This is a genomic window from Pannonibacter sp. Q-1, from assembly GCF_054073275.1.
The window spans coordinates 508,716-564,842 of record NZ_JBSXNB010000001.1; the positions used below are offsets into that span (position 1 = coordinate 508,716).

The following is a 56,127-nucleotide window of genomic DNA, read 5'->3' on the forward strand; positions in this document are numbered from 1 at the left end:
CACAACGCTGCAGACACAGCTGACGCTAACGGGCCAGATCAACCAGAAGACGGCGCAGGTGTCTCCTACTCAGATGAAGACGGCCGGCTGGGCCCCCTGGTGGCAGATCTTTGCGTGATCGGCCCATGTCATGAAGACCGGCCCGGCCTTGGCGCCGGGCCGGATTGATCCTTGTTTCTCAGCCCCGCGCCGGAATATTGACCGCCTTCTGGCTGGCCGGGCGGGCCATGCAGGCTTCGAACCAGCGCAGCACGTTCTTGCGGGTGGCAAGGTCCACGTGCTCTGCTGCCTCATAGAAGCCGGAGAGGGTGCGCAGCCAGGGCCATGAGGCCATGTCGGCGATGGTGTAGTCCGCGCCCATGATGAACTCGCGGCCCTCAAGACGCTGATCGAGCACACCCAGCAGGCGCTTCACCTCGTCGCGGTAACGCTCGAACGGGCGGCGGTCCTCATATTCGCGGCCCGCGAATTTGTGGAAGAAGCCGAGCTGGCCGGACATGGGGCCAAGGCCGCCCATCTGCCACATCAGCCACTGGATGGTCTCATACTTCCCGGCCGGATCCTCCGGCAGGAATTGGCCCGTCTTTTCCGCAAGATAGATGAGGATGGCACCCGATTCCCAGATACCGAAAGGCTTTCCGTCCGGGCCATTGGGGTCGATGATGGCAGGGATCTTGTTGTTCGGGTTCAGCGACAGGAACTCGGGCGTCATCTGGTCACTGGAGCCGAAATCCACAAGATGCGGCTCATAGGCAAGGCCCGCTTCTTCCAGGAAGGCGCTGACCTTGATGCCATTCGGCGTCGGCAGGGAGTAAAGCTGGATACGGTCAGGATGCTGGGCCGGCCACTTCCGGGTGATCGGAAAATCCGCAAGGCTTGTCATGTTCGGGCTTTCGCTCTTGTGCCAAAGGGCGGGAGGGGAGATAAGACGCGAGGCAGAGCACCCCGCTTGTCTAACTTAAGCATCTTGTCCGCCCTGCCAAGACCGTACCCTGTCAGAATTTCCAAACCTGCGGCTGAGACACGGCCACATATCACGAGAGGCCCTTGCCATGATGGATGAAGACCGCGTCGTGAATCTGGAAATCGGCCTTGCCCATGCCATCCGCACCATCGACGACCTCAACGCCGTGGTCATCGAGCAGGGCAAGCAGATCGAGCGGCTGACGCGCAAGCTGCGGGAAATGACGGACCAGATCGACGAGCTGATCGAGACGGGCATTTCCGCCCATCCCGTCACCCGCCCGCCGCATTATTGAGTGCGAAAACTCAATTGTTCACGAAGCCATCGATCATCGAGACGATGGACTGGCTTTGCGCGCTCTTCGCATTGGCATTCGGGTTCGTTACCGGGAACAGATTGAAGAACTCGCGGGCGTAATATTCGTTGCCGCTGGCGATTTGCGGACCTGCGACATCATAGTTGTTCGTCGCAAAGGACGCATTCTGCTGGTATTGGCCAAGCCAGTCATACTTGTTCCAGATCGTGGCACCAGCCACATTGCCAGCCAGAGAGGCAAAGTTCTGGCCGGCGTACCAGTTGGCAAGCGCGGCTGGTGTCATCAGCGTATGGCCCGTATGCACCTGGTTGCGCGCCGTGGGCACCAGCGCAATGCTGGCGGCATAGGCAGCTCCCGTACCCTGCGCCGCCGCAACCTGATTGGGCTGAATGCGGAAATCCATCAGACAGAGCGGCCGGAGGCGCTTGTTGATCTTGGATGGAAAGAACGAACTTTCCCAACCTGCATTCTTACGCGCCCAGAATGTGCCCTCGAGCGCCCCTGCATTCACATAGTAGAGGCCGGTCGGGCCCGTTGCCTGCGACCGCCCATTCATGTCCACCAGATCGCCTGTCGTGATCGCCTGCGCATTTGCAATCATGGCGGCAATCGTCGCCTGAAAATCAGCAAGGGAAACGCCGAGGCGGACAAAGACATAATACTTGCTCTTGTAGACCGGCCCCTGAACCTGCTGAAGACTGGACGAAAGCGCCGTACGCGGGTTGGTGATCTGATTGATCATCCCCGCCACCGCAAAATAGACGCGCGTGCGGGCCGTAGTCGCCAGAAAGCCAGCCTGATGCAACGGCCTGAACCGGGTCGTATTGTCCGACCCCGCCAATCCGTAATAGGTGCTTGGCAACTGAGTGCCCTGCAACACGAGATGGTCCTCGTAGTTGCTGCTTTCCGCCCGCGGATCCAGCCGCACGGTGCCGAAGCCCGCATTGTTGGCATCGATCATCTGCAAGGTGGCATCGGTCTGCTGGGGCATCTGACTCTCCCGGAAAGGGTGGCGGCTCGGCCGGATTTTCGCTCTGTCAGCTAGACGCAGAGCGGGAGGCAGACGTGAAATTCCCGCTGATTGACCCCGCAAAAGGTTTGTGCCATAAAGCCCGCATCATCAAGAGAAGGGCTGGCGCCCTCGCCAACCTGCCCGGCCGGGCAAGGTGGTCCCCGCAAAGGGATGTGGCCATGGGGAAACCCAGGGCAACCAAGCGGTCAGAACGTCAATGCGCCAGTCCTCCTCGGGCAACCGAAGGAGGATTTTTTAATGTCGAGAAGAGAGAGTAACGCCGTGAACGCATCCGTCCAGATTGTCCTGGCCGGGGCACAGCTGAAGGACCTGGCCGCACCTGCCGCCCGTTCTTCCCTGACCGCCTCGGAGTTTTATGTCCTGCAGCGCCTGCGTCAGTTGAAACTGACCGCCGCGCTCCGCCGTACACATGCGCCGCTGACCTCAGAGATGCGCAAGACACGGGTGGAAGGGCTGATCGCACTGTGGAACACTGGGTGTTCCAAAGCGGTCGACGAAAGCCTTTACGCCGATCTCGAGCGTCGCGCCCGGCAGAGCTTTCCCGGCTGAACCGCCGCGGAACCCGTTCCCGAACCACGCTATTTTCACGTGCCATGGCTGAAAAGCCTTGCGCTTCGTGCTGTTCCGCCTGCCCCCAAACAGGCCACAAGCCGGTCAGGACTGCCTGACCGGCTTCTTCTTTCTGTTCGTCATGGCAAGACGAAAGTGGAGAGGCTTTCACCAATGGACTGATGCCAAGGCTTTCGATGCTGACGCATCACGCCTTGAAATCGCTCAGGCGCCGCACGGGCTTGACCGCCCCTCAATGAGCCCGGTTCACCGGAGGGTGGCCTCAACACTCCGCCGGAACCGGACGCGGACGGCCATCCTCATCCACGGCGACGAAGGTGAACATCGCTTCGGTCACCTTTTCCCGTTGGCCATAGCGATGGCGCAGGGCCCAGGCTTCCATGTTGATTTCCATGGAGGACCGGCCGATCCGGCCAACGCGGGTGTAGATGCACAGCACATCGCCCACATGCACCGGGCGGATGAATTTCATCCGGTCGATTGCAATGGTCACAACGCGGCCACTGGCGCGCTGGCCGGCGGCAATGCCGCCTGCAAGGTCCATCTGCGACAGCACCCAGCCGCCGAAAATGTCGCCCGAGGCGTTGGTATCGGCCGGCATGGCCATAGTGCGAAGGGTCAGGTCACCGGTTGGCTGTTCGGTTTCTGCGTCCGAAGTGGCTGTCACATGGCTCTCCATGAAAGACGGTGGGGAGGAAAATCAGAGGGTTGCCGCCTGCTTGAGCACTTCCGGGCGCTCCAGGCAGTAGTAACCGGAGATACGGCTGATGGTGCCGAGCCGCTTCCAGTCGTTCAGCACACGGCTGACGTTCTCGCGCGCAGCGCCTGCCATATTGGCAATCTCGGACTGGCTGAGCTTGTAGTGAATGAGGATGCGGCCGTTATCCAGCGGCTTGCCGAAGGTCTCCGCCAGCTGCATCAGCGTCTGAGCCACGCGGCCCGGCAGCGGCAGGAAGGAACGGGCGGCCAGAACATCGTTGGACTGGCGCAGCCGCTTGCCGACGATGGACAGCATGTGGCGGTACAGCTGCGGATTCTCATCAGCGAAGCGCTCGAAGGCCGATTTGTCGATGAAGGCAAGCCGTGCCGCCTTCAACGCCGTGACGGTGGCCGAGCGCGGCCGGCCATCCAGAAGCGCCAGTTCACCCACCAGATCCCCCGGCCCCAGCACGGCGAGCAGCTGCTCATCCCCTTCGACGGACAGAATGGAGACCTTGAGCGAGCCTTCCAGAATGGCGTAGCAGCCATTGCCCGGATCGCCGGTCTCGAACAGGATCGCTCCCTGGTTCACCTTCATCGGACGCGCCAGACGGGTGAGCCCGTCCGCCAGTTCTGACGGCAGCCCCTCGAGAGTGAAGCTGTTGTCGAGAAAACCCTTGAGATCCGACACGAGACGCTGCCCCTTGGCTCATGGCAGACACACGGCCCTGCGCCGCCCGCCTGCCCAGTAAAAATTGTCTACCCTGCCTCTGGCAATCTCGCAAAAACTGCCCATATCCACAATAGCAGACAGCGAAAGCTGTTTGCCTCCTCCCGAAGAACGGCTCCAGCCCCCACTGGAGCCGTTTCCGTTTGCGGAAGGCAGATCGAGGACTGGCAGGAGAAAACCGGCTGGTACACCTTCAGTAAAGGAAGATGTCCTTCTCTGCCAGTGTGTTGAAGAATTTGAGGCTTTTGAGCACGGCAAAATGCCGCTCGCGCCTTGCAAGCTCCGCCTTTGGCAGCTGCCGCCGCAGACGGTCATCGATGATCGCAGGCCGCGCCACGACGAAAGCCATTTCGGGAAGTCCGTCGAAGTGATGCCTCAGCGCCTCCTGCAGTTCCGCCTCGGTTGGCGGGTCCGGCAGCATGGGGCCGCTGGCCAGCAGCGGAAAGCCAAGCTTCAACACAAAGCGGCTGAAACGGCGCAGCGCCCGCCCTTCCCCTTGCGGGTAGATGAGAAGCGGACGGGTGGCAAGGCCCTCAGCCTCCACCGCCCGTGCCAGCAGCCGAACCAGAGCCCGGTGGCGCATCAGGCCATCGGACAGGGTGATGAATTGCGGTTCAGCGCCGAAATGCGCCATGAAACTGCGGAGCTGGGCGGCCATCTCCTCAAGGATGATTTCGTCGGGCAGCAGCCCGAAACCTGCGCGGCGGCCAAACCAGCCGGGGCTGCGGAAGGATGGCCCCAGTTCCTGCTGCCAGCGGGGGCTCATCGGCATGCCGAAGGCGCCTGTCAGCGTCAGGGTGAGGCCAACCAGTGCATGACCTGCGCCGCCATCCACGACCTCGCGCAAGGGCGCATATTCACGCCGCCACAACTCGGAGAAAGCAAGACAGCCCACCGCGCTGAGGCGGCCCTGCGCCAAAAGCTCGCGGATCGCCCGGTCCGTGCCGAACGCGAAGCCATAATCGACTGCCGCCAGGGTGATCCGTTTCATTCCGCCCCCTACCCGCAATTTATCGCGGGGCACCATGCCTCTTTGCTAACCGCAAAAAGGCTTGGAATACAATCGGAAACAGAAATTCAGACATAACCTCGCGGCATCAGCCTATTGCGCGCCCATCCAAAGCACGGGGTCAATCGGCTCCAGCGGCGGGCCTTCCGGCTGCTCGACGGCATAGACCAGAAGGTCTTCCAGCGGCACGCCGTCGACCTTGCGCGTGAGGGTTGCCACAAGCTCCACCCGGCCAAAGGTCTCCGACAGCCGCTCGGCCGCATCGCGCCGCGCTTCGGTGACATAGAGCCCCGGCACGGAGAACAGCTCCGGCCCCGGCTGCGGCATCATCACATAGCGGATGCGGTCATTGAGCTGGATGACAGGAATCTCACCCCGGAAGGCAAAGGCCATCTGGCCATTGAGGCCGTAGCCCATGGTGGCGATGTAGCCAGCCCCTTGCGCATCAGCGATCTGGCGCAGTTCATCATGGATCTGCTGCCAGCCGCGCATCTGGAACGTGGGGTCCTTGCGGGCGAACTTACCGGTGAAGGGCGACACCGCATGCACCTGTACCGCAGTACCAAGCCCAAGCCCCAGCACAATCGCCACCGCTGCAAGCCTGCGCCAGAAGCGTGCTGTGCTTGCAGCCACAAACACCGCGGCCATGATGCAGAAGGCCGGGAACACAGGTGCCGGCCAGTTGCCCTGCACACGTGAATGCAGCGCATGGACGAGCAGATAGGCAAGGAACGGCAGCGTGGTCAGCACGATTAGCCCGGCGCCTGTCTCGCCCTTGCCCATGCGCCGGATCAGTTGCCACAGCCCGGCCAGCGCCGGAATGGCCACCAGCGGATTGAGCAGACCGAGGAAGGCGCCGATGAATTCGATGATGAACTTTTCCGTCCAGTCACCCCGCCCGGCGCGGCCGAACTGCTTGTAGAACGAAGCCCAGTCATGGCCCGCATTCCACATCAGCACCGGCGACAGCACGGCAAGAGCAATGAGCCCGCCCACCCACAGCTGCCAGGAGAAGAACCAGCGGCGGTTTGCGGGCATCAGCAGCCACAGCACGATCCCGGCGCCAAGGAACAGCACGGAATATTTGGAGACGAGCCCAAGACCTGCGAACAGCCCGGCAGCCAGCCACCAGTTGGGTTTTCCTGAAGCGGTGAGTTCCGCCAGAGCCCAGAGCGTCAGACCCCAGAAGAACACGGAAGGCGCATCGGGCGTGGCAATCACCGCGCCGATGCCGACGAGCAGCGTCGCGTTGAGAAACAGCACGGACAGCCCGGCCACACGCGGGCCGAACAGCAGGAAGGCCGTGCGCCACAGCGCCAGCGACCCAATGGCCGCCGACAGGATGCTGACGAGCCGCAGCCCCAGCGCCGTGTCACCGGCCATCTGCTGGCCCAGCCAGATCCACCAGGCCACCATCGGCGGGTGGTCGTAATAGCCGAAAGCCGGATAGAGGCCCCAGAGCCGGTAATAGCCCTCGTCCTCGACGATATAGGCACTGGCCCCCGTCCAGAGGCGCAGCGCCGTCAGCGCCAGCACCAGAAGGACAAGCAGCTTCGGCTGCAGCCACAGCGGCAGGTCTGCCACTCTTTCGCGGCCTGTTCCCAATGCGCCCGTCTGTCCAGCCATGATCAGGTCACCCTCAGGACTTGCGCCAGGTCAGCACGGAGGAGGCAGCATAGTTCCACACCGCGCCCATCACCGCACCGGCAGCGCCCGCAATCCACCACACCGGCTCGTTTTCGTAAATGAGGTTGGCAACGCCGACATTGGCCAGCACGCCGACACTGCACACCGCATAGAAGGTGACGAGGCCGCGCAGCATGGCAAGACCTGTCAGACGCCGGTCGCGGTAGGTCAACTGGTTGTTGAGGAGGAAGTTGGTGGTCATGGCAACGAAGGTCGCGGCAATCTGTGCCTGGTTGAAGTCCAGCTCCAGCGCCAGCAGCGACGCGCGCAGCGCCACCAGATGCACCAGCACGCCGCTGGCGCCCACAAGGCTGAACATGAGGAAGCGGACGGACACCATGTCGCCCAGATACTTCGAGACCAGAAGGCCCAGATAATCCAGCGTCACCAGCGTATCGAGCTTGCTTTCCCCCTCCTGCCGCTCGCGGAAGACAAAGGGCAGTTCGCGGATGCGCAGGCGCCCCTCGCCGCTGGCCACGATGTCCAGCAGGATCTTGAAGCCTTGCGCCGACAGACGCGGGGCAAGTTCATCGACCACTTCCCGCCGCAGCATGAAGAAGCCGCTCATCGGGTCGGAGAGTGTCACCTTCAGCAGCTTGCGCGCCAGCGCGTTGGCGAAATTGGAGCCCGCTTTGCGGATCGCGGACAGGCCCTCGCCGATATCGCCGCCTTCCACCTTGCGGCTGGCCACCGCCAGATCCACCTCGCCGGAGCGCAGCGCCGCCAGCATGCGCGGCAGCAGCGTCTCGTCATGCTGCATGTCCGCATCCATCACGGCCACAAAGGGGGCCGAAGACGCCAGCATGCCTTCGACGCAGGCGCCCGAAAGGCCCCGGCGCCCCACCCGGCGGATGACGCGGATGCGCGGATCTTCGGCGGCAATGGCACGGGCTGCGGCGGCGGTGCCGTCGGGCGAATTGTCATCGACGAAGATGACTTCCCAGGCCACGCCTTCCAGCGCCTTGCGCAGTGCCGCGATCACCAGCGGCACGTTGCCCCGCTCATTGTAGGTCGGCAGAACCACCGTGAGTTCCGGCGCGGCGCCGCGTTGCGCCTCTGTCCGGTCCAGGCTCACATCCATGCGGAAAATCCGTTCTTCAATCATCTTGCGGCGGCCATCTGCCTGCCGGTCTGTTTGGCCGGGAACATAGCCAAAAGGCCGCCATTTGCAAGCGAGGCGCGGTTGACGCCAGCCTGCGGCCCCTTGCCGCCCGCGCAGCTTTTGCCGTGCCTTTGCCGGTGCCCACCGCTAGACTGGCGGCCTGATCAGGAAAGCAGGCCATGACCTCTGTCGATATCCGCCCCGCCGTCACCCGCGTGCCCATGCATGAAAGCATCACCCGCGAGGAGATCAACACGCTGGTGGACAGCTTCTATGATGCCGTGCGCGCCGACGAACGCCTCGGCCCCATTTTCGAGGCCCGCATGGCCGGGCACTGGGACGCGCATCTGGAACGGATGAAGGGCTTCTGGGGCTCCGTGCTCCTGAAGACCGGCGAATACAAGGGCCGCCCGGTGCCCGCCCACCTGCCCATGCGCCAGGAGGTGGAAAGCGATGATTTCCGCCGCTGGCTCACCCTCTTCCGCGCCACCGCCCGCCACGTCTTTGCCGACCCGGAAGCTGCCGCCATCGTCATCCGCCAGGCCGAGCGCATCGCCACCAGCCTCTGGCTCGCCATGCTCGGCACCCCCTTCGACCGCCCGCCGGGATTTCTGTTCGGGGAGGAATAAGGGGGAAGGCGCTCTCTTTTGAGCACAGCGCCCTTTTTCCACCTTGAGCTACGATATGCAGGCTTCGTGCATGAAGCCAGAGACAGATGGGGAAGGTCTGAAGTCTCGTTACTCCGGCAAGGCGTTTCAGCCCCCCTCCCCCTGGTGGGGAGGGGCAAGGGGGTGGGGGGAAAGACCTTTCCGTTTGGCAAAGTCTCCATTGATTACAGACAGCTTCTCCTCTCCAGCCTCTTCAGGAAAAACTTCTTTTTCAAACCCTTGCGGACTCAGAGCCCCCCCACCCCTTACCCCCCCTCGTGGGGAGGGGTAAGGGGAGACCCTGTCACAGAGCAGATGCATCACTGCGGACGATGTCCGAACCTGATATGTGAATCCGGTAGCCTCAAGGGGGAGGGGAGCTGAACCGCCGTGCTGTGTAGGGCAAACAGCCTTTTTCCCCTGCCATCCATTTCAAACGCCGCCCACCACAGGAAGAGGGCGTGCAGGCTGAAAACAGGCACCGCCCTCCTCCCCGCCCAATGCCTTGCCCGGCGGGCTGGTTTCGTCTAGGAAACAGCCAGCCGTTTCAGGGGCATGAAAGCCGCTGGACATGACCGCAAGCCCGTTGCACAGCATCCCGGAAAGCAGCCTGTTCCATGTCAAATCCGAAGACCCAGAAACTGAAGGCGCGGCTGCCGCGCGGCTTTGTTGACCGTTCGGCAGCGGATATCCGCGCCACGGAAGAAATGGTCGCGAAGATCAAGGCGGTCTACGAGCTTTACGGGTTTGACCCGGTCGAGACGCCGATGTTCGAATACACCGACTGCCTCGGCAAGTTCCTGCCCGATACGGACCGCCCGAATGCGGGCGTCTTTTCCGTGCAGGATGATGACGAGCAGTGGCTGAGCCTGCGTTATGACCTGACGGCCCCGCTCGCCCGCCATGTAGCCGAGCACATCAACGAGATCCAACTGCCGTTCCGCAGCTACCGGGCGGGCTGGGTGTTCCGCAACGAAAAGCCCGGCCCTGGCCGCTTCCGCCAGTTCATGCAGTTCGACGCCGACAGCGTCGGCGCGCCGGGCGTCGGGGCTGACGCCGAAATGTGCATGATGTTCGCCGACACGCTGGAGGCCCTTGGGCTGAAGGGCCAGTATGTGGTGCGCGTCAACAACCGCAAGGTTCTGGACGGTGTGCTCGAAGCGATCGGCCTTGGCGGCGAGGCGGACGGCGAACAGCGTCTGACCGTGCTGCGCGCCATGGACAAGTTCGACAAGTTCGGCAGCGAAGGTGTGCGCCTGCTGCTGGGCGCAGGGCGCAAGGACGAGAGCGGCGACTTCACCAAGGGCGCCGGGCTTGCGGACGCTGCCATCGCCGCCATCCTCGAAATTCTGGAAGGCGGCTCGCTGGAAGCCCTGCTGGCTGATGGCGAGGACCTTGCCTTCAAAACCCCGGCTCTGGCGGCCCTGCCCTTCAATGCGGCGCTTCATGACGGCTTCTCGGAGCTGCGCGCCATCTCCGGCCTCGTCCGCGCCGCGGGCTACGGCCCTGAACGCATCAAGATCGACACCTCCGTCGTGCGCGGCCTCGAATATTACACCGGCCCCGTCTATGAGGCGGAACTGCTGTTCCCCGTCACCAATGAAAAGGGTGAGGTGGTGCAGTTCGGCTCCGTTGGCGGCGGCGGGCGTTATGATGGTCTGGTGAAGCGCTTCACGGGCCGCGATGTTCCGGCCACGGGCTTTTCCATCGGCGTGTCGCGCCTGATGAGCGCGCTGAAGAACCTCGGCAAACTGGAAGGCAGCGAGACACTGCCGCCGGTTCTCGTCACCGTCATGGACGGTGATGCAGACGCCATGGCCAGCTATCAGGCCATGACCCAGCAGCTGCGGCAGGCAGGCATCCGCGCCGAGATGTATCAGGGCAACTGGAAGAAGTTCGGCAACCAGCTGAAATATGCCGACAAGCGCGGCTGTCCGCTGGCCATCATTCAAGGTTCCGATGAGCGCGCCAACGGCGAAATCCAGATCAAGGACCTGATCGAGGGCAAGCGTCTTTCAGGTGAAATAACCGACAATGTAACATGGCGCGAAAGCCGCCCGGCCCAGGTGACGGTGGCCGCAGGCGAGCTGGTGGAAACCGTGAAGCGCATGCTGGCCGGGCAGGCCGAAGACCGCGCCCGCGCGGCAAGCTGAGGACAGGACGATGACGGGAAGCACCGCAGCAAACGGATCAGGGGCCGATGCCGGCACCGCACGGCTGGCCGCAACCGCACTGGCGCGGCTGCAGGCCGCCGGGCATACGCGCATCGATCCGCCGATCCTGCAGCCTGCGGACACGTTTCTGGATCTGGTGGGCGAGGACATCCGCCGCCGCCTGTTCCTGACCAACGGTGCCGATGGGCCGGAGCTGTGTCTGCGCCCGGACTTCACCATTCCCGTCTGCCGCCAGCATCTGGAAAGCGAACCGGCCAACCGGCGCGATGACTATTGCTACGCGGGTCCCGTGTTCCGCCAGCGCCCCGGCGGCATCGGCGAAATCCCGCAAGTTGGCGCCGAAAGCCTTGGCCGCTCCGACCGGGAACAGGCGGATGCCGCCATGCTGGCGCTGGCGACCGGCGTGCTGGCCGACCTTGGCATCAGCGATCCGGTGATCCGCATCGGCGACGAAACGCTCTTCACCGCCGTTCTTGCCGGGCTGAACCTGCCCGTGGTTTGGCAGCGCCGCCTGCGCGGGCTGTTCGGCGAGACGGCCCGGCTGGACGCGGCCATCGCCCGCATGGGCGGCGAAGGCGTGCAGGATGACAGCGCTACCCGCCTCGGCTTCCTCGCCGCACTCGACGGCGCCAATCATGAAGCCGCGCAGCAGGTGGTCACCGATCTTCTGTCCATCGCCGGCATCACCGCCGTGGCCGGGCGCAGCGCCAGCGAAATTGCCGAACGCTTTCTGGAGCAGGCCGCCCTTGCCAACGGCTCGGGCGCCAATGCGGGCGCGGCGGCCACCTTGCGCGAATATCTCGCGATCAAGGGCCAGCCGGATGTGGCGCTTGGCGAGCTGAAGGCCTTCGCCAGCCGTCATGGCCTGGACCTTTCCGGCCCGCTTGCGGCCTTCGAGGCCCGGCTTGCGGCCATCAACGCCCACGGCCTTGCCGCCCCGCGCATGCAGTTTGCCGCTGATTTCGGCCGCCGCCTCGACTATTATACCGGCTTCGTCTTCGAGATGACCGCTGCAGGCCATGACCTGCCGGGGCAGATCGTCGGCGGCGGGCGCTATGACAAGCTGCTGCGCCTGCTGGGCGCCCCGCACGAGGTGCCCGCCGTCGGCTTCTCGCTGTGGCTGGACCGGCTGCAGACCGTTGTGGAGGCTCGCGCATGACCCGTCTGATCATCGGCATTCCCTCCAAGGGCCGCCTGCAGGAAAAGACCTCCGAGTTCTTCGCCGCCAGCGGCTTGCGCATCGTCCAGCCGGGCGGCGACCGCAATTACCGCGGCGCCATCAAGGGGCTGGAGGATGCGGAAATCGCCTTCCTCTCCGCTTCCGAAATCGCCCGCGAACTGGCGGAAGGCACCATCCACTTCGGCATCACCGGGCTGGATCTGGTGCATGAAAGCATCGCCGCGCCGGAGCGCCTCGTGCATGTCGTCACCCCGCTCGGCTTCGGCCCGGCGGATGTTGTCGTCGCCGTGCCCAAGGCCTGGATCGACGTGGAAACCATGGCCGACCTTGGCGACGTGGCCTCCGACTTCCGCGCCCGCCATGGCCGCAGCCTGCGGGTTGCCACCAAATATGTGAACCTGACCCGTGCCTTCTTCGCCCGTCAGGGCATTGCCGATTACCGGATCGTCGAGAGCGCCGGCGCCACGGAAGGCGCGCCTGCCGTCGGCTCTGCGGAACTCATCGTCGATATCACCACCACCGGCTCGACGCTGGAAGCCAACGCGCTGAAGATCCTGAAAGACGGCGTCATCCTGAAGAGCCAGGCCCATCTGGTCGCTTCGCTGAAGGCGGACTGGAGCGGCACGGCACTGGGAGCAGCCCGCACCATTCTGGACCGGGTGGCGGCTGAAGAAACCGCAAGGGGCCTGCGCATCGTCCGGGCGCTCGTCACCGATCCGCGCGGCGCGGTGAAGGCCGTGCTGCCGCTGGGAGCTGAACTCGCCTTCGGCCATCCGGCCGACGAAACGGTTCTCGCCCTGCTCTGCCCCAAGGATCAGGTGGCCGACTGCGCCCAGAAGCTGATCGAGCATGGCGCCCAGACGGTCAGCGTCGAGACGCCGGACTACATCTTCCGCAGCACCAACCGCCTGTTCGATCCGCTGGCGGAAAAGGTGAGACCCTGAAAAATGGCCGCCTTGCGGGCTAGAGAGCGCAAGGCGGCCAGTCTCATCGGGGGAAGACCGGTGCGCCGCGCGGGGGGCTGCGGCACCGGCAACCGTTTCTGCAACAGCTTCACGGTATGAGATGTACGCTGAAAGCTGCCCGGCGGATCAGGCCGGCATGGCAACCGGCCGCGCGAATGTGGCACGGTGTGCTTCCAGCGGCGCACGGCGGCAGCAGCCCTCAAGGTGATCGTTCACAAGGCCCATGGCATGCATGAAGGCATAGACGGTGGTCGGCCCGACAAAACTCCAGCCGCGCTTCTTGAGATCCTTGGACAGGGCCACACTTTCCGCTGACTGGGTGATCTGCGACAGCGTCGCCCGGTCACAGCGCAAGGGACGTGCCTCCGGCTTCGGCTCGAAACGCCAGAAATAGGCCGCCAGAGACCCGAACTCGGCCTTCAGCTCGATCGCGCGCCGGGCGTTGTTGATGGTGGAGACGATCTTGCCACGGTGGCGTACGATGCCCGTATCCGCGAGGCAGCGGGCAATGTCATCCTCTCCGAACTCCGCCACCTTGTTGAAATCAAACCCGGCAAAAGCCGCGCGGAAGCCTTCACGCTTGCGCAGGATCGTCAGCCAGGACAGGCCGGACTGGAAGCCTTCGAGGCAGATCTTCTCGAACAGGCGGTGATCATCCGTAACGGGCCAGCCCCATTCCTCATCGTGATAGATGCGGTAATCCTCCAGCCCGCCATACCACTTGCAGCGGTGCTGGCCATCCGGCCCCTCGATCAGACCATCCATTCCTGCCTCCCGCATCTGGGATTTTTGTTCTTTTTTTGTTCTATATGCTTTTCATCCGCGCCGCAAACAGAAAAGCCGGCGCGAAGGCCGGCTTTGTGATCTTGTGAAGCCCGGAAGGATCAGGCGAACAGGGCGTCGATGTCGTCCTGGGTGGCCACATCCATGTCGGACTTGAGCGAGGGGCCGTTGAGCAGAGCGGCGTCGCCCTCGGCCTGCGCCCGCATCTTGACCTCGAAGTCGTTGAAGCTCTCGATACCGCCCCAGATGTTCATCATGTCGATGATGCGCTCTTCAATGAAGCGCAGGGTATTGATCACCTTGGTGATGCGCTGGCCGGTCAGATCCTGGAAGTTACAGGCTTCAAAAATCAGGATGACCTTTTCCTGGATATCCTGCGCCATTTCACGGTCATGGCCGCTCACGCGGGCCGACAGGGTGTTGGCGGTCTCGTCGATGAACTCGGCTGCGGACAGAATGCTTTCCGTGGCACCCTCGGTGCCCTCGACAACGGCATCCAGCTCGTTGGAAACGCGCGCCATCTCCTCACCTTCCGACCCGGTGGTGTGGTGCAGGGCTGCGATTTCCTTCTTCGTGGCGTTGATCGCCTCATAGATCGCGTCAAGTTCAGCCTTCAGCTTGGCAGCTTCATTGAGTTCCTTGCGGAACTCCTTCAGCACCTGATCGCTGATGGTTTTGCTGTCTGCAGGCTCGTTGCCCTGCACGAGCGACTTGAGCGCCCGAATCTCCGCCATCAGTTCCTGATGGCGGTATTCCTCCAGTCTTTCTGGCTGCGCTGCAGCCGTCGCATCACGGAAAAGACTTTCAACCCGGAATGCACGTTTTGCCGCCGCCATAACTGCTCCTGCCATCACGCAAATACTGTAGGAGATTGCCCATCCTGGGGCTGATTTATATCCGCCGATGTTTAAGGAAATGTTCCCGGGTTCCGTTGAAACGCGCAGATGATACGGATTCAGGCCATTGATGCGATTTTGGTTTTCAAGCTGTGGCGCAAACGATTAAAGTCCGCCGGCGTGGATGGTTAACGCCGCGTCAGGAAGGTCCCGCAGCCCGGTGAAGCAGTTTCAGATGCCGCGCATTTCCATCACATGTCTTGCCCTTCTGCTTGCCGGCAGCCTCGCCGGCAAGGCTGTGGCGCAGCCGGATACCTTCACCACAGAGGAACTTGTGACCGGCTTCAACGCGACCGTCTTCGGCCTCGAATACCGCACCTGGAGCTGGCAGCCCTACCTGGTGAAGAAATTCGCCAAGCCCGTCCGTTTCCGCATCTTCAGCCTGTCGCACAAGGACCGCCGGGCCGAAGTCGAGGCCTTCATTGCCGAAATGGACCGCAAGATCGCAGGCATTTCGATCCAGGTGGCCAGCGCCACCGAAGAGCCGAACTTTGACGTCTACATCGTTGACCGGCACCAGTATGAGGACGTGGTGCGCCAGTCGGTCTACAAGGACATGACCGCTGATGCGCCGGGCCGCTGCCTTGTGCGGGTGGAGTCCGGGCGCCGGGGCATCAAGAACTCCCGTGCCGTCATTGTCTCCGATGAGGGCGACTTCCTGTTCCGCCGCTGTCTGGTGGAAGAGCTGCTGCAGGGACTCGGCCCCATGAATGATGATGACCGGCTTGTGCATTCGGTCTTCAACGACAGCTCGCGCCACAACCGCTTCACCGTTTTCGACCAGCTTATCTTGAACATGCTCTATGACCCGCGCATCAAGCCTGGCATGTCCCCTTCCGAGGCAGAGAAGGTGCTGCCGGTGGTCGTGCGGGACGCCCGGCGGCGGATCCAGCCCTGAGCCATCAGGCCCCTCGCATCCGGCCGGGTAACCAGCCGTTCACCATATCCGCAAACCGCTCCTTTACCTTGATTCCAGATTGCCGGACTGGTTAGCGCGCCGTTCACCCTTTCCACGCGGTCAGATACCTAAAATTTGAACGAATGCCGGTCTCCGGCTTGAAGGCTATCTGTTTGCGAGTAACGCCAATGAAGCGGATACGGACCCTGACTGCCGCCGGGCTTCTCAGTGCCCTTGCACTGGTGCCCGCGGCCACACCAAGCGCCATGGCCCAGAGTGCCGGCCGTGCCACCCCGCCGCCGGTGATCCTGAGCCCGGATCTGGCAGAACCCTGGCTGCTGCAGCTGCGCCCCCATGGCATTCAGCCGCCAAGGCCGCAGCCGCCGCAGCAGAGCTGGTTCTCCTTCAGCAGCAGGCAGCCTGCCCCCGTGCAGCTGGCCCATGCCGAGCCTGCCCGCAAGGCACCGCAGGCCACCCGCCAGATCGACCCGAAATTCCTGCCTGCCGTGGTAGACTACACCGGCCCCCACAAGCCGGGCACCATCGTGGTGGATACCAACACCCGCTATCTCTATCTGGTGCAGGCGGGCGGGACAGCACGCCGCTATGGCATCGGCGTCGGCAAGCCGGGCTTTGAGTGGGCCGGCACCCACAAGGTCACCCGCAAGGCGGAATGGCCGGACTGGCGCCCGCCGGCTTCCATGCGCAAGCGCCGCCCGGAACTGCCCACCTTCATGGCGGGCGGGCCGAACAACCCGCTGGGCGCCCGGGCGCTCTATCTGGGCTCTTCGCTCTACCGCATTCACGGCTCGAACGAGCCCTGGAGCATCGGTCATGCCGTATCTTCCGGCTGTATCCGCATGCGCAACGAGGACGTGACCGACCTTTACGAGCGCGTCGGCGTCGGTGCGACGGTGATCGTCATCTGATCTGGCGGCGCAGCCCCGGGGACGGGGCTGCTGCCGTTTGACGCGAAAGATCCCGGCCATGTTCCCCTTCTCCAGATCCCGGCGCTCTGCCGCTCCCTATGCGGGCGCGGTCTATCTGCTGGCAGCCGTTGCTGTGGGCATCTCCGGCGGGCTGGCGGGCACAGCCTTTCATCTCGGCGTGGATGCCCTCTCCAGCCTGTACCGCGATCTGCGCCTGGCGGTGACGGACCCGCTGCTCTCGGGCCTCATGACGGCCGCCATCTCCGCCCTTGCCGCACTTCTTGCCGCCCTGATCGTGCGCCGCATCGCGCCGGAAGCTGCAGGCAGCGGCATTCAGGAAGTGGAAGGCGCCATGGAGGGGCTGCGGCCCATGCGCTGGGTCCGCGTGCTGGCGGCAAAGTTCACCGGCGGTTTGCTGGCGCTGTCCTCCGGGCTCGTTCTTGGGCGGGAAGGCCCGACGATCCACATGTCGGCCGCCGCCGCCGCAGGTATTTCGCAAGGCCTGGGCTTTACCGCAGATGACCGGCGCGGATTGCTCGCGGCAGGCGCTGCGGCCGGTCTTGCCGCCGCCTTTTCTGCGCCGCTCGCAGCCATCCTCTTCATCGTGGAAGAAACCCGCCGCCAGTTCCCCTATGGCTACCGCACCTATATGGGGGTGATCCTCGCCAGCATCGCCAGCGGCCTCACGGTGGAAGGCCTTCTGGGTACCCGCCCGGCGCTGGAGATCGACACCAGTGCCCTGCCCGTTCTGAGCTTTCCGCTGTTCATCCTGCTCGGCGCGCTGCTGGGTGCGCTTGGCACAGGCTTCAACAGCGCCGTCCTCGCCAGTCTCGATGCCACCCAGAAACTGCCGAAACGGCTCTGGTGGCTGCCGCCTGTTGCTGCGGGCGGCCTGACCGGCGCCCTGCTGATTGCCTTCCCCCTTGCAACGGGAGGCGGTGACCAGCTGGTCAGCTTCGTCACGGCCGATCATCTGGGCCTAGGCCTGCTTCTGCTGCTGACTGCGCTGCGCTTTGCCGGGGCGCTGGTGTCCTACAGCATCGGGGTGCCGGGCGGCATCTTCGCGCCGATGCTCTCCATCGCCACCTGTGCGGGCCTTGCCTTCTGCGTTGTGGCAAGCCTGCTGCTTCCCGGCGCGGACCTTCCGGTGCAGGCCTTTGCCATTGCCGCGATGGGCGGTTTCTTTGCCGCATCTGTGCGGGCGCCGCTGGTGGCTGTCGTCCTTGTTCTGGAGCTGACGGGCGCCTATCCGCTGCTGCTGCCGGTGCTCGTCACCTGCGCCGCCGCAACGCTCGCCGCCCATGCGCTGAACGGGCGGCCGATCTATGAAATGCTGCTGGAACGCACGCTCCGCCTTGCAGGCGAGACGCCACCGCCAGCGGAGAAGGACCGCACGCCCCTCCAGCTCGGCCTTCCGGGAAGCTGATCGCGCCTCAGTGCGTGGCGGCCCCTGCCTTTTCTTGCAATGCTTCCGGGCAAGGCCCGCCATAGGCCCAGTCCAGCAATTCCGCCGTATGCACCACAGGGATATCGATCCCGGTTCCGATCTGCGTCATGCAGCCGATATTGCCGGTAGCCACCAGATCCGGCACCGTCTTGCGGATGTTGGCGACCTTGCGGTCCCTGAGGCGCGTGGCGATTTCCGGCTGGAGAATGTTGTAGGTGCCGGCCGAACCGCAGCACAGATGCCCCTCCGGCACATCCTTCACGGTGAAGCCCGCAGCCTTCAGCAGCTCTTTCGGCTGGCGGGTGATCTTCTGCCCGTGCTGCATGGAACAGGCGGAGTGATAGGCGATGGTCAGCCCGCCGGGACGAACCGGCGCACCGAGATCCAGCCCGGTCAGGAACTCGGTGATATCCTTGGCAAGACCGGACACCTGCGCCGCCCGCTCCGCATAGGCCGGGTCGTTGCGCAGCATGAAGCCATAGTCCTTGATCGTCGTGCCGCAGCCGGAGGCGGTGATGAGGATGGCGTCGAGCCCCTCGCCGTCTGCCTCGCGCATCCACACATCCACATTGCGCCGGGCGTTGGCGAGCGCATCCTCCTCCCGGCCCATGTGATGCACCAGCGCGCCGCAGCAGCCTTCGCCCTTGGGCAGCACCACCTCATATCCGGCCCGCGTCAGCAGGCGGATGGTGGCATCGTTGATGGACGGGGCCAGCACCGGCTGGGCGCAGCCGTTCAACAGGGCAACCCTTCCCTTCCGCGCCCCCGCCTGCGGCTGAAAACGGCCAGGCGCCTCATAGAGGCCACGCCCCGGCGCCTTGGACGGAGCAAGCGACAGCATCGCGCCCAGCTTGGCAAAGGGTCCGCCCAGCGCCTTGAAGGCGCCTGCCAGCGGGCGGCCCATATAGGCCCCCACCAGCGCCAGCCGGAAGCGGCCGGGATAGGGCAGGACAGCGGCCAGCAGCGAGCGGATCAGCCGGTCGGCCAGCGGGCGGCGCCAGGTCTGCTCGATATGGGCACGGGCATGGTCCACCAGATGCATGTAGTTCACGCCAGACGGACAGGTGGTCATGCAGGACAGGCACGACAGGCAGCGGTCCACATGGCGCACGATCTGTTCATCCGCCGGACGGCCGTTTTCCAGCATGTCCTTGATCATGTAGATGCGGCCGCGCGGGCTATCCAGCTCATCACCCAGCAGGGTGAAGGTGGGGCAAGTGGCCGTGCAGAAGCCGCAATGCACGCATTTGCGCAGAATCTTCTCCGATTCGGCCACATGCGGATCTGCGAGCTGTTCGGCGGTGAAATTGGTCTGCATGCATCACCTGAGGGTCAAGGGTCACAGATCCGGCGCGATACGGCCGGGATTGAGAATGCCTTTGGGGTCGAACTGAGCCTTGAGCCGGCGCGACAGCGCCGCAAGCGCAGGCTCCTGCGGCTCGAACACAGGCACGCTGGATCGCGCGCTAGCATCCGCCCGCACCAGCATGGCATGGCCGCCGCCGTGGTCCGCCAGAGCGTCACGGATGGGCACGTCATGCAGATTGCCATCAAGGCACTGCAGCCAGACCAGCCCGCCGCTCCAGTCATAGAAGGCTTCCACCGGAATGCTCTGCTTCAGGCTGGCGAGATATCTTGCCCCCGAAGCTGGCGGCAGCGACACGCGCCAGACCGGCAGGCTGCCGCCCGCAAAGGGCTGGCAATCGCGGATCGCGGCCCAGGCGGCACGGGAGGCTGAATCCTCCAGCCGCTCCACGGCAGCCCCGCCCGGCAGGACCTCAGCCAGCAGGCGGGACAGCGCGGCAAAACGGTAATCGACAGAGGGACCAAAGCCCTCCAGCCGGATCAGCGTCACCGCCCGGCCCCGGTCCTGCCCGGCAAGGCCAAGCCTTGCAAACAGGCCCTCGGGCAGATGTGCCGCCGCCGACACTTCGGCAGGCGTTCCCATCGCCCGGCAGAGGGCGACAACCGCCGTGGCATCGTCCAGCCCCTCGATCAGCAGGCTGACGCTGGTTTCCGCCCGTGGATTGACCTTGAGCGTCAGTTCGGTGGACAGCGCCAGCGTGCCCCAGGAGCCGCAGAGCGCGCGGGGCAGATCGTAGCCCGTCACATTCTTCACCACCTTGCCGCCGGCCCGGAAGATCTCGCCACGCCCGGAGACAGCCTCCAGCCCCAGCACGTGATCACGGGCAGCGCCCGCCTTGATGCGGCGGGGACCGGAAAGATTGGCAGCCAGTGCGCCCCCCAGCGTGCCCCGCGCCGGAGTGCCGCCCAGCAGCGGGCCATAATCCATCGGCTCGAAGGAGAGCTCCTGCCCGGCTGCGGCCACCGCCGCCTCGATCTCCGCCAGCGGCGTGCCCGCCAGCGCGGTCAGCACCAGTTCGGCGGGCTCATAGACGAGGACGCCGGAGAGGGCCGACAGGTCCGCCACAAGCGCGGCCTGCACCGGGCGGCCCAGCGCGCGCTTGGAGCCCTGCCCGATGATTTCAAGCGGCAGATCCTCCGCAGCCGCGTGGGCCACAAGATCGCGTAATTCTCCCGCATTGCGCGGCCGCACGGCCTTCAGCGCTGCGGCACCGGGAGCCAAGGTGGTCTGGTCTGGGGTCATCTGTTCCACCTGCTCAGAAACGCGGAATGTCCGGGAAGGGCATCTGCCCCTTGTGCACATGCATGCGGCCAAGCTCGGCGCAGCGGTGCAACACGGGGAAGACCTTGCCGGGATTGAGAAGCTGGCGCTCGTCAAAGGCGCATTTGACCCTCTGCTGCTGGCGCAGGTCATCCTCGGAGAACATCTCCGGCATCAGGTCGCGCTTTTCGATGCCGACGCCATGCTCGCCGGTCAGCACGCCGCCCACCTCGACGCAAAGCCGCAGGATATCGGCACCGAAGGCCTCGGCGGCCTCCAGTTCGCCCGGCAGATTGGCATCATAGAGGATCAGCGGATGCAGATTGCCGTCCCCGGCGTGGAAGACGTTGGCGACCCTGAGCCCGTGCTTTTCCGACAGCGCCCGCATGCCGGCCAGCACACGCGGCAGCTCGCGCCGGGGAATGGTGCCGTCCATGCACAGATAGTCCGGCGAAATGCGCCCCACCGCCGGGAAAGCCGCCTTGCGCCCGGCCCAGAACACCAGCCGCTCCTCTTCGCTCGTCGAAACGCGCAGATAGCCGGAGTTGTTGGCGCGGGCGATTTCCTCCACGCGGGCCAGCAGATAGTCCACCTCCGCCTCCGGCCCGTCCAGCTCCACGATCAGCAGCGCCTCGGCCTCGCGCGGATAACCGGCATGGACGAAATCCTCCGCCGCTTCCAGCGCCAGCTTGTCCATCATCTCAAGTCCGCCGGGGATGATGCCAGCGGCGATGATATCGGCCACGCAGCGTCCGGCATCCTCGGTGGCCGAGAAACCGACCAGCGCCGCCCGGGCCGTTTCCGGCTTCTGCAGGATGCGCACGGTCACTTCCGTCACGACCCCCAGCAGCCCTTCGGACCCGGTCATCATGGCCAGAAGATCATAGCCTTCCGCATCCAGATGCTTGCCGCCAAGCCGGATGACCTCACCCGTCACCAGCACCATTTCGAGGCCAAGCACGTTGTTGGTGGTGAGGCCATATTTCAGGCTGTGCACGCCGCCGGAATTCTCCGCGATGTTGCCGCCGATGGAACAGGCAATCTGCGAGGACGGGTCCGGCGCGTAATAGAAACCCTCGTGCTCCACGGCGCGGGTGATGCCGAGGTTGGTCACGCCGGGCTGGACAGTGACGGCACGGTTGGGAAAGTCGATGTCGAGGATGCGGTTGAACTTCATCATCGACATCAGCACGCCATCGGCCACCGGCAGCGCACCGCCGGAGAGCGAGGTGCCGGCCCCGCGCGGCACCACCTTGACGCCGTTGTCATAGCAGTAGCGCAGGACGGCCGCGACCTGCTCCACCGTTTCCGGCAGCACGACGATCAGCGGCATCTGGCGGTAGGCGGTCAGCGCATCGGTCTCATAGGGGCGCATGCCGGTGTCATCGGCAATCACACCCTCTCCCGGCACGATGGCCTGAAGCGCGGAAACGATCTCCGCCCGGCGCGCCAGAATGGCGCCATCCGGCTGCGGCATGGCAAGTCCGGCCATTTTCTCTCCTCTCCGGCAAAAATGTGATCCATTCTTGCCCTCCTGCCCGTAAGACAGCAAACGGACCGGCTCCACCGCCCCGGAAATGCCTTCTGTCAGCCTTACGGAAAGGCAGTCTGGCAAAAAACCGGCGCAAGCGGAATATCCGGTCCCTTACTAGCTCTCTTTCCGGCGGGAATAAAATGAGCAATCTGACCGATATGGAAATCTTCGCCCGGGTCGTCACAGCCGGCAGCATGTCGGCCGCAGGACGGGAGATGGGGCTTTCCCCTGCCGTCGTGTCGAAACGCATCCGCCGGCTGGAAGACAAGCTCGGCACCCGCCTTCTGCAACGCACCACCCGGCAGATTGCCCTCACAGAGGCCGGCCATGGCTTCTATGACCGGGTTCTCGCCATTCTTGCCTCGGTCGAGGAAGCCGAAACCTTTGTGACACGGGGATCGGCGCAGGCGCGCGGCACGCTGAAGGTCAGCGCGCCCACATCCTTCGGCCGCATGCACGTGGCGCCTTATCTCGCCCGCTTCCTCGAAGCCAATCCGGACCTTTATGTCAGCCTCGACCTGTCGGATGAGTTCGTCGACATCGTCGGTGACGGCTACGATCTCGCCATCCGCATTGCCGAACTGTCCGATTCCAGCCTTGTTGCCCGGCGCCTTGCGCCCGTGCACCGGGTGCTTTGCGCCTCTCCCTCCTATATCGAGCGCCATGGCGAGCCGAAGAGCATCGATGATCTCGTCGAGAACCACGTCCGGGTTGCCGCCGCCGCGCAGGATCCCTGGCGGCTGATGGGGCCGCGCGGCCTGGAAATCGTCAAGACGGACGCTCCCTTGCGCACCAATTCCAGCGAGGTGGTGCGCGAAGCGGTGCTGGCCGGCGTCGGCATTGCGCTGCGCTCCACCTGGGACGTGGGGCCGGAACTGCGCGAAGGCAAGCTGCAGATCGTCCTGCCCCAATACCGCGCCTCCAAGGACGTGGGCCTGCATGCGGTCTATCCCACCCGGCGCTTCCTGCCGGCCAAGGTGCGGGTTTTCATCGACTTTCTGGCCCAGCTCTACGGCCCGCAGCCCTATTGGGACGAGGGCCTGTCCGGCTGGCTCGGCAGCATGGAGCGCGCGGCGGGCTGACGGCGTAGCTCTGCGTATGAGCCACAGTGACGCACCCGCTTGCAGCTTGAAAAGAGTAGAATATCTTCTCTGTGACCGGCTTGGCGGCCGTGACTGAGGGAGAAACGCGATGAAATATGTAGTGCTTGCTGCAGCCATGCTGGCTGCTGCGGCGACGGGGGCACGTGCAGACGGCGATGCCGCTGCGGGCGAAAAGGTCTTCAAGAAGTGCATGGCCTGCCATGAAGTTGGCGCGAGTGCCAAGAACAAGGTCGGGCCGGAACTGAACGGCATCGTCGGGCGCCCGGTCGCCGCGATTGCCGAGTTCAAATACTCTCCGGCCATGACCGAGTTCGGTGCCGGTGGCAAGGTGTGGGACGCAGAGACCCTGCACACCTATCTGGCCAACCCGAAAGGTTTGATCCCAAAGACGAAGATGGCTTTTGCCGGTCTCAAGAAGGATCAGGAAGTCCTCGACGTGATCGCCTACATGAACCAGTTCAACGAGGACGGTTCAACCAAGTGATCCGTATCTGCGGACTTGCAAGGCCGGGCCCAGCGCCCGGCCTTTTGCGTTTTCATGCAGCTCAGGACCTCTCGATCGTCATCCCGGCCAAGCGCAGCGCGAGCCGGGACCGGTGAGCCGGGGTGCAAGTTGGTTGAACGAAGGAAGAGAGCCGAAGCACCTCGGCTCACCGGTACCGGATCTCCGCTTCGCTTCGTCCGGTATGACGACGGAGGGGACACGGTCTAACTCCACCCCCTCAATGCGGCTCCCCTGTATCCGTGTGATGCGCCCGGATGCGACGGACGGTCCACCAGACGGCGAGCAGCACCAGCGGCACCGACATCCCCGAGACCAGTCCCGGATCGGGCATGGGCACACCCGCTTCCTTCAGGCCCTTGGCGAGATAGCCCACAAGCCCCACCACATAGTAGCTGACGGCGGCCACCGAGAGCCCCTCCACCGTCTGTTGCAGGCGCAGTTGCAGCCGGGCGCGGCGGTTCATGGAATCGAGCAGATCCCGGTTCTGGCGCTCCATGTCCACATCCACCCGCGTGCGCAGCAGCGTCGTGGCGCGGGCAAGTTTGCGTGACAGGTTGATCTGCCGGTTCTCCACAGACTCGATGGTGCGCATGGCCGGGGCAATCCGGCGTGCGAGAAAGGAAGCCAGCCCGAGATAGCCCGGAACCGGGGCTTCCTCGATGGTCTCCAGCCGTGCCTTGAGAATGCTGTGATAGGCACGGCTCGCCCCGAAGCGGTAGGCGCTGGCGGCCGCGCCCGCCTCCAGATCCGCCGCCAGATCGGAGAGACGCTCCAGCAGGTGGCGGTTGCTGTCCATGTCCGACGCCCCGCGCATCTCCCCGGTCAACTGCACAAGCTCCTCCTCGATCCGCCGGACATCCGGCGAGAGCTCCGTGGCCATGGGCAGGCCAAGCAGCGCCAGCGTGCGGTAGGTTTCCACCTCGATGAGACGCTGCGCCAGCGCGCCGGTCTGGCTGGGCGCCATGCCCCTGTCGATGAGCAGAATACGCGTTAGCCCCTCGCCGTCCTGCCGGAAATCCGTCATGGCGACGGCCCGCCCCTCCTCGGATTGGAGAGCGGCCAGGCTTGCCCGGTCGAACCACCGGGCCAGCGCAGCCTCGTCGTGACCATTTTCCGGCACGACATCCAGCCTTGCCGCCACCAGCATCGGCCCCGGAGCCCGGAAGCCCGATCCGAAGGGATGACCGGCGGGAATCCGCCCGAAGGGATGACCGCCATCCGGTGCCACGTCAAAGGTGTAGGTGATGAATTCCGAATGCTGCTCCCAGCGCAGGGAGCCACCCGCCATCGGCAGAACATGCGAGCGGTCGCTCTCCCCCGGCCCCTTGACGCCCTGGCTGCGGCAGAGATCGGCAAACCAGATCCGGTCATCCCGGATGGCCTGAGAATCACAGGTGAAGGCGTAATGCAGCAGGATGCGCGGGCTTTCCAGCGCGCGGAACGGGCGGGCATGAAGCTCGCCCAGCACGGCCGCCCTCAGGTGATGCTTGCCGAATGGCAGCAAGCCACCGGTCTGCTGCGTGTTTGCGTCCGCGTTCATTCTTGCCCCCGTCTTCCTGCCTCAAAGTGGCGCAGGATCCTCGCATCTGTCATGCGCAAAATTGCGACGGAGGCAAGCTGCGACACAATGTAAGGGCTCATGCAAAGGTAGAACTTGCAATTGGACAAAAAATTTGACCAATTATCGCAAGAGAAAGGGATGCCGCATGTTCGCCAAGGTCAATCATGCCCGTACCGCCGATGCCGTGGTGGATCAGATCGAGCTTCTGATCCTCAATGGCGTGCTGCGCCCGGCCGACCGGCTGCCGCCCGAGCGGGAGCTGGTGGATCTGGTGGATGTGTCGCGGCCGATCCTGCGTGAGGCCCTGAAGACGCTGGAAGAGCGCGGGCTTGTGGTGAGCCGCCAGGGCGGCGGCACCTATGTGGCCGACCTGACCGGTTCGGTGTTTTCTGAAGCGCTGGTGGATCTCATCGCCCGCCATCCTGCCGCCATTGAGGACTATCTCGACTTCCGCAGCGACATTGAAGGCCTTGCAGCAGCCAAGGCAGCGGCAAGGTCTACCGCTGCCGATCACGCCCTGCTGACGCGCATTGTCGAAGCCATGGCCGCTGCCTTCGAGGCGGAAGACCATGAGGCCGAGGCGCGGCTTGACGTGGAGTTTCATCAGGCGATCGGTGAAGCTGCCCATAACATGATCCTGCTGCACACGCTCAGGGCCTGCTACCGCCTGCTGGAAACCGGCGTCTACTTCAGCCAGCAAAAGCTCTTCCGCCATCCCGGCGCCCGCGAGGCGCTGCTGGACCAGCACCGGACCATCCTCGCCAAAGTGACCGCCGGCGACAGCGAAGGCGCGCGGCAGGCCGCAGAAGCACACATTGCCTTTGTGCGCCGCGCGCTGACGGAGGCCGGGCAGGAAGGCGCCCGCAGCGCCCTGTCGAACCTCAGGCTTGATCAGCGCATTGCCAGCCTGCCGAAACCCCGGCGCGCCAAGGCCAAATCATCAGCCAAACCGGCGGCCGCCCGCCAGACGTGAAACCCGGACCGCAGTCCCGCCACCTTGGGAAGGATCTGAAAGCATGCCCATCATTACCGAGATCGAAGACCTCAAGCGGCTGTACAAGCGCCGTGTGCCAAGGATGTTCTACGACTATGCGGAGACCGGCAGCTGGACCGGACAGACATTCCGCGAGAACTCCTCGGACTTTGACGAGATCCGCCTGCGCCAGCGTGTGGCTGTCGACATGGCAGGCCGCAGCACCGCATCGCAGATGGCTGGGCAGGACTGCACCATGCCCGTGGCGCTGGCCCCGGTCGGGCTCTGCGGCATGCAGTCTGCCGACGGCGAGATCAAGGCCGCGCGCGCGGCCGAAAAATTCGGTGTGCCCTTCACCCTGTCCACCATGTCGATCTGTTCCATCGAGGACGTGGCCGAGCACACCAGCAAGCCGTTCTGGTTTCAGGTCTATACCCTGAAGGACGACGATTTCATGCGCCGCCTGTTTGACCGCGCCAAGGCGGCCAAATGCTCGGCGCTGGTGATCACTGTCGATCTGCAGGTGCTGGGCCAGCGCCACAAGGACCTGAAGAACGGGCTCAGCGCGCCCCCAAAGCTGACGCCCTCCTCGATCCTGAACCTGGCCACCAAGGTACCCTGGGGCCTGGAAATGCTGCAGACCAAACGGCGCTTCTTCGGCAACATCGTCGGCCATGCCAAGGGCGTGACCAATCCCTCCTCACTCAGCACCTGGACGGCGGAATCCTTCGACCCGTCGCTGGACTGGGACCGCATCCGCGAGTTCCGCAAGTGGTGGGACGGGCCGGTCATCCTCAAGGGCATTCTGGATGCGGAAGACGCGAAGAAGGCGCTGGATGTGGGGGCCGATGCCATCGTCGTGTCCAACCACGGCGGCCGCCAGCTCGACGGCGCCCTCAGTTCCATCCGGACCCTGCCGAAGATCATGGATGCGGTGGGGGACAAGATCGAGGTCCATCTCGACAGCGGCATCCGCTCCGGTCAGGACGTGCTGAAGGCGCTGGCCCTCGGCGCCAAGGGCACCATGATCGGCCGCGCCTTTGTCTACGGTCTGGGCGCCATGGGCGAGGCCGGGGTGACGCGGGCCCTTGAGGTGATCCACAAGGAGCTGGACATCACCATGGCGCTTTGCGGCGAGCGCAACGTCAAGGATCTGGGCCGCCACAACTTGTTGCTGCCCGCTGACTTCGCCGACCGCTGGCGCTGACAGCCCGGCCGGGTCCGCCTCACCTGAGCAGGCGGACCCAGTTGGCGGCAAGGCGGGCGCCGGTGGTATCGGCGTGGGCTGCGTGCCGGGCAATCTCGGCTTCCAGCCGCTGCGCCCAATCCGGAGTGTTCTCAGCTATCATGCCGGCGAAATCCCGCGACCAGTCGCGCACTTCGGGCTCGGCCGCCTCGAAATGGAACTGGATGCCATAGGTCGCCGCGCCCATGCGGAAGGCCTGATGACGTGTCTGGGCGCTTGTGGCCAGATGCACCGCGCCTTCGGGCAGATCAAACGTGTCATTGTGCCAGTGGAACAGCGGCGCACCCTCCCCCAGCGCCGACAGCACCGGATCCGCCTTGCCCGCATCGGTTGGCGTCACGTCATGCCAGCCGAACTCGATGGGCCTGCCGATGATGTTGCGCCCGCCGAAGGCCCGGGCAACGAGCTGCGAGCCAAGGCAGATGCCCAGCACCGGCCTCTGCTCCTCGTGAAAGTCGCGGATCAGATCACAGATCTGCGGTAAAAAGGGCGAGCCCTCGTCATCCAGCGCGTTCTGCCCGCCGCCAAAGACGGCAAGGCCGGAGAAACGCTCAGCGCGCTGCGGCACCGGTTCCCCCTCGAAGGCCTTCACCACGGTCACTTCGGCCCCCGCATCCTGAAGGGCGCGGCCAACCTGGCCGTGATGCGTGAGCGGATAGTTTTCGATGACAAGAACGTGCATGGGGTCTCCGGCAGATATCGGCAGCGCTGGCGAATGTGGCAGTATCGCTGTCTTAGTCAAGGGAAGACGACGCACTGTCCGCAGCCCTCCCTTTGAATGGAGAACACGACGATGCCGTTGCAGAACCGGGTCTGGCCCGATGGAGAGCTCGTCTCTCACCCTTGCCGGGGCCTGCTGATGGGCAACCGGGGCGGCCAGATCCATGATCCGCAAACCCGGACGATCCGGCGGCAACAAGCCTCCCGGCGCTGGATCTGCTGCGTCCTCTCCTTCAAGAACCGCCGCCGTCAGGTGATGGGAGCGGGCTATACGGAATTGTTCTTCCTGGATGAGGTGACGGCTCTTGCCGCCGGGCACCGGCCCTGCTTTGAATGCAGACGGGTAGAGGCGCAGGCCTATGCCACGGCGGCGGCCCGGTATCTTGGCCTTGAGGCCGTGCCCGGCGCGGACTGGATGGACCGGCAGCTGGCACCCGAGCGCGGCCCGCGCTGGCAGGGCAAGCCTGCTGATGGCGCGGCTCTCACGTCCCTGCCGGATGGTACCATGCTGACGGACGGAGCCGGATTTCTCGCCCTCAAGTCAGGCCGCATGCTGCGCTGGAGCCCGGACGGATATGCGGCCACGAGCCCCGTCTCTCGCCTTCATGTCATCACCCCGGCGCTGTCTCTAGCGGCCCTTTCTGGCGGATATCAGCCAATCTGGCATCACAGGACCTGAAGCTTCCCTCAGGTTCCATTCACAAACCAGATCGGTTGCTTCAACGACTATCATTTGAAATTCCCGCGTCTACGGCGCATTCTCCCGGCCCGGACACCCGGCAGAAGAGAGACATGAGATGACGATGGCTGAAAGCCGGATTGCCGCCCCCGCCTCCCCGCTGACCTCGAAGGACCTTGGCCTTTATGGCCTCACCGTCTTTTCCTGGGGCTTCAGCTGGATCGCCATGAAGGGGCAGGTGGCGAATGTGGCCCCCGAAGTTTCCGTCTTCTGGCGCTTCGTGCTCGCCGCATCGGTGATGCTGGGCTGGAGCCTGATCCGCAGGCAAAGGCTCGCCTTTCCGCTCCGCACCCATCTGCGCTTTGCCGCGCTCGGGCTCTTCATCTTCTCCACCAACTTCACCCTGTTCTATTACGGCGCCAAATATCTGCCCTCCGGCCTGCTGGCAGTGGTGTTCTCGCTGGCTTCCGTCTTCAATCTGATTCTCGGCGTGGTGCTGTTCCGGCAGAGGCCGAAGCTGATCATTCTGGGCGCCGGGCTCATCGGCTTTTCCGGCATTGCCCTGATGTTCTGGCCGCAGATTGCAGGGGCTGAACTGAACCTTGATGCGCTGAAGGGCCTTGCCCTGTGCACGGCCGGCACCCTGTCCTTCTGCCTCGGCAACATGGTGTCTTCATCCAACCAGACGGCGGGCATCAGCATCACATCCGCCACCACATGGGGCATGATCTATGGCGCGGCGCTGCTCGGCACGTTCAGCCTGCTGCGCGGCGACAGTTTCGCGGTGGAGCCGACACTCACCTATCTCGGCAGCCTCGCCTATCTGTCGATCATCGCTTCCGTGCTGGCCTTTGCCTCCTACCTGACGCTGCTCGGCCGTATCGGCCCGGCGCGGGCGGGCTATTCCACGGTCATCTTCCCCGTGGTGGCGCTGACGGTCTCCACCATCTTTGAAGGCTATGTCTGGACCTTCGCTGCCCTGCTCGGCCTCGTCCTCGTCATCGCCGGCAATGTAATCATGCTGCGCAGCCGGTAAGCGGCAGGCCTATTCCGCCGCCTGCGGCACCGACAGGTTGTCGAGAGACGAGATGATGTGTTCCACCAGCGCTTCCGTCACACGGGAATGCTGGTGCCAGGAGCGCATGACGGCAATTTCGCACTCCGGCAGCTTGGGAAAGCCATCAGCTTCCGCCAGCACCCTCATGCCGGGACGCAGAGCCGATTCGGGCAGCACCGAGACTGCCAGACCCGCCAGAACGGCAGCACCGACGGCGGTGGAGTTCCAGCTGGAATAAAGCAGCCGGTGCTCCCGCCCGACCGAGCGCAGCGCCAGAAGCGCCGCACGCCGCCAGCCGCAGGTGGCACGGCCAAGCGCCAGCGGCAACACGTCCTCGTTTTCCACCGCATGGCGGGCTGAGGTGACCCAGAGCAGCGGCTCGCGCCGGATCACCTCGTCGCGCTGGCCGCCGGGCTTTTCCACGTGGGTGATGATCGCCACATCCAGCTCATTGGCGACGACGAGATCGATGAGGTTGGCAGTCGGGGCACAGACCACGCTGACCTCGGCCTTGGGATTGGAGCGGGAGAACCGCGCCAGAATTTCCGGCAGGAAACGGTCGGCATAATCATCGGGCGTGCCCAGCCGCACCATGCCCTGCACTTCGGTTTCGTCGAAGGCGGCCAGCGTCTCGTCATTCAGCTGCACCAGACGGCGGGCATAGTGCAGCAGCTTCTCCCCCTCTTCGGTGAGACGCGACAGGCGCCCCTCGCGCATGAAGATGGGGCGGCCGATTCGCTCCTCCAGCCGCCGCATCTGCATGGACACGGCGGACTGGGTCTTGTGCACCATCTCCGCCGCGCGGGTGAAGCTGCCATATTCGGCGATGGCCACAAATGTGCGCAATTGATCGAGATCGAGCATCAAACCCTCGCCATACAGCCGCCAAAGACGCAGAAATACAGGACTTTTCCTGCATCCGCGGCCTTTCCATCACCAACATTGATCAAATCCATTAAAAACATTCGTTAGATAAATTCAAGCGGCTCTGACATGGTCCCCCTATCGGAAGAGCGTAAAACTACTGAGCTCGACCGGAAGAATATGACAGACCATGACGGGAGCGAGGCCTCCCGGAGACGAAGGAGTTTGACGCCATGTACGCCCCGCTCAAGACGCAGCTGATCCACCGCATCGCCGGTATCGCAGCGCGAGCATGGCGCGTGCTGCGTAACCGCCATCAGGCGGGCAAACTCAATGACCTCACAGATGCTCAGCTCGCGGATATCGGGCTGACAAGGGGGGATGTTCGCGAAGCACTTGCGGCGCCCTTCTTCCGTGATCCGTCGTTTGCCCTGACCAAGGCCTCCCGGAGCAATGCACAGGCACCGCAGGCACAGGTTCCGGCCAGCATCGTGCTGATCCCGCAGCCTCAGAAGACCGCACCGGTCTTTGCAGCATCCAACGCAGGCCCGCAGATGGCTGCCTGAGACTGATGGACGGGATCTCGCCTGCCGCTGTCCCCCCCGCGCAGGCTTCGAGGTCTGGTCCATCGCCCTACCCCGTCGGCGATTGCCTTGCCGACAATACCTGGCCCGCCTCCCCCGGCGGGCCTTTTTTTTATCTCACGCCCGGCCCGGCAAGGCAGAGGGGCCGAAACGCTCGAACAGGCCTTCGATCGCCTTCATGTGGTTTTCCTGAAAGGCGCGCCCGGCGGACAGCCAGTCTTCAACAATGGATGCACCCGGCGCCGCCGCCTGTGCGGCCACCTCCGGCTCGGGTGCGCTTTCAGGAGCAGGAGCCGGTTCAGGCTTTCGTGCCGCCGCCGGGCGGGCTGGAGCCTCGGGCGCGGCTGGAGCCGGCGCAGGCTGCGCGCTGCCGCCCTGCCCTGCGGCAGGCATCCCCCAGAAGCTGGCCGCCTTGCTGGCCGCATCGGCGGCAGAACCGAAGAAGCCCGACCAGAACGACTGCACCGCTTCGCCATAGCCCGCCATCATCGCCACACCCGGCATGGGCTTCGGGCGGCCGCGGGCATAACCGGCCATGAAGGCATCCAGCAAATCTCGCGCCTGCCCTTGCAGGAAAGGCCGGGCCACATTCCCAAGCGCCAGCGTTGCGGCAACGGGCATGAGCGCGGCCACCGCCTCCTGCTGCACGCCCGTGAAAGCCGAAATCTGCGATGCCACCGCCTTCTGCAGCGGATCGGAGCCATAGAACCACGGCACGGGCGCCGCCGAGAAGGGCTCGGCCATCACGGACGGCGCTTGTCCCTGCAGGAAGCTCATGAAGGACTGGAACGCGTTGGGCGCGGCCGTCGTGTGCTTCAGGCCGGTGAAGGCGGTGGGGATCAGCGCCCCCATGGCCCGGGCCACATCCGCCTCGTTGAGGCCGAACTGCTGGCGCACAGCATCGACAACCTGTGCGGGATCGAAGGAGAAGGGATGTCCTGCCATGCCGTTCATAATGCCTCGCACCGGATCGTGAGCCTTCCCCATGATCCGCGCAACGGCGGCAGACGTCAAATGGCGCGTTGCGCCTGAGCCCCGCCCGGCCCGTCCATCAACAGGGAGTTGAAGTCCGGGCCGGTCAAACGGGCCTTGTCAGTAGGCGTAATCCGCATAAGCGCGGGTCACATCGCCCTGCCATTCGCCGTGGAACTTCGCCAGCATCTGGTCAGCCGGGGAAATGCCGAGGGCAAGCGTCTCTTCCACGGTTGCCAGATGCACCCGCTCGTCCTGTCCGCCGTCATTAAGCCTTGCGCGGCGCTTCAGGCCCTCCAGCGACAGGGCCGTCATCTGGCGGGCGAGATCCAGCACCTTGCCCTTTCGGAACGGCGTCTGAAGACCATGGATGGGCACACCGTTGCGCAGGGCAAGGCGCTCTTCCGCCGTCCAGTCTTTCACCATCTGCCAGGCATCCTCAAGGATGCCCTTGTCATAGAGCAGGCCCACCCAGAGCGCGGGCAGCGCGCAGATCTTGCGCCAGGGGCCGCCATCCGCGCCGCGCATCTCCAGATATTTCTTCAGGCGCACGTCCGGGAACAGGGTGGACAGGTGGTTGTTCCAGTCACCGATGGTCGGCAGCCCATCCGGCAGCCGGTCCTTCAGCGCCCCGTTCATGAACTGGCGGAAGGTGGTGTCCGTCGCATCGTGATAGGTATCGCCGCGCTTGACGAAATACATCGGCACGTCGATGGCCCAGTTCACGTAGGCTTCAAAGCCGAAGCCGTCCTCGAAGGCAAAAGGCATCGGCCCGGTGCGGTCGGCGTCCGTGTCCTTCCAGATTTCGGCGCGGAACGACTGGAAGCCATTCACCTTGCCTTCCGTGAAGGGCGAATTGCCGAAGATGGCGGTGGCCACCGGCTGCAGCGCCAGGCTGACGCGCAGCTTCTTCACCATGTCGGCTTCGCTGGAGAAGTCGAGATTCACCTGAATGGTGCAGGTGCGGTACATCATGTCGAGGCCGAGCGAGCCGACCTTCGGCATGTAGTTGGTCATGATCGCATAGCGCGACTTGGGCATGACAGGGATCTGGTCCCGCCGCCAGTCCGGCGTGAAGCCAAGGCCCAGGAAGCCGATGCCGAGCGGTTCGGCGATCTCGCGCAGCTGCGCCAGATGCGCATGGGTCTCGCGGCAGGTCTGGTGCAGGCTGTCGAGCGGCGCACCCGACAGCTCGAACTGCCCGCCCGGCTCGATGGAAATGGCGCCGCCGGCAACCGGATCGGCAAGGCCGATGATCTTGTCACGGTCCGAGATGCGCTCCCAGCCCAGCATGGTCTCCATGCCCGTCAGCAGGGCCTCGATGCCGCGCGGCCCCTCATAGGGAACCGGAGAGAAATCCGCCTTGTAGAAGGGAAACTTCTCGTGCTCGGTGCCAAGGCGGAAGCCGTCCTCCGGCTTGCAGCCCGACTCCAGATGTTCAGCGAGTTCACGGGCGCCCGAAATCGGGGTGGAATCAACGGTATCGCGGGCCATGCGTCGTCTTTCAAACTTGAGATCGGCGCGCACATTACCGGGGGCCTGCGCGCCACACAATCAAACTTGTTTGATGAATGGGGTTACCAATCGCCAATTACCGATTGAACAACCGCCAGCGCGGCCACAGCGGCCGTGTCGGCGCGCAGGATCCGGGGGCCGAGCGGAATGGCGGTGACGAAGGGAAGGCTCTTCAGCTGCGCGCGTTCGGCTGCCGAAAAGCCGCCTTCCGGGCCGATCAGGACAGCTGGCGGCACAGTGGCACCCCCTTCATCCCTGAGGGATGAGAGCAATTGCAGCGGGTTGGCGCCATCATCGCTTTCGTCGCAGAAGATGATCCGCCGCTCCCCTTCCCGCGCCGTCCAGTCCGCCAGCACGGCAGCCAGAGCCCGGGGCTCCTCGACCGTGGCAAGGCCTAGGATGCCGCATTGCTCGGCCGCCTCGATCACATTGGCAGTCATGCGTTCTGTGTTGACGCGGGCAGCCTGGGTGTGCGCGGTGATGACCGGCACCAGCCGCGCCGCTCCCATCTCCACCGCCTTCTGCACCATGTAGTCGAGGCGGGCGTGCTTCAACGGCGCGAAGAGATAAACGAGGCCGTCAGAGGACGGCTGCGGCCGCGTCTGCTCATGCGGGCAAAGCAGGACGCTCTTGCGGCTGGGCAGCTTCAGGCGCGCGCGCCATTCGCCGTCCCGGCCGTTGAACAGCAAAACCTCATCGCCCTCTGCGAGCCGCAGTACGTTGAGAAGGTAATTGGCCTGCGTCTTGTCAGCAGCAATTTCTGCATCCGGGGCAAGCGCAGCCTCCACAAACAGGCGCTGCATGCGGAATTCGTATTTGGCCATGGCGTCATCCTGATTGGGCAGGGGGCTGGTGGCTTGCAGGACAAGCGGGAACGCCGCCCCTTTGTGGGGGGCGGCGTCCAATCATTCAAGGCTCAAGGTTCAAATCAGGCCGTTGCCGGGCCCTCGCCTGCGCCATGGGCATTGCCATGGCCTACAGGCTTGTGGTGGCCGGCTGCGGGCACCTCATCGTCCTCGTCCGTCTTCTTGTGGTCGCCGTGGCCGATGTACATGTAGAACATCGGCACGACGAACAGGGTGAAGAGCGTACCGACCGCAAGGCCCGTGCTGATCACCAGACCGATCGAGTAGCGGGCCGCAGCGCCGGCACCTTCCGACATGACGAGCGGAAGGACGCCCAGCACCATGGCGCCGGTGGTCATGAGGATCGGGCGCAGACGCTCACGCGCTGCTTCGATCATCGCCTCCTGCTTGCTCAGGCCGTGCTGCTCACGCTGGGCATTGGCAAACTCGACCATGAGAATGCCGTGCTTGGTGATCAGGCCCACAAGCGTGATCATGCCCACCTGCGTGTAGATGTTGAGCGTTCCCGCCCCCATGAATAGCGGCACCACGGCACCGAAAATTGACAGCGGCACCGACATCATGATGATGAAGGGATCGCGGAAGCTTTCGAACTGGGCGGCGAGCACGAGATAGATCACGATGATGGCGAGGCCAAAGGCCATGATGATGGTGTTGCCTTCGTTCACCTCAAGGCGCGACTGGCCGGCATAGTCCTCGAAGAAGCCTTCCGGCATTTCCTCGCGGGCAATCTGCTGCAGGGTCGCAAGGCCGTCACCCGTGGTCACGCCCGGCATCGGCAGGGCAGAGAGCGTTGCCGAATAGAGCTGGTTGAACTGCTCTTCGGCCACGGCCGTTGCATTGGTCTCGATCTTCACCACGGAGGACAGCGGCACCATCGCCCCGCTCGCCGAGCGAACATAGAGTTCGCCCAGCCGTTCCGGGTTCATGCGGAACTGCTTTTCCACCTGCGGGATGATTTCGTAAGCGCGGCCATCACGGTCGAACTTGGCAACCTGGGCATCACCCACAAGGATGTTGAGGGTCTGACCAATGGTCGAAACCGGCACACCCAGAGCAGCTGCACGGTCGCGGTCGATGGTGACCGTGGTCCGGGGCTTTTCGAAGGACATCGAGTTCTGCACCACGATGAACTGGCCCGAGGCGATGGCACGCTGCTTCACCTGTTCCGCCACTTCATAGACCTGTTCGGCGGTGCCGGTGGTCTGAAGGACGTACTGGATCGGCAGGCCACCGCCGCCGCCCGGAAGGGATTCCGGCGCGAAGACGAAGGCTTCCACACCCGCAGACTTCTGCAGGCCCGCCTGGACGATCTGCTGGATCTCCTTCTGCGACTGTTCACGCTCACCCCAGGGCTTCAGCACCCAGATCGCAAACGCGCTGTTGGTGCCGCCGAAACCGACGATCTGGAACCGCGTGTCCACACCCGGCGCATCATCGGTCAGTTCATAGAACTGGTTCGTGTAGAGCTCGGTGTAGTCGGAGGTTGCGTATTGCGGAGCCGTCACAAGCGAGAACAGCGCGCCCTGATCTTCTTCCGGAGCAAGCTCGGAGGAGATCTTGACGAACATGAAGCCCGTCAGGCCCATCAGACCGATGACAACGAGCAGCGTCACCGGCTTGTAGTTGAACGTCGCCTTGAGGCGGCGTCCATACCAGACGGTGAGCCGCGAGAAGATCCGGTCCACGAACTTCTGGAAGCGGCTCTGGTCCGCCGTCAGCAGGCGCGAGGACATCATCGGCGACAGTGTCACCGCGACGAAGCCTGAGATGAACACGGCACCGGCCAGCGTGAAGGCAAATTCGCGGAACAGCGCCCCGGTCAGCCCCTGAGCAAAGCCGATGGGAGCATACACGGCGCCCAGCGTGATCGTCATGGCCACCACCGGCCCGAAGATTTCCTTCATGCCGATGATTGCCGCCGGAATGGGCTTGAGGCCCTCCTCCAGATGCCGGTGGATGTTCTCCACCACCACGATGGCGTCATCCACCACGAGGCCGATGGCGAGCACCATGGCCAGCAGCGTCAGGGTGTTGAGCGAATAGCCCAGCGCCCAGAGGAAGAAACACACACCGATGAGCGACAGGGGGATGGTCACAATCGGAATGATCACCGAGCGGAAGGACCCGAGGAACAGCAGGATCACCAGAATCACGATGACCACGGCTTCGCCGATGGTCTTGAACACTTCGGTGATCGAGGCGCTGATGAACTGGGTCGAGTCATAGGTAACGACGACCGACATGCCCTCAGGCAGGTTTTCCTGCAGCTTCGGCAGTGCATCGCGGATGCCCTGTGCCGTATCCAGCGGGTTGGCGGAAGGTGTCGGCATGATACCGAGGAAGATGCCGCCCTGACCGTTGAAGGACACGCGCACATCCGTGCTCTTCGAGCCGAGTTCCGTGCGGGCCACGTCACGCAGGCGCACCACATCGATGCCATCGGAGCGGATCGGCAGGGCGCCGAAGGCTTCCGGCGTCTGCAGCGTGGTCCGGGTCTCGATCTGATAGGCGACGTACTCGTTTTCCGTCTTGCCGGGAGCCGACAGGAAGTTTGCGCTCTGGATGGCCGAAAGCACCTCCGCTGCCGTCACATTGCGGGCGGCGAGCTTGATGGGATCGATCCAGATACGCATCGAGAAGGTCTGCTCACCCAGGATCTGCGCATCCGCCACGCCCTCGACGATCGAAAGCTGCGGCTGGATCACGCGGGAGGTGAACTCGGTGATTTCCTGCGGCGACATCACGTCCGACAGCACCGTCAGATACATGATCGCGAAGGACTGGCCGGTGCCCTTCTGGATCACCGGATCTTCCGCTTCGCTGGGAAGCTGGCCACGAACCTGCTGCACCTTGGAGATGACCTCCGTCAGCGCCTTGTCCGGGTCAGAATTCAGCTTCATGTTGACCGTGACGGTCGACACGCCAAGCGTGCTCTTGGACGACACGTAGTCCACGTTCTCTGCCGAGGCGACTGCCTTGGCGATGGGTGTGGTGATGAAGCCCTGGATGAGATCCGCGCTGGCACCGACGAAGGCCGTCGTCACGGTGATCACCGTTTCGTCGATCTTCGGGTACTGGCGGATGGACATGTTCAGGATGCCCTGCGCGCCCATCAGCAGGATCAACACGTTGACCACTACCGCCAGCACAGGCCGCCTGATGAAAATTTCGGAGAAATTCATTCTTACTCTCCGGTCGTCATGCCCGTGGCATTGGGCATGATCGTATTGTCGATGGTCACGCTGTTGCCGGCGGCAAGCTTGTTCTGCCCGGCATTGACGATCACATCGCCGGCGGAAACGCCCTTGCTGACCTCGATCTGGGTGCCGAAGCGGCGGCCTGCGGTGACGAACACCTGCTCGACGATCTGCTTCTTCGGCGCGTCAGCGGCGGCACCTTCCTCCGGCTTGGCATCGACCACACGGAAGACGTAGGTGCCATAGAGGCTCTGCACCACCGCCGTCTGCGGCAGGGCAATGACGTTCTCCTCGGCCGGCAGCACGACATCGACAAAGGCGAACTGGCCGGGGCGCAGCAGGCCTTCCGAATTGTCCACTTCCGCCTGCAGCGAGACGAGGCGCGACTGCGGATCGACCTTGGGGTCGATGCCGGTGATCTTGCCGCGATGGCTGAACTCGCCTTCCGTCAGACCTGCCTTGATTTCCTGGCCAATGCTGACGAGCGGCAGCTGCTGCTCGGGGATGGTGAAATCGACCTTCATGACCTTGAGGTCCTGCAGGGTGGCGATGACCGTGCCGGGCTGCAGATACTGGCCTTCGTCCACCCGGGCGATACCGATCGTGCCGGAGAAGGGCGCGACAATCTTCTTGAGGTTGATCGCGGCCTGAACGCGCTCCAGTTGCGAGCGGGAGGCATCCAGCGCCGCCGTCGCATTGTCGAGATCCGAGGTCGAGCTGAAGCCGCGGGTGTTCAGCGCTGAGGCACGGCTCAGCGCCTGTGCGTCACGGGCCTCGTTCGCCTTGGCGGCGATCATGTCGGCCTGTTCGGTTTCGTCATCAAGCTGCACCAGCAGCTCGCCCTTTTCCACGTCCTGGTTGGACACGAACAGGATTTCCTTGATGATACCGGAGGTTCTGGCCGGAACATCCACGCCCTGACGCGCGCGGATGGTGCCGATGGACTGGATCACGGGCTCGACCCGCTCCGGCTCCACGGTCAGCGCCGAGATGGTGATCGGCGGGCGCGGCTGCGCGAAGAACGCCTGGATCATCCCCGCGCGGAAGTTGTCGAACCACCAGGCGCCGTATCCCAGGGCACCTACGATCGCAATGGCAATAAGCCCGATAATGAAACGTTTCATCTGTTTCCCGGTCATGCGGCGAACCGGCCGCTTTCTAATGCGACTGCCCCCCACAGTTTCCTGCCGGGCTTTGCCGCGGATAGTATCGCTGGAGCGAAGGATTTTCGATCACTCTTTATAGGGGTAATCACCAATCTGCGCTCATTGGCTTGCAAACTTTACCGTCCGGACGGTAAAGTCAAGATGACGCAATGCGGAAAATGACAAGCAGCGGCGGTGAATGTGACTGAAGTGCAACAGGGCTCAAGACAGACAAAGCGGGAAGCGACACGGGAGCGGCTGATCGATGCGGCCGTGGAACTCGTCTACGCGGAAAGCGCCCGCAAGCTGTCGCTTGAAGCTGTTGCCGAAAGAGCTGGCGTCTCGAAGGGCGGGCTGCTCTATCACTTCAAGTCCAAATCCGAGCTTCTGCGCGCCATGGTCGAGCGGCATATTTCGCTGCTTGAGAAGACATTGGCCGAAACCTTTCACGAGACATCCCGCGATCGGCAACCAAATGCCCTGATACGGGCCTATATTCAGGCGGTCGCACGGGAGGTCTGTCCCTTGAGCGAGCCGCCGACCGGAATGCTGGCTGCCATTGCCGAAGAACCGGAACTGCTCGCCCCGGTGAAGACACACCACGAAAACCTCATCCGCGAGATCCGGGCCACCTGCGAGAATCCGGAGTTTGCCGAGATCGCCTTTCTCGCCCTTGAGGGCGTGTGGCAGCTGACAATGTTCTCCATCTCTCCCTTTACGGAGGAGGAGATCCTGCAACGGCTGCAGTATATCTGCGAGCTTCTGGCCAATCCCCCGGCTGCATTCACAGCGATTGACGGGGAGAGCCCAAGGCACTCTTGACCCCGGCTGCCCGTCCGTCCACCTTGGCGCCAACAGGCAGGACGAGTGGCGTGACTGAAGCATCCCCGAATTCCAACATCGCCGAATTCACGGTTTCCGACATCTCCTTTTCCATCAAGCGCACGCTTGAGGATGCTTTCGGCTATGTTCGGGTGCGCGGCGAATTGGGGCGCATCTCGCGGCCCGGCTCCGGCCACATCTATCTCGACCTCAAGGATGACCGGTCGGTGCTCTCCGCTGTCATCTGGAAGGGTGCCGTTTCCAAGCTGAAGATCCAGCCGGAGCAGGGGCTGGAGGTGATCGCCACCGGCAAGGTCACCACCTTCCCCGGCCAGTCCAAGTATCAGATGGTGATCGATGCGCTGGAACCGGCGGGTGCCGGGGCGCTGATGGCGCTGCTGGAAGAACGCAAGCGAAAGCTCGCCGCCGAGGGCCTGTTCGCGCCTGAGCGCAAGAGGCCGCTGCCCACCCTGCCGCGTGTCATCGGCGTCGTCACCTCGCCCACCGGCGCGGTGATCCGCGACATCCTGCACCGCATCTCCGACCGCTTCCCGCTGCATGTGCTGGTCTGGCCCGTGCGCGTGCAGGGAGAAACCTGCGGCGCGGAAGTCGCCAACGGCATCCGTGGCTTCAATGCCTTGCCCGAGGGCGGGGCCATTCCCAGGCCGGATCTCATCATCGTTGCCCGTGGCGGCGGCAGCCTTGAGGATCTGTGGGGCTTCAACGACGAGGCCGTGGTGCGCGCTGCAGCTGAAAGCGCCATCCCGCTGATCTCTGCCGTGGGCCACGAGACCGACTGGACGCTGATCGATCTGGCCGCAGACCTGCGTGCCCCGACGCCCACGGGCGCGGCCGAAATCGCCGTGCCGGTGAAGGCGGAGCTGATGGCCTCGCTCAACGATCTGAACCGCCGCCTTTCCGCCGGGCTCTTGCGGCTGGTGGCCAGCCGCCGGACGGAGCTGCGCGCCGCCGCCGCCGCCCTGCCCGCCCCGCGTGACCTTCTGGCCCTGCCGCGCCAGCGCTTCGACTTTGCTGCCGGTAACCTGGAGCGCGGGCTGTCCGTCAACACCCGCGCCCACCGCACCCGGCTGATGCGCGCCGAGGCTCTGCTCACGCCGCTGACGCTGGCCCGCCGCACCACGCAGGCCCGCGACCGGCTGACCGGTCTGGAAGAGCGGCTGGCCCGTGCCCTCACCGTTGCCATTGCCAGCCAGTCGCAGCGGCTCAACGCCGTCTCCGGCCGCCTGACGCCCGCTCCGCTGATCCGCCAGATCCGGCTGGGGCAGGAGCGGCTCGGCACGCTCTCCACCCGGCTGGGCCGCACCGGCCAGCAGCTGACGCAGGAACGCCGCGCCCGGCTCGACAGTCTGTCCAAGCTGCTGAAGTCCCTGTCCTACAAGGATGTGCTGTCACGCGGCTATGCGCTGGTGCGCGCTGCCGATGGCCAGCCACTGCGCAACCCCGCCGATGCCCCCGCAGGCACCCTGCTCTCCATCGAACTGGCCGGCGGCCAGCTTGCCGCCGAAGTGGTGGAAGGTGACGGCCCCGCATCTTCTTCCGCCAGCAGCAGCACCGTGCCGCCCGCGAAGAAGCCCCGCGCCGCCAAAGCCGCCGCATCGAAGCCGGATGCACCGGCTTCCAGTCAGGGCAGCCTGTTCTGAGGGCAAAGATCCCGGGGGAAATTCGCAGGCTTGTCCGCCCTTTGGAGGGCTCCCGGCCAATGGACAGGCTCTGCCCCCTTCGCTAGCTTTCGCGCAGGATCCGGCCTCATTGCGGGAGCAGAAAAGCCATGCATTTCGACCTGACCGAGGAACAGAACCTCATCGCCGAAACCGCCCGCAAGCTGGCGGCAGACCGGCTGGCGCCGCTGGCCGAAACGCTGGACCAAGGCGGCGGACGCGAGGCGTTTCTGGAAAACCTGAAGATTCTGGCCGAAAACGGCTTCATGGGTCTGAATGTGCGGGGCGACTACGGCGGCACGGAAGCGGGTACGCTGGCCTTTGCACTCTCCGTCGAAGCTCTGGGACAGGCCTGCGCTTCCACCGGCGTCACCGTGTCGGTGTCCAACATGGTGGGCGAGGTCATCCAGGCCGTCGGCAACGAAGCCCAGCGCGCCGCCTATCTGCCCAAGCTCACCGATGGCACCTATGCGGCCGGCGGCTTCTGCCTGACGGAAGCAGGCGCTGGCTCAGACCCGGCCGGCATGAAGACCCGCGCCGTGAAGGACGGGGACAGCTATATCCTGAATGGCGCCAAGCTCTACATCACCTCCGCCGAATATGCGGGCGTCTTCGTCGTCTGGGCCGTCACCGATCCTGCCGCACCTAAGGGCAAGGGCATTTCCTGCTTCCTCGTTGAGGCCGGGACGCCGGGGCTCATCATCGGCAAGGCGGAAAAGAAGATGGGCCAGACGGGCTCGGCCACCAACGAGGTGCTGTTTCAGGACTGCCGCGTGCCCGCATCTGCCCTGCTGGGGCATGAAAATCAGGGTTTCCGCGTTGCAGTGGGAGAACTGGCAGGCGGGCGCATCGGCATCGCCGCCCTGTCGCTGGGCATTGCGCGCGCCGCCATGAGCGCGGCCAAGGCCTATGTGAAGGAGCGCCAGCAGTTCGGTGCACCCCTGTCGGACATGCAGGGCATCCAGTGGATGATCGCCGACCGGGAAACCGAGCTGGAAGCAGCACGCCTGCTCATCCTGCAGGCCGCATGGCTGAAGGATCAGGGCCGCCCCTTCGCCCGCGAAGCCTCCATGGCCAAGCTCTTTGCCTCGGAAGCCGCCCAGAAGGCCACATACACCGCCCTGCAGCTTCATGGCGGAGCCGGTTACATCAAGGACTATCCGCTGGAGCGCTACGCCCGCGACGCCCGAATCACGACGATCTACGAAGGCACCAGCGAAATCCAGCGCCTCATCATCGCCCGGGAAACACTGAAGGGGATTTGAGGGGCAGAGATTGGCGGAAAGGCACGCGCCTCTCGTCCTCTCTCCGTCTTGCCATGGCTTGACCATGGCATCCACCCCGTTTCCCATCAGCCTGCAAGGCCTGTGACGGGATGAATATCCGTCCCCGCCGGACTCCCTGGATAGGCAAGGGCATGGATGCCATGGTCAAGCCATGGCAGGACGAAAATGGGGAGGCTTGCAGCCCACCACAGGCCCACCGGAATGCGGCCGGCCGGTGTCACGAAACACAGGCCAGCCCCACTCTTTTTACCTTACAGCACACGCCCCGGATTGAGGGTGTTCTTCGGGTCAAAGGCGGTTTTGATGCGCTGCATCAGGTCGAGTTCCAGCTCGCTCTTCACCTGCTTCATCAGATCGCGCTTCAGGCGGCCGATGCCGTGTTCGGCAGAGATCGACCCGTTGAACTCGTGCACGATGCCGTGGACCAGTTCGTTCATCTCGTCCCAGCGCGCGATATAGGCTTCCTTGTCGGCGCCGATGGGCTGGCTGACGTTGAAGTGGATGTTGCCATCGCCCAGATGACCGAAGGGCACCGGGCGGCAGCCGGGCACCATGGCTTCAACGGCGGCGATCGCCTTGCGGAGGAAAGCCGGGATCGAGGCCACCGGCACAGACACGTCGTGCTTGATCGAGCCGCCCTCGGCGCGCTGCACTTCCGACATGCCGTGGCGGATGTGCCAGAAGTCGTTCACCTGCTGCAGGCTTTCTGCGAAGGCCGCATCCTCGACGACGCCCTTCTCGAAGGCTTCGCCCAGAATGGACTCCAGCAGGTCGCGCACGGGGAAGGCTTCGGTGCCGGAGGAAAGCTCCATCAGCACATACCAGGGATGGCTGCCGGACAGCGGATCGCGGGCGCCATTGAGATGTCGCAGGCAGAACTCCAGACCGACGCGCGGCATGATTTCAAAGCCGGTGAGAATCGGTCCGGCCTGTCCTTTGGCGAGCGAAAAGAGCTGCAACGCGTCTTCCGGGCTCGCCAGACCAACGAAGGCGGCTTCCAGCTTCTTCGGCTTGGGGAAAAGCTTCAGCGTGGCAGCCGTGATGACCCCCAGAGTGCCTTCGGCGCCGATAAATAATTGTTTCAGATCATAACCGGTGTTGTCCTTGCGCAGGGCGCGCAGGCCGTTCCAGATGTCCCCGTTTGCCATCACCACTTCGAGGCCGAGAACCAGATCGCGGCTGTTGCCATAGGCCAGAACTGCGGTGCCGCCGGCATTGGTGGAGAGGTTGCCGCCGACCTGACAGGAGCCCTGTGCGCCGAGCGAAAGCGGGAACAGCCGGTCCACCTTTTCCGCCTCGCGCTGCAGCGCTTCCAGCACCACGCCGGACTCCACCGTGATGGTGAAACCGTCCGGATCGACGTTGCGCACCTTGTTGAGGCGGCCGAGCGAAAGGACGATCTCATCCCCGGATTCCTGCGGGATCTGGCCACCGACGAGGCCGGTGTTGCCGCCCTGCGGCACGATCTTGAGCCCCTGCTCATCGGCATAGCGCAGCACCGCGCTGACCTCTGCCGTCGAACCGGGACGCAGCACCATGGGCGTCACGCCCTGATAAAGATCGCGCCACTCCACGAGGTAGGGCGCCTTGTCTGAGGCAGCAGTCAGAACATTGGCAGCGCCGATGATTTCGGCAAAGCGGGCGGCGTGGGCAGTATCGGCCATGACGGGCTCCCTGAAGGTCCGGCCCCGGCAGGGGGCAAAACTGACGACAGCGCGCCGCTATCATATCGCAGGCCGCCGGTCCAGCCGGAGCTTTGCCACAGGCGCGGCAGCAGACTTGAAGCGGGGAACCGCGTGTGCCATAGGAAGCCAGCCCGCCGGGCAGACGGTTAAGGAAGTCATCTGGAGAAAAACATGGCGGAAACGCACGGACTGATGAAAGGCAAACGCGGCCTCGTGATGGGCGTTGCCAACAACCGGTCGATTGCCTGGGGTATCGCCAAGGCCCTCTCGGATGCAGGCGCTGAAATCGCCCTCACCTATCAGGGCGAGGCTCTCAAGAAGCGCGTCGAGCCGCTGGCCGAACAGCTGGGCGCCATCGTCGCCGGCCATTGCGACGTCACCGACGCTGCCAGCATTGACGACGTGTTCGCCCATCTGGAAAAGACCTGGGGCAAGCTCGACTTCCTCGTCCACGCCATCGCCTTCTCCGACAAGGAAGAGCTGACCGGCCGCTATGTGGACACCACGCCGGGCAACTTCGCCCGCACCATGGACATTTCGGTCTATTCGCTCACCGCTGTCACGCAGCGCGCCGAAAAGCTGATGACCGATGGCGGCTCCGTGCTGACGCTGACCTATTACGGCGCTGAAAAGGTGATGCCGCATTACAACGTCATGGGCGTTGCCAAGGCGGCTCTGGAAGCCAGCGTCAAGTATCTGGCCGCTGACCTCGGTCCGCAGAACATCCGCGTCAACGCGATCTCCGCCGGTCCGATCAAGACGCTCGCCGCCTCCGGCATCGGCGACTTCCGCTACATTCTGAAGTGGAACGAGTACAACGCCCCGCTGCGCCGCACGGTCACCATCGAGGAAGTGGGCGATGCCGCCATGTTCCTCCTGTCCGACCTTGGCCGTGGCATCACCGGCGAAGTGCAGCATGTGGACTGCGGCTACCACGTCGTCGGCATGAAGGCCGTGGACGCACCGGATATTTCGGTGGTCAAGGAGTGATCTTCAGGTCCGGACCTGAAGTATGATTGAAAGGGCACCCCACCGGGTGCCCTTTTTGCATTTGGACTGCCCGCATTCCGGTCTCGCAAAATTTACCGGGCCGCTTCCGCCGGGCACATGCCTCGTTTACAAAGCCATGGCATTCTCGCACAGCAGCATCCAGTGCCCCGCCCGCTGCGTATCTTCCCGAAAGAGACCTCATGGCCGACCTCACCGAGACCGGAACGCTCCGCATGAAGCTGCAAGTTTCCAAACTGCTCATCTTCATCCGTCACGGCCAGACCGACTGGAATGCGGAGGGCCGGATGCAGGGCCAGAAGGACATTCCGCTCAATGACACAGGCCGTGGTCAGGCCCGCCGCAACGGCCAGGCACTGGCCTCGTTCCTGGCGCATGAGGGCATTGATCCGGCGGAACTGCGCTTCATCGCCTCGCCCCTCGGCCGCACCCGCGAGACCATGGATCTGATGCGCGAGGCCATGGGCCTGCCCGCCGGAGGCTACGAGCTGGAGCCCCGCGTCAAGGAAATCACCTTCGGAGATTGGGAAGGGCGCACCCTTGAGGAACTGGCGGCGAGCGATCCTGAGCTTGTTGCGCAGCGCCGGTCCGACAAGTGGGGCTTCGTACCGCCGCAGGGCGAAAGCTACGCCATGCTGTCGCAGCGAATCAGCGGCTGGCTTGCCGAGCAGACGGAGCCCTCGGTCTCCGTCATTCATGGCGGCGTGATCCGCGTGCTGCGCGGCCTGCTGGAAGACCTGCAGCCATCCGAAATCCCGAGGCTCGATGTGCCTCAGGATGTTGTCTATCTGTGGAAAGACGGGAAGCTCAGCCTGATCTGAGAGGCTGCCTTCAGCTTTCGATCTGCAGATCGTAGAGCTTCCGCTGGCCGCCCTCGACGTCATAGAAGACGCGCACCTTCTGGCCCGGCTTGATGTCATCGACGAAGAAATCCACCGGGAAGGTGTAGGTCGTCCCGTCGGTCATGGTGATGGTGGCGGTGTCCACGTTGATCTGGGCGATCTCCCCGGTTGCTTCGTCAGCGAGAGCTGCCGAACTTACCAGCCCAAACAGGCCAAGGGCGATCAAACCTGCACGCACATGCTTCATTCTCTTCTCCGGTCTCTCGGCGGGTGCCGGCCGCTCATGGCAGGTCCGCCATGGGTAGGGCATCCGAAGGTTTGGCCGTCCAGTCCTTGCCCGCATTCCATGACCTGCCTATGTCAGCATGCGAAGCACCGGCACGACTTTAAGCAAACCTGTAAGGGAAACTGAAGGCGTTTTCTTGGCAGGATCGGGATATCACCGGAGGAAGGCATGGCACCATCATGAAAATCGGCGCAGAGACCGGCAGTCCCGCGAGTTTTTATGCCCTCCTGCCGACCTTCACGGAGTTTGCCGGTGTCGCCGATGCAGGCGGCTATGCCCCGGTTCCCGATGACTGGATCGTCTGCATCGCCGACATCCTGCAGTCCACCGCAGCCATTGCCGCCGGGCGCTACAAGGATGTGAACATGGTGGGCGTGGCGGTGATTTCCGCCCTCACCAACAAGCTCGGCGTCGATCAGGTGCCCTTCGTCTTCGGCGGCGATGGTGCCACCGTGCTGGTGCCGCCGGAAGCGAGCGGCGTTGCAGCCGAGGCGCTGGCCGGTGTCGCCCGGCTGGCCGGACAGGTCTTTGCGCTGGATCTGCGCACGGCACTCATCCCCGTCAGCGCGTTGCGCGCCCGTGGCACGGATGTGCTGGTGCGCAAGTTCGAGCTGAGCCCCGGCAATTATCTGGCCATGTTCTCCGGCGACGGGCTGCAGCTTGCGGAAACCATCCTGAAGGATCCGGACGCGGTGCGCCCCTTCCTCTCCGGTGTCGAAGCTCCTGCCGATCCTGATCTCACCGGCTTTTCCTGCCGCTGGGAGCCCCTGCCCTCCCGCCATGGGCAGATGGTTAGCCTGATGGTGCGGCCAGCCACGACGAGCGATCCGGCAGCGCTCAAGACCCTGATGAGCGGCCTGCGCCAGGCAACGGGCAGCGACCCGCAGGCAGCGCAGATGCCGGAGGCCCCCGTCACGCCGCAAGCCCTGTCCCTGCGAACAGCTCCGGACACCCTGACCCGGGAGGCCAGACTGCTCGGCGGCGGCAAGCTCCGCCTGAAAGAGGTGCTGAAGATCATTCTCGGCGTGGCCGCCGTGCGCTTTTCCCGCTGGACCGGCTGGGCCATCGGGCCGCTGAAACCTTCAGAATACATGCAGGACATGCTGACCAACACTGACTACCGCAAGTTCGATGACACGCTGCGGCTGGTGCTGGACCTGAACGAGCAGCAGATCAGCGGCCTCAAGGCGTTTCTGCAGGCGGAGTTTGCCGCCGGGCGGATCATCTATGGCCTGCATCAGTCAGATACCGCGCTGATGACCTGCCTTGTCTCCGACATGGCCGGGCGCCAGCACGTGCATTTCGTGGATGGCGCCGATGGCGGGCTCTCCGTTGCCGCGAGGGCCTTCAAGGAGCGGCAGCAGCAGCTTCAGGACGCGCAGGCCATTTGACCGCGGGGCATTTCCCACCTAAGACACTGGCCCCAGAACTGTTACGATCAGCCACAGGCCTTCCATGTCGCACAATTCCTTCGGCCACCTCTTCCGTTTCACCACCTGGGGCGAAAGCCATGGGCCGGCGATCGGCTGCGTCGTGGATGGCTGCCCGCCGCTGATCCCGCTGACGGAAGCCGACATTCAGGGCTTCATGGACAAGCGCAAGCCCGGCCAGAACCGCTTCACCACCCAGCGCCGCGAGCCGGACGAGGTGAAGATCCTCTCCGGCGTGATGGTGGATGAGGATGGCGTGCAGAAGACCACCGGCACCCCGATTTCCCTCTACGTGGAAAACACGGACCAGCGCTCCAAGGACTATTCCGAGATCAAGGACCGCTACCGTCCCGGCCACGCCGATTACACCTATGATGCCAAATACGGTATCCGCGATTACCGTGGCGGCGGCCGCTCTTCAGCCCGCGAAACCGCCATGCGCGTTGCTGCGGGCGCCGTTGCCCGCAAGATCATCCCGAATGTCATCATCCGCGCCGCGCTGGTGCAGATGGGCCCGCACAAGATCGACCGCGACGCCTGGGACTGGGCGGAAGTGGACAACAACCCCTTCTTCTGCCCCGATGCGAAGATGGCGGCGTTTTACGCCGACTATCTCGACGGCATCCGCAAGGCCGGCTCTTCCGCTGGTGCGGTGATCGAAGTGGTGGCTGAAGGCGTGCCTGCAGGCCTTGGCGCCCCGCTCTATGGCAAGCTGGATCAGGACATCGCCAGCGCGCTCATGTCCATCAACGCGGTCAAGGCCGTTGAGATCGGCAACGGCTTTGATGCAGCCAGCCTGACAGGCGAAGAAAACGCCGACGAAATGCGCGCCGGCAATGCCCGCCCGCTGTTCCTCTCCAACCACGCCGGCGGCATTCTGGGCGGCATTTCCTCGGGCGAGCCGATTGTGGCGCGCTTTGCGGTGAAGCCCACCTCCTCCATCCTCACCACGCGCCAGTCGGTGACGCGGCAGGGGGACGAAGTGGATGTGATGACCAAGGGCCGCCACGACCCCTGCGTCGGCATCCGCGCCGTGCCCGTGGGCGAGGCGATGATGGCTTGCGTGCTGGCAGACCATTTCCTGCGCCATCGCGGACAGGTTGGATAATCTTTCAGCGACACTGAAAACAGAGTGTTCTTTTCCTTGCGACTGAAAGCGCGATGCGCTAGCGTCAGCGCATGAGACTAGATCATTGGCTTGCAGCAAACGGAGAAAGCCGCAGCGCATTTGCGCGGCGGGCTGGCCTGTCACCGGCTTCGGTGACGGCTCTGTGCAACGATCCCGGCGCCTGGGTATCGCGTGACATGGCACGCAAGATTGCCGAGGCAACCGGCGGCGGCGTCACGCCCAATGACTTTCTCGGCCTTTCCATCACCAAGGAGCATCCCGTGTCCCAGGCCCGTGTAGCCGAAGCGATCCGTGCCTTTGAGCGCGGCGAAATGGTTGTCGTCACCGATGACGACGACCGCGAGAACGAAGGCGATCTGATCGTTGCCGCCACCAAGGTGACGCCGGAGCAGATGGCCTTCATCGTGCGCCACACCTCCGGCATCGTCTGCGCGCCGATGACGCTGGCCGCCGCCAAGCGCCTGCGCCTTGACCCGATGGTGTCGAACAACGATGCGCCGCTGTCGACCGCCTTCACCATTTCCGTCGACTACCGCCACGGCCTGACCACCGGCATCTCGGCGGATGAGCGCTGCGCCACGGTGCGCGGCCTTGCGAACCCGAATGCAGGGCCGTCCGATTTCGTCCGCCCCGGCCACATCTTCCCGCTGATTGCCAAGGAAGGCGGCGTGCTGATCCGCTCCGGCCATACGGAAGCCGCCGTGGACCTCTGCCGCCTGGCCGGCCTGGAGCAGGTGGGCGTCATTTCGGAACTGGTGAATGATGACGGCACCGTCAAGCGCGGCGCGCAGGTGGCCGAATTTGCTGCCGAGCACGACCTTAAGATGGTGTCCGTGTCCGACCTCATCGCCTGGCGCCAGCGCACGGAAAAGCTGATCGAGCGCGTCAACGAACAGCCAATCCAGACCGTGGCCGGTCCGGCCTATGCCGTCACCTATTCCACGCCCTATGACCCGATGCACCATGTCGCCATCGTCTATGGCGACATCCTCGACGGGCGCAGCGTGCCGGTGCGCCTGCAACTGGAATCGGTTCTGGACGATGTGTTCGGCGCCGCTCAGCCGCTCGACGCGGTGATGAAGAGCTTTGCCGACCGTGGCCGCGGCGTCATCGTGTTCCTGCGCGAGGGTTCCGTGGGCGTTGCCCGCCAGTCCCGCCGCCAGCGCACGGATCTGGAAGCTGCGGAGACGGAAGAGCACGGTTCGGCTCAGGCCCGCCAGGAACAGTGGCGTGAGGTTGGCATCGGCGCGCAGATCCTGAAGGATCTCGGCGTCACCTCCATCCGCCTCCTCTCCTCCCGCGAGCGCCACTACGTCGGCCTCGAAGGCTTCGACATCAAGATCGAAGCCACGGAAATTCTGGAAGCCTGAGGCTTTACGGAAGACACCAGAACGCCGCAGCTCACCCTGCGGCGTTTTTTGTTGTGCGGTGAGGCCCTGCCTCTCAACACGCTCACGCTGTCGTCCCGGACGCAGCGAAGCGGAGATCCGGGAACCACTCGCTCGCAGAGCGGTCAGGTTGTTGCGAAGCGCAAAGGCGCTCGGCGGAGCAGAAGCAGTAATGCCGTGTTTCCCGGACGGGCAACACGGCAATTCTCTGAAAATGAGTAGACCCCGGATCGCGCTGCGCTTGTCCGGGGCGACGCAGGAGTGGGAGGCAGCGCCCTGAAAATGCGGAACGCCGCCGCAAGGGCGCTACATACACATGGTCAATGGAAAACAAGTGGTACAGACGGGTGGATTCGAACCACCGACCTTCGGAGCCACAATCCGACGCTCTAACCAACTGAGCTACGTCTGCACGGGCTGAGAGGGCAAGCCTCCCGCATCAGCGCTTCCGAAAGTTCGAGGCCCTTGGCCAGCAAAACAACGGCGCGGACCGTCAGCGCTGCGGTCCGTCTTTGCAAGCGGTCTTCTAATCGAGCTTTCCTGCGGCGGCAAGCAAAAAAGCAGCGTCATCAACATGGAGGCGCCTGCCCTGTGGGCAAGCCGGACAAGCCGCAGACTTGCGGACCTCCATTTCCCTACACAACCGCTACCTCTCCTGCGTCATCCCGGCCGAGCAGCGCGAGAGCCGGGACCGGTGAGCCAAGGTCCCTCGGCTATGGCTCTAAAGGCAACCAACTTATACCCCGGCTCACCGGTCCCGGATCTCCGCTTCGCTGTCGTCCGGGAAGACGAAGGAGAGGTATTCAACACCATCGCTCAGTTGCAAGGTCAGGTCACTCTGCCAGCACGCGCTGGGGCGGGAAGATGATTTCCACCAGCGTGCCCTGATCCGGCACGCTGTCGATGCGGAAGGCGGCGCGGTTGGCCTCCACCAGCGCCTTGGTCAGCGGCAGGCCAAGGCCCGTGCCGCTGCCGGGGCGGGCGGTGTGAAGCTGGCGGAAGGGCTCCAGCGCGGCGGCCAGATCCTTGGCATTCATGCCCGTGCCCGTATCGCGCACCCGCAGCGCCACCTCGCCCGTGGGCTCCAGCGCCGAGGACACGATCACCTGCCCGCCGGAGCGGTTGAACTTGATGGCGTTGGACAGAAGGTTCAGCACGATCTGGCGCAGGGAGCGCAGGTCCGCCACCACATTGGGCACCGTGCCCGGCAGGCTGGCGCGGATGATCACCCGCTCCCGGTTCGCCTGCGGCTGCATCAGGGCCACGCATTCGCGCACGATCTCGTTGACGGAGACGGCGGCGAAGGTCAGGTCCATCTTGCCCGCCTCGATCTTCGACAGGTCGAGAAGATCGTTGATCAGGCTCATGATATGCGAGCCGGAGGTGCGGATGTCCTTCAGATATTCCTTGTAGCGCTCGTTGCCGATGGCGCCGAAACGCTCTTCCATCATCACTTCCGAGAAGCCGATGATGGCATTGAGCGGAGTGCGGATCTCGTGGCTGATCTTGGCAAGGAAATCCGACTTCTGCGAGCTGGCGGTTTCCGCCTGGCGCTTGGCCTTGGTCAGCTCTTCCTCAGCCGCCTTCCACTGGGTGATGTCGCGCAGCACCGCACAGAACTTCAGCGTATCATTGCCCTGCCCCAGCCGGCCGATGGTCATGAACAGCGGAATGAGCCCGCCGGAGGACACCCGGCCAATCACCTCGCGCCCGTCGTTCAGCACGCTGGCCACGCCGTTGCGGGACAGGCCATCAAGATAGTCCAGGGCCGAGCGGTGGCTTTCAGGGGCGAGAAATTCGGTCAGCGGCGCACCGGTGATATCGACGCGCGCGGCCCCGAACAGCGCTTCGGCAGAGCCATTGGCCTTGAGGATGGTGCCGAACCGGTCCAGCAGCAAGACGCCGTCCGTCGCCGTTTCGAGGATCGTGTCCATCTCGGCAATCTGCTCGCGGGCACGGGCAAGCTCCCGCTCCACATGCGCCGGAATGGCAGAGGGCTGGGCGGCCACGGCAGCAGCAGGCGCCGGAGACGCCTCGCCGGCCGGCGGCTGGCGGCATTCGATGATGGAAACCATCAGACCGCGCCCGCCATTCCACGGCACGGTGTGCATGCGGGCAAAGACCGGCTTCAGGCGGCCATCGGCCAGCCGCAGCTTCATGGTCTCATCCAGCGTGCCTTCCAGCCGGTCACCCGGCAGATGATCGGGACCGGCAAACAGCGCCTCGAAGCCGCCTGCCTCGTCCAGAGCTTCCAGATTGGGATAGCCGAGCAGCGCCAGCAGCGTCTCGTTGGTGTAGAGCACCTCGCGGTCGCGGACGATGGCAATGCCGATGGGCAGCCGGTCGAGAAGGCGCGGATCGACAGGGGCGGCAGGCGGGGCGACCGGGCGCAGCCGGGCAGCGGCCTCCGCAATCTCTTCTTCGGTATCGTCATCAAGGCCGAAGTCGCCTTCAAGCCTTGCGCCCAGCGCTTCGGCAATCTTGCGGAAGGCCGCCCGCTCCGGCTTGGTCAGGCGCGAGGCATCCACCGGCACCACGCGGGTGGGCTTGCCGGTGAAAGGCACGACGCGGCTGTCGGGACGCGGCTGGGCGGCAGGTTCAGGCTGAGGTTCGGCAACGGCAGCCGCTTCACCTTCCGGCTCTGCGTCCGGTTCAGGCTGTGCCTCCGGCTCTGCGGTGGCAATCTGCATCGCCTGTTCCAGCGCTGCAAAATCATCCGCCGCCGGAGCTGCCTCTGCAGCCTCGCCGGCAAGGCTGTCACCGGCCTCATCAGCCAGCAGCGCCGGAATTTCGTCCTGCCGGACCTCAGCGTCCTCATCAATGGCAGGTTCGTCCTGAGCTTCGGCAGCTTCGGTTTCAGAAGCCGCTTCAGCGTCACCCTCCGCCTCAAAGACGGTCACGTCTTCAGCGGCGTCAACCGCCTCTTCTCCGGCCGTGAAACCTGTGTCCGGCAGAGCCAAAGCCTCCGGGGCTGCGTCCTGCACCGTTGCTTCCGGCTGCGGGGCAGCCTCTTCCGGCGCGACCTGGGCGGCCGCATCTTCCGGCAGAGTGTCCTCCACCTTCTGGCGGTAGGCACGCGGCTCCGCACTGGCCGCTGCATTGGCGGCCGCATTGGCGGCTTCACGGGCCGCTGCCCGGCGCTCGACGGCGGCATCAAACTCACGGGCGAGCGTACGCACCGCCTTCTCGATTTCCTTCGGCTTCAGCGGCTGGTCACCGGTGATGCCGACCTTCGGCGCATCGCCAAAAAGATCCGCGTCACGCGGCGCCTCCGCCTTGCGGGCCGCTGTTGTCGCCTTGATATCCTCGATCCAGCTGTGTGCCGCAGATGCTGACGCTACGGCCAGCGGACGCGCATCTTCTTCAGGCGCATCTTCTTCAGGCGCATCTTCTTCAGGCGCATCATCCTCTTCGGGCTGATCAGTCTCCGGCGCCATCTCCTCAGCGGCGGAAACGGCTTCAGGTTCGGACGCAGCTTCAGGCTCAGGCTCTATGGCCTCGTCCGCAACGGGAGCGGCCTCTTCCGCCTCGTCTCCGGCCACGGCCTCAACGTCATCGGGAGCCGTCTCACCGGCCACCTCATCAGCCAGTTCCGGCTCCGGCGCCAGAATGACTTCCGGCAGAGCCTCGACAGCTTCCACCTCAGACGTCAGGTCTGCAACTGGAGCCGTTTCAACGGCAGGCTCTACGGCGGCAGGCTCTGGGCTTTCAGCGGCTTCCGGTGCCAGCGGCATGGCCTGCACAGGCGCTCCGGCCTGAGGCTCCGCGTCGCCAACGCGCACCACGCCGAAGCCGCGATAGCCTTCAAACACACGGCGGCGGTCAAAGGCAGGCAGGGCCGCCATATCCACCGGCACCCGCAGGCGTCCGCCATCGACAGGCCAGTCCAGCGTCTTGCCGCTCCAGGTGTCGCGGCGCAGCAAGGCACGGGCAATGCTGCCGCGCGGATCAAGGCCAAAGCGTTCGGCAACCTCGTTCCAGGTCATGCCGGTGATGGCACCTGCATCCGGGCCCAGCGCATCGGTAAATTCCGGCGAAACGAAGGTGAAGCGCTGGTCCACATCCATTTTCCAGGCAAAACGGACGGAGCGCTCCCGGGGCTCGAAACGCGCGGGCGCTTCAGATGCCGGGGCATCTTCGACGGGTGCTTCAACTGCTTCCGTGGCAGGCGCCTCGGAAACAGATACCGGCTCGTCAACAGGCTGCGGAGCGGCGGCCTCTGCAGCCTCTTCCAGCGCTGTTTCCCCGCTCCGGGCATTCTCTTCTGCGGTCAGATCAACGGCCTCAGACACGGCGGCCTCAACTGTGGGCGCTGCCGTCTCAACCTCATCCGGGGCATCAAGATCCAGTGGCTGGTCATCAACCAGCATCAGGCTGCGGCCATCGGCAAGCGGCAGGCGCAGGGCATCGTGAAAGGCGCCTGCAATCCTCAAGGTGCCGGTGTCCGGCTCGAACCCTGCCGCCTCTCCGGCCGTCAGCCGCGCGCCAAGCACCCCGGCAGCAGCCAGAACAGTGCCGTTTGCGTCCAGCATGAAGGCGCTGTGCTCCGGCCCCTGCAACAGGCTGGCATAGGCCGCCAGCGCATCGCCCGGCACCTCGGCCCCATCGACAGCAGCAATCAGGGCGCCGTAGCTGCCATCCGGCAGTTCCAGCCGCTGGCACTGGCAGGTGAGCAGAATGGCGCGCAGGCCCTTGTAGAAGCGCAGCCGCTCCAGCACCGGCTTGCCAACCGGGCCTTCAGCCGCGATCCGCGCCAGATGCGGGCGCGCCTGGGACCGCTCAAGTCCCGGCACCTGCCCCAGGTCTTCGGCGGAAGAGGCATCAAAGAAGGCCGCGCCTGCGGCATTGGCCCACAGAATGCTGTCCGCCGTTCCGTTCCAGATCCATGCCGGACGGCCGGAGCCAGCCAGCCGTGCCACCGGGGCCAGGCTGCCGAGCTCCAGAAAGGTCGTCAGGTGCTCGTCCATGGGTCAACTCCACTACGCCGGAAAGGAACCTGCGAACCGGTTGGTCTCAGGCCAGCAACAATGTGCGCGGCCAACCGGAGCCTTTCGGTAAATATCTAGTTAAATACCGTCAAAGCCAGCCAGCGTCCACGCCAGAGCCCCCCATCGCAGGAACGGCCTTGCCTTGTGGTTAATCCGGAGGCGTCATCCGGCTGCGTCCACGGCCTTGTTATCTCAGGGTAAACAAGACCATAACACCGGTGTTCCAATTTGAACGCTCTGCCCGGCGGCCGTGCGACGCAGGACAGCTGACACTACACGCTCTGCGGGAAATTCCGTATTTTTCAAACCCGTGGGACGCGAGACTTGCCTAACGGCGCCCCCGCGTGTTTTGATCCCTCCACGGGGATAATGTGCAGTGCAGATGAAAATCAGTCCGCGGCTCTTA

48 protein-coding genes, 1 tRNA gene and 1 riboswitch (1 of these 50 cut by a window edge) are annotated in these 56,127 nt (G+C 64.3%); of the genes, 25 read left to right on the forward strand and 24 right to left on the reverse strand.

Annotated elements, in window-relative coordinates; translation table 11 throughout:
- Positions 1–118: the final stretch of a hypothetical protein gene (locus ACVNHC_RS02330; RefSeq protein ID WP_050472024.1), read on the forward strand. Its footprint begins 431 nt before the window's first position; 118 of the gene's 549 nt are visible here — the last part of the coding sequence; its start codon lies off the left edge, out of view; the stop codon is at positions 116–118.
- 60 nt (positions 119–178) lie between these two features.
- Here the strand turns inward: ACVNHC_RS02330 and ACVNHC_RS02335 are convergent, their stop codons facing one another.
- Positions 179–883 carry a glutathione binding-like protein gene (locus ACVNHC_RS02335; RefSeq protein ID WP_058897868.1) on the reverse strand — a complete coding sequence of 235 codons (705 nt, stop codon included), beginning with the start codon at positions 881–883 and terminating at the stop codon, positions 179–181.
- 169 nt (positions 884–1,052) lie between these two features.
- On the opposite strand from ACVNHC_RS02335, the gene ACVNHC_RS02340 reads away from it, so the two are divergent.
- Positions 1,053–1,259 (forward strand): SlyX family protein, encoded by a 207-nt coding sequence (locus tag ACVNHC_RS02340; RefSeq protein WP_050472026.1) that lies wholly within the window; start codon positions 1,053–1,055, stop codon positions 1,257–1,259.
- A 10-nt stretch (positions 1,260–1,269) separates the two neighbouring features.
- Here ACVNHC_RS02340 and ACVNHC_RS02345 read toward each other — a convergent pair whose 3' ends face one another.
- The gene (locus tag ACVNHC_RS02345; RefSeq protein WP_457166335.1) at positions 1,270–2,271 is read right to left on the reverse strand and encodes a hypothetical protein; all 1,002 of its coding nucleotides are present in this window, start codon (positions 2,269–2,271) and stop codon (positions 1,270–1,272) included.
- A gap of 121 nt (positions 2,272–2,392) precedes the next feature.
- A riboswitch (SAM-I-IV-variant riboswitch) is annotated at positions 2,393–2,504 on the forward strand.
- A 70-nt stretch (positions 2,505–2,574) separates the two neighbouring features.
- Between ACVNHC_RS02345 and ACVNHC_RS02350 the strand changes: the two genes are divergently transcribed.
- Entirely contained in the window at positions 2,575–2,862 is a 288-nt protein-coding gene (locus ACVNHC_RS02350) for a hypothetical protein (protein WP_050472028.1), read from the forward strand.
- A gap of 283 nt (positions 2,863–3,145) precedes the next feature.
- Here the strand turns inward: ACVNHC_RS02350 and ACVNHC_RS02355 are convergent, their stop codons facing one another.
- From ACVNHC_RS02355 to ACVNHC_RS02375, 5 genes are all read right to left on the reverse strand, one after another.
- A complete protein-coding gene (locus ACVNHC_RS02355; RefSeq protein WP_019963192.1) occupies positions 3,146–3,562 on the reverse strand; it encodes an acyl-CoA thioesterase in 417 nt (138 codons plus the stop codon).
- A 21-nt stretch (positions 3,563–3,583) separates the two neighbouring features.
- On the reverse strand, positions 3,584–4,273 hold the full coding sequence (locus tag ACVNHC_RS02360) for a Crp/Fnr family transcriptional regulator (RefSeq protein ID WP_058897870.1): 690 nt from the start codon (positions 4,271–4,273) through the stop codon (positions 3,584–3,586).
- A gap of 232 nt (positions 4,274–4,505) precedes the next feature.
- Complete coding sequence (locus tag ACVNHC_RS02365; RefSeq protein WP_457166336.1) at positions 4,506–5,303, reverse strand: ChbG/HpnK family deacetylase; 798 nt, start codon at positions 5,301–5,303, stop codon at positions 4,506–4,508.
- A gap of 111 nt (positions 5,304–5,414) precedes the next feature.
- Positions 5,415–6,947, reverse strand: a complete 1,533-nt coding sequence (locus ACVNHC_RS02370; RefSeq protein ID WP_457166337.1) for a glycosyltransferase family 39 protein — start codon at positions 6,945–6,947, stop codon at positions 5,415–5,417.
- Between the two features lie 13 nt (positions 6,948–6,960).
- Positions 6,961–8,088: a glycosyltransferase gene (locus tag ACVNHC_RS02375; protein WP_457166338.1), complete on the reverse strand. Its 1,128-nt coding sequence runs from the start codon at positions 8,086–8,088 to the stop codon at positions 6,961–6,963.
- A 200-nt stretch (positions 8,089–8,288) separates the two neighbouring features.
- Here ACVNHC_RS02375 and ACVNHC_RS02380 point away from each other — a divergent pair, with 200 nt between their 5' ends.
- The 4 genes from ACVNHC_RS02380 to hisG all read left to right on the forward strand — a co-directional run bounded on the left by ACVNHC_RS02380 (position 8,289) and on the right by hisG (position 13,054).
- Positions 8,289–8,738: a group III truncated hemoglobin gene (locus tag ACVNHC_RS02380; RefSeq protein WP_457166339.1), complete on the forward strand. Its 450-nt coding sequence runs from the start codon at positions 8,289–8,291 to the stop codon at positions 8,736–8,738.
- Between the two features lie 635 nt (positions 8,739–9,373).
- Positions 9,374–10,909, forward strand: coding sequence for a histidine--tRNA ligase (gene hisS, locus ACVNHC_RS02385; protein ID WP_457166340.1), 1,536 nt, complete (start codon positions 9,374–9,376; stop codon positions 10,907–10,909).
- 10 nt (positions 10,910–10,919) lie between these two features.
- Positions 10,920–12,089 carry an ATP phosphoribosyltransferase regulatory subunit gene (locus tag ACVNHC_RS02390; protein WP_457166341.1) on the forward strand — a complete coding sequence of 390 codons (1,170 nt, stop codon included), beginning with the start codon at positions 10,920–10,922 and terminating at the stop codon, positions 12,087–12,089.
- Entirely contained in the window at positions 12,086–13,054 is a 969-nt protein-coding gene (gene hisG, locus ACVNHC_RS02395; RefSeq protein WP_457166342.1) for an ATP phosphoribosyltransferase, read from the forward strand. The genes ACVNHC_RS02390 and hisG overlap by 4 nt, the downstream gene beginning before the upstream one ends.
- 147 nt (positions 13,055–13,201) lie before the next feature.
- Here hisG and ACVNHC_RS02400 read toward each other — a convergent pair whose 3' ends face one another.
- Positions 13,202–13,840, reverse strand: a complete 639-nt coding sequence (locus ACVNHC_RS02400; RefSeq protein WP_457166343.1) for a DNA-3-methyladenine glycosylase I — start codon at positions 13,838–13,840, stop codon at positions 13,202–13,204.
- Between the two features lie 119 nt (positions 13,841–13,959).
- A complete protein-coding gene (locus ACVNHC_RS02405) occupies positions 13,960–14,694 on the reverse strand; it encodes a protein phosphatase CheZ (RefSeq protein ID WP_050472036.1) in 735 nt (244 codons plus the stop codon).
- Between the two features lie 235 nt (positions 14,695–14,929).
- Between ACVNHC_RS02405 and ACVNHC_RS02410 the strand changes: the two genes are divergently transcribed.
- From ACVNHC_RS02410 to clcA, 3 genes are all read left to right on the forward strand, one after another.
- The gene (locus ACVNHC_RS02410; RefSeq protein ID WP_058900507.1) at positions 14,930–15,652 is read left to right on the forward strand and encodes a DUF2927 domain-containing protein; all 723 of its coding nucleotides are present in this window, start codon (positions 14,930–14,932) and stop codon (positions 15,650–15,652) included.
- A gap of 188 nt (positions 15,653–15,840) precedes the next feature.
- Positions 15,841–16,581, forward strand: coding sequence for a L,D-transpeptidase (locus ACVNHC_RS02415; RefSeq protein ID WP_050472037.1), 741 nt, complete (start codon positions 15,841–15,843; stop codon positions 16,579–16,581).
- A gap of 37 nt (positions 16,582–16,618) precedes the next feature.
- The gene (gene clcA / locus ACVNHC_RS02420) at positions 16,619–18,007 is read left to right on the forward strand and encodes a H(+)/Cl(-) exchange transporter ClcA (protein ID WP_457166344.1); all 1,389 of its coding nucleotides are present in this window, start codon (positions 16,619–16,621) and stop codon (positions 18,005–18,007) included.
- Positions 18,008–18,014: 7 nt separating this feature from the next.
- Here the strand turns inward: clcA and glcF are convergent, their stop codons facing one another.
- The 3 genes from glcF to ACVNHC_RS02435 are packed head-to-tail and all read right to left on the reverse strand — an operon-like array spanning position 18,015 to position 22,146.
- A complete protein-coding gene (glcF, locus tag ACVNHC_RS02425; protein WP_457166345.1) occupies positions 18,015–19,346 on the reverse strand; it encodes a glycolate oxidase subunit GlcF in 1,332 nt (443 codons plus the stop codon).
- A gap of 21 nt (positions 19,347–19,367) precedes the next feature.
- Positions 19,368–20,636, reverse strand: a complete 1,269-nt coding sequence (gene glcE / locus ACVNHC_RS02430) for a glycolate oxidase subunit GlcE (RefSeq protein ID WP_457166346.1) — start codon at positions 20,634–20,636, stop codon at positions 19,368–19,370.
- Between the two features lie 13 nt (positions 20,637–20,649).
- Positions 20,650–22,146 (reverse strand): FAD-linked oxidase C-terminal domain-containing protein, encoded by a 1,497-nt coding sequence (locus ACVNHC_RS02435; RefSeq protein ID WP_457166347.1) that lies wholly within the window; start codon positions 22,144–22,146, stop codon positions 20,650–20,652.
- Positions 22,147–22,328: 182 nt separating this feature from the next.
- On the opposite strand from ACVNHC_RS02435, the gene ACVNHC_RS02440 reads away from it, so the two are divergent.
- Both ACVNHC_RS02440 and ACVNHC_RS02445 read left to right on the forward strand, forming a co-directional pair.
- On the forward strand, positions 22,329–23,270 hold the full coding sequence (locus tag ACVNHC_RS02440; protein ID WP_119396599.1) for a LysR family transcriptional regulator: 942 nt from the start codon (positions 22,329–22,331) through the stop codon (positions 23,268–23,270).
- A 109-nt stretch (positions 23,271–23,379) separates the two neighbouring features.
- Positions 23,380–23,775, forward strand: a complete 396-nt coding sequence (locus ACVNHC_RS02445; RefSeq protein WP_050472042.1) for a c-type cytochrome — start codon at positions 23,380–23,382, stop codon at positions 23,773–23,775.
- Between the two features lie 238 nt (positions 23,776–24,013).
- On the opposite strand, the gene ACVNHC_RS02450 is transcribed toward ACVNHC_RS02445, so the two are convergent.
- Entirely contained in the window at positions 24,014–25,336 is a 1,323-nt protein-coding gene (locus ACVNHC_RS02450) for a DUF3422 family protein (protein ID WP_050472043.1), read from the reverse strand.
- Positions 25,337–25,502: 166 nt separating this feature from the next.
- Between ACVNHC_RS02450 and ACVNHC_RS02455 the strand changes: the two genes are divergently transcribed.
- Positions 25,503–26,330, forward strand: a complete 828-nt coding sequence (locus ACVNHC_RS02455) for a FadR/GntR family transcriptional regulator (protein WP_374629760.1) — start codon at positions 25,503–25,505, stop codon at positions 26,328–26,330.
- Between the two features lie 43 nt (positions 26,331–26,373).
- The gene (locus ACVNHC_RS02460) at positions 26,374–27,537 is read left to right on the forward strand and encodes an alpha-hydroxy acid oxidase (protein ID WP_050472045.1); all 1,164 of its coding nucleotides are present in this window, start codon (positions 26,374–26,376) and stop codon (positions 27,535–27,537) included.
- Positions 27,538–27,556: 19 nt separating this feature from the next.
- Here ACVNHC_RS02460 and ACVNHC_RS02465 read toward each other — a convergent pair whose 3' ends face one another.
- Entirely contained in the window at positions 27,557–28,258 is a 702-nt protein-coding gene (locus ACVNHC_RS02465) for a type 1 glutamine amidotransferase (RefSeq protein ID WP_457166348.1), read from the reverse strand.
- Positions 28,259–28,369: 111 nt separating this feature from the next.
- Between ACVNHC_RS02465 and ACVNHC_RS02470 the strand changes: the two genes are divergently transcribed.
- Complete coding sequence (locus ACVNHC_RS02470; protein ID WP_457166349.1) at positions 28,370–28,975, forward strand: hypothetical protein; 606 nt, start codon at positions 28,370–28,372, stop codon at positions 28,973–28,975.
- 118 nt (positions 28,976–29,093) lie between these two features.
- On the forward strand, positions 29,094–30,011 hold the full coding sequence (locus ACVNHC_RS02475) for a DMT family transporter (RefSeq protein WP_050472048.1): 918 nt from the start codon (positions 29,094–29,096) through the stop codon (positions 30,009–30,011).
- 9 nt (positions 30,012–30,020) lie between these two features.
- On the opposite strand, the gene ACVNHC_RS02480 is transcribed toward ACVNHC_RS02475, so the two are convergent.
- The gene (locus ACVNHC_RS02480) at positions 30,021–30,896 is read right to left on the reverse strand and encodes a LysR substrate-binding domain-containing protein (protein ID WP_050472049.1); all 876 of its coding nucleotides are present in this window, start codon (positions 30,894–30,896) and stop codon (positions 30,021–30,023) included.
- 233 nt (positions 30,897–31,129) lie between these two features.
- On the opposite strand from ACVNHC_RS02480, the gene ACVNHC_RS02485 reads away from it, so the two are divergent.
- Positions 31,130–31,462 (forward strand): DUF1127 domain-containing protein, encoded by a 333-nt coding sequence (locus tag ACVNHC_RS02485; RefSeq protein ID WP_058897885.1) that lies wholly within the window; start codon positions 31,130–31,132, stop codon positions 31,460–31,462.
- A gap of 135 nt (positions 31,463–31,597) precedes the next feature.
- Here ACVNHC_RS02485 and ACVNHC_RS02490 read toward each other — a convergent pair whose 3' ends face one another.
- From ACVNHC_RS02490 to ACVNHC_RS02510, 5 genes are all read right to left on the reverse strand, one after another.
- Positions 31,598–32,425: a DUF937 domain-containing protein gene (locus ACVNHC_RS02490; protein WP_457166350.1), complete on the reverse strand. Its 828-nt coding sequence runs from the start codon at positions 32,423–32,425 to the stop codon at positions 31,598–31,600.
- Between the two features lie 147 nt (positions 32,426–32,572).
- On the reverse strand, positions 32,573–33,946 hold the full coding sequence (locus tag ACVNHC_RS02495) for a glutamate--cysteine ligase (RefSeq protein WP_374629755.1): 1,374 nt from the start codon (positions 33,944–33,946) through the stop codon (positions 32,573–32,575).
- 83 nt (positions 33,947–34,029) lie between these two features.
- Positions 34,030–34,791, reverse strand: a complete 762-nt coding sequence (locus ACVNHC_RS02500) for a 16S rRNA (uracil(1498)-N(3))-methyltransferase (RefSeq protein WP_457166351.1) — start codon at positions 34,789–34,791, stop codon at positions 34,030–34,032.
- Positions 34,792–34,895: 104 nt separating this feature from the next.
- Positions 34,896–38,018, reverse strand: a complete 3,123-nt coding sequence (locus ACVNHC_RS02505; protein ID WP_457166352.1) for an efflux RND transporter permease subunit — start codon at positions 38,016–38,018, stop codon at positions 34,896–34,898.
- A 2-nt stretch (positions 38,019–38,020) separates the two neighbouring features.
- Positions 38,021–39,157: an efflux RND transporter periplasmic adaptor subunit gene (locus tag ACVNHC_RS02510; protein ID WP_050472055.1), complete on the reverse strand. Its 1,137-nt coding sequence runs from the start codon at positions 39,155–39,157 to the stop codon at positions 38,021–38,023.
- A gap of 216 nt (positions 39,158–39,373) precedes the next feature.
- Here ACVNHC_RS02510 and ACVNHC_RS02515 point away from each other — a divergent pair, with 216 nt between their 5' ends.
- The 3 genes from ACVNHC_RS02515 to ACVNHC_RS02525 all read left to right on the forward strand — a co-directional run bounded on the left by ACVNHC_RS02515 (position 39,374) and on the right by ACVNHC_RS02525 (position 42,944).
- Positions 39,374–40,000, forward strand: a complete 627-nt coding sequence (locus tag ACVNHC_RS02515; RefSeq protein ID WP_209004774.1) for a TetR/AcrR family transcriptional regulator — start codon at positions 39,374–39,376, stop codon at positions 39,998–40,000.
- 50 nt (positions 40,001–40,050) lie between these two features.
- Positions 40,051–41,661, forward strand: a complete 1,611-nt coding sequence (gene xseA / locus ACVNHC_RS02520) for an exodeoxyribonuclease VII large subunit (protein ID WP_457166353.1) — start codon at positions 40,051–40,053, stop codon at positions 41,659–41,661.
- Between the two features lie 128 nt (positions 41,662–41,789).
- A complete protein-coding gene (locus tag ACVNHC_RS02525) occupies positions 41,790–42,944 on the forward strand; it encodes an acyl-CoA dehydrogenase family protein (RefSeq protein WP_457166354.1) in 1,155 nt (384 codons plus the stop codon).
- 272 nt (positions 42,945–43,216) lie between these two features.
- On the opposite strand, the gene ACVNHC_RS02530 is transcribed toward ACVNHC_RS02525, so the two are convergent.
- Positions 43,217–44,629, reverse strand: a complete 1,413-nt coding sequence (locus ACVNHC_RS02530) for an FAD-binding oxidoreductase (RefSeq protein ID WP_457166355.1) — start codon at positions 44,627–44,629, stop codon at positions 43,217–43,219.
- Positions 44,630–44,821: 192 nt separating this feature from the next.
- Here ACVNHC_RS02530 and fabI point away from each other — a divergent pair, with 192 nt between their 5' ends.
- Together fabI and ACVNHC_RS02540 are read left to right on the forward strand one after the other, a co-directional pair.
- A complete protein-coding gene (gene fabI, locus ACVNHC_RS02535) occupies positions 44,822–45,640 on the forward strand; it encodes an enoyl-ACP reductase FabI (RefSeq protein ID WP_050472059.1) in 819 nt (272 codons plus the stop codon).
- Positions 45,641–45,840: 200 nt separating this feature from the next.
- Positions 45,841–46,479 carry a histidine phosphatase family protein gene (locus ACVNHC_RS02540; protein ID WP_050472060.1) on the forward strand — a complete coding sequence of 213 codons (639 nt, stop codon included), beginning with the start codon at positions 45,841–45,843 and terminating at the stop codon, positions 46,477–46,479.
- Positions 46,480–46,489: 10 nt separating this feature from the next.
- Here the strand turns inward: ACVNHC_RS02540 and ACVNHC_RS02545 are convergent, their stop codons facing one another.
- Entirely contained in the window at positions 46,490–46,747 is a 258-nt protein-coding gene (locus ACVNHC_RS02545) for a DUF1344 domain-containing protein (protein WP_055455035.1), read from the reverse strand.
- 218 nt (positions 46,748–46,965) lie between these two features.
- On the opposite strand from ACVNHC_RS02545, the gene ACVNHC_RS02550 reads away from it, so the two are divergent.
- The 3 genes from ACVNHC_RS02550 to ribB all read left to right on the forward strand — a co-directional run bounded on the left by ACVNHC_RS02550 (position 46,966) and on the right by ribB (position 50,715).
- Complete coding sequence (locus tag ACVNHC_RS02550; protein WP_457166356.1) at positions 46,966–48,177, forward strand: DUF3095 domain-containing protein; 1,212 nt, start codon at positions 46,966–46,968, stop codon at positions 48,175–48,177.
- Between the two features lie 64 nt (positions 48,178–48,241).
- Complete coding sequence (gene aroC / locus ACVNHC_RS02555; RefSeq protein ID WP_457166357.1) at positions 48,242–49,324, forward strand: chorismate synthase; 1,083 nt, start codon at positions 48,242–48,244, stop codon at positions 49,322–49,324.
- A gap of 71 nt (positions 49,325–49,395) precedes the next feature.
- A complete protein-coding gene (ribB, locus tag ACVNHC_RS02560; RefSeq protein WP_457166358.1) occupies positions 49,396–50,715 on the forward strand; it encodes a 3,4-dihydroxy-2-butanone-4-phosphate synthase in 1,320 nt (439 codons plus the stop codon).
- A 353-nt stretch (positions 50,716–51,068) separates the two neighbouring features.
- Here the strand turns inward: ribB and ACVNHC_RS02565 are convergent.
- Both ACVNHC_RS02565 and ACVNHC_RS02570 read right to left on the reverse strand, forming a co-directional pair.
- Positions 51,069–51,145, reverse strand: a tRNA-His gene (locus ACVNHC_RS02565).
- Between the two features lie 421 nt (positions 51,146–51,566).
- Entirely contained in the window at positions 51,567–55,700 is a 4,134-nt protein-coding gene (locus ACVNHC_RS02570) for a histidine kinase dimerization/phospho-acceptor domain-containing protein (RefSeq protein WP_457166359.1), read from the reverse strand.
- Between the last annotated feature and the right edge of the window lie 427 nt (positions 55,701–56,127).

What these genes read in the sequence shown, in the direction of transcription:
- ACVNHC_RS02335 (WP_058897868.1), bottom strand. Translation starts at nt 883, where the DNA reads ATGACAAGCCTTGCGGATTTTCCGATCACCCGGAAGTGGCCGGCCCAG.
- ACVNHC_RS02340 (WP_050472026.1), top strand. Translation starts at nt 1,053, where the DNA reads ATGATGGATGAAGACCGCGTCGTGAATCTGGAAATCGGCCTTGCCCAT.
- ACVNHC_RS02345 (WP_457166335.1), bottom strand. Translation starts at nt 2,271, where the DNA reads ATGCCCCAGCAGACCGATGCCACCTTGCAGATGATCGATGCCAACAAT.
- ACVNHC_RS02355 (WP_019963192.1), bottom strand. Translation starts at nt 3,562, where the DNA reads ATGGAGAGCCATGTGACAGCCACTTCGGACGCAGAAACCGAACAGCCA.
- ACVNHC_RS02365 (WP_457166336.1), bottom strand. Translation starts at nt 5,303, where the DNA reads ATGAAACGGATCACCCTGGCGGCAGTCGATTATGGCTTCGCGTTCGGC.
- ACVNHC_RS02370 (WP_457166337.1), bottom strand. Translation starts at nt 6,947, where the DNA reads ATGGCTGGACAGACGGGCGCATTGGGAACAGGCCGCGAAAGAGTGGCA.
- ACVNHC_RS02375 (WP_457166338.1), bottom strand. Translation starts at nt 8,088, where the DNA reads ATGGATGTGAGCCTGGACCGGACAGAGGCGCAACGCGGCGCCGCGCCG.
- ACVNHC_RS02380 (WP_457166339.1), top strand. Translation starts at nt 8,289, where the DNA reads ATGACCTCTGTCGATATCCGCCCCGCCGTCACCCGCGTGCCCATGCAT.
- hisS (WP_457166340.1), top strand. Translation starts at nt 9,374, where the DNA reads ATGTCAAATCCGAAGACCCAGAAACTGAAGGCGCGGCTGCCGCGCGGC.
- ACVNHC_RS02390 (WP_457166341.1), top strand. Translation starts at nt 10,920, where the DNA reads ATGACGGGAAGCACCGCAGCAAACGGATCAGGGGCCGATGCCGGCACC.
- hisG (WP_457166342.1), top strand. Translation starts at nt 12,086, where the DNA reads ATGACCCGTCTGATCATCGGCATTCCCTCCAAGGGCCGCCTGCAGGAA.
- ACVNHC_RS02400 (WP_457166343.1), bottom strand. Translation starts at nt 13,840, where the DNA reads ATGGATGGTCTGATCGAGGGGCCGGATGGCCAGCACCGCTGCAAGTGG.
- ACVNHC_RS02405 (WP_050472036.1), bottom strand. Translation starts at nt 14,694, where the DNA reads ATGGCGGCGGCAAAACGTGCATTCCGGGTTGAAAGTCTTTTCCGTGAT.
- ACVNHC_RS02410 (WP_058900507.1), top strand. Translation starts at nt 14,930, where the DNA reads ATGCCGCGCATTTCCATCACATGTCTTGCCCTTCTGCTTGCCGGCAGC.
- ACVNHC_RS02415 (WP_050472037.1), top strand. Translation starts at nt 15,841, where the DNA reads ATGAAGCGGATACGGACCCTGACTGCCGCCGGGCTTCTCAGTGCCCTT.
- glcF (WP_457166345.1), bottom strand. Translation starts at nt 19,346, where the DNA reads ATGCAGACCAATTTCACCGCCGAACAGCTCGCAGATCCGCATGTGGCC.
- glcE (WP_457166346.1), bottom strand. Translation starts at nt 20,636, where the DNA reads ATGACCCCAGACCAGACCACCTTGGCTCCCGGTGCCGCAGCGCTGAAG.
- ACVNHC_RS02435 (WP_457166347.1), bottom strand. Translation starts at nt 22,146, where the DNA reads ATGGCCGGACTTGCCATGCCGCAGCCGGATGGCGCCATTCTGGCGCGC.
- ACVNHC_RS02440 (WP_119396599.1), top strand. Translation starts at nt 22,329, where the DNA reads ATGAGCAATCTGACCGATATGGAAATCTTCGCCCGGGTCGTCACAGCC.
- ACVNHC_RS02445 (WP_050472042.1), top strand. Translation starts at nt 23,380, where the DNA reads ATGAAATATGTAGTGCTTGCTGCAGCCATGCTGGCTGCTGCGGCGACG.
- ACVNHC_RS02450 (WP_050472043.1), bottom strand. Translation starts at nt 25,336, where the DNA reads ATGAACGCGGACGCAAACACGCAGCAGACCGGTGGCTTGCTGCCATTC.
- ACVNHC_RS02455 (WP_374629760.1), top strand. Translation starts at nt 25,503, where the DNA reads ATGTTCGCCAAGGTCAATCATGCCCGTACCGCCGATGCCGTGGTGGAT.
- ACVNHC_RS02460 (WP_050472045.1), top strand. Translation starts at nt 26,374, where the DNA reads ATGCCCATCATTACCGAGATCGAAGACCTCAAGCGGCTGTACAAGCGC.
- ACVNHC_RS02465 (WP_457166348.1), bottom strand. Translation starts at nt 28,258, where the DNA reads ATGCACGTTCTTGTCATCGAAAACTATCCGCTCACGCATCACGGCCAG.
- ACVNHC_RS02470 (WP_457166349.1), top strand. Translation starts at nt 28,370, where the DNA reads ATGCCGTTGCAGAACCGGGTCTGGCCCGATGGAGAGCTCGTCTCTCAC.
- ACVNHC_RS02475 (WP_050472048.1), top strand. Translation starts at nt 29,094, where the DNA reads ATGACGATGGCTGAAAGCCGGATTGCCGCCCCCGCCTCCCCGCTGACC.
- ACVNHC_RS02480 (WP_050472049.1), bottom strand. Translation starts at nt 30,896, where the DNA reads ATGCTCGATCTCGATCAATTGCGCACATTTGTGGCCATCGCCGAATAT.
- ACVNHC_RS02485 (WP_058897885.1), top strand. Translation starts at nt 31,130, where the DNA reads ATGTACGCCCCGCTCAAGACGCAGCTGATCCACCGCATCGCCGGTATC.
- ACVNHC_RS02490 (WP_457166350.1), bottom strand. Translation starts at nt 32,425, where the DNA reads ATGGCAGGACATCCCTTCTCCTTCGATCCCGCACAGGTTGTCGATGCT.
- ACVNHC_RS02495 (WP_374629755.1), bottom strand. Translation starts at nt 33,946, where the DNA reads ATGGCCCGCGATACCGTTGATTCCACCCCGATTTCGGGCGCCCGTGAA.
- ACVNHC_RS02500 (WP_457166351.1), bottom strand. Translation starts at nt 34,791, where the DNA reads ATGGCCAAATACGAATTCCGCATGCAGCGCCTGTTTGTGGAGGCTGCG.
- ACVNHC_RS02505 (WP_457166352.1), bottom strand. Translation starts at nt 38,018, where the DNA reads ATGAATTTCTCCGAAATTTTCATCAGGCGGCCTGTGCTGGCGGTAGTG.
- ACVNHC_RS02510 (WP_050472055.1), bottom strand. Translation starts at nt 39,157, where the DNA reads ATGAAACGTTTCATTATCGGGCTTATTGCCATTGCGATCGTAGGTGCC.
- ACVNHC_RS02525 (WP_457166354.1), top strand. Translation starts at nt 41,790, where the DNA reads ATGCATTTCGACCTGACCGAGGAACAGAACCTCATCGCCGAAACCGCC.
- ACVNHC_RS02530 (WP_457166355.1), bottom strand. Translation starts at nt 44,629, where the DNA reads ATGGCCGATACTGCCCACGCCGCCCGCTTTGCCGAAATCATCGGCGCT.
- fabI (WP_050472059.1), top strand. Translation starts at nt 44,822, where the DNA reads ATGGCGGAAACGCACGGACTGATGAAAGGCAAACGCGGCCTCGTGATG.
- ACVNHC_RS02540 (WP_050472060.1), top strand. Translation starts at nt 45,841, where the DNA reads ATGGCCGACCTCACCGAGACCGGAACGCTCCGCATGAAGCTGCAAGTT.
- ACVNHC_RS02545 (WP_055455035.1), bottom strand. Translation starts at nt 46,747, where the DNA reads ATGAAGCATGTGCGTGCAGGTTTGATCGCCCTTGGCCTGTTTGGGCTG.
- ACVNHC_RS02550 (WP_457166356.1), top strand. Translation starts at nt 46,966, where the DNA reads ATGAAAATCGGCGCAGAGACCGGCAGTCCCGCGAGTTTTTATGCCCTC.
- aroC (WP_457166357.1), top strand. Translation starts at nt 48,242, where the DNA reads ATGTCGCACAATTCCTTCGGCCACCTCTTCCGTTTCACCACCTGGGGC.
- ribB (WP_457166358.1), top strand. Translation starts at nt 49,396, where the DNA reads ATGAGACTAGATCATTGGCTTGCAGCAAACGGAGAAAGCCGCAGCGCA.
- ACVNHC_RS02570 (WP_457166359.1), bottom strand. Translation starts at nt 55,700, where the DNA reads ATGGACGAGCACCTGACGACCTTTCTGGAGCTCGGCAGCCTGGCCCCG.